This window comes from Chryseolinea sp. T2 (assembly GCF_037203685.1).
Lineage (GTDB): Bacteria > Bacteroidota > Bacteroidia > Cytophagales > Cyclobacteriaceae > Chryseolinea.
In genome coordinates, this window is sequence record NZ_JBBCAU010000004.1 from 519043 (window position 1) to 566051 (window position 47009).

Sequence of the window (47009 nt, forward strand, 5' to 3'; positions counted from 1 at the left end):
CTGAAGGATTTCTGCCGTATACACTCAACATCAACGTTCCTAATCAGACATACTTCTACGAACTGTATCAGATGGTGATGTTAAAGACCATTAAACAGTTCGACGTCGTGGTAGGGCAGGAAGTCCAGGTTAAGAATGCTTTCTATGACACAGACCAGGACGTAAAGGCCGACATCAGAAAAACGCATGAAGCAAAATTGGTTCAGGGCGGAGCATTGGATGTCTACGACATGATGTTGGATCTGATGGCCGCCGATGATAAGGATGGCATCAAGTATCTTACCGATCTGATCGAAATGAAAAATCCTATCGAGCAGGTGAACTTCAACGAAAAAGAGAATTCGCGCATCGAAGTGGCTACACGCACGTATTACTATGATGAAAGCGATGAAAGCAAGTTCGAACAGAAGAAGGTCGACGGCAAGACCATCTTCTCGTTGCCGACGTTCATGGTAAATGAAGAGATCAAGAAGCAGAAGGGCCAGGTTGCAAAGAAGTCAGCCTCTTACGACAAAGCTATTCTTTCGAAGAATGCAAACATCTACTTTGATGCCGGCAAGAGCGATTTGAAAGCTCAGTACAATACACAGCTCGATGCTCTGCTGGATGCGCTAAACAAGAACAAAGATCTTGGTATTCAGATTTCAGGATATGCATCCGCCGAGGGCACGGAAGAGATGAACCGCGACCTGTCGAATAAACGCGCCATATCAGTTCTCGACTACATCAATCACAAAGGTATCGTACGACGCCGGATCGTTGCACGCGGTTATGGTGCAACCAAGGATGAAAAGGTGTCGAAGGAGGAGGGCCGCCGCGTTGAGGTGCGCATTGTGGACCTCAATGAATTGGACGCGGGTAAATAAAAATCCGTTTCCCAAAATAAAATATCCATTGTCGCTTGTAGAGACGCAATGCATTGCGTCTCTACCGCGTGTCTCTACATTTCGTCTCTACCGCGTGTCCCCACATTGCATCTCTACCGCGTTTCTCTACCATTACGTATCAACACGCTCATCCTTACGGCGTTATCCAAGACAATAGCGCGCCGAATATTACGGTCATTTCATGGATTGTGATCAAACAACTCCTGGCATTCGTCACAAAAAAATGACCGCCGCTTTCGAATACCTGCATAGAGTTTTTTGATCGGATGTCCGTCGCGAGGACATTTCTTTTTTGTGTGAGCTTCCCAGTGTTTCTTGAGTACGAACGCGCGCTTCCATTTGAGAAAAAGGAAACTGTATTCCCGTGCGTCGTCAACAATTGCTTTAAGCTGTCGCGATGGAATGTTCCCAACTTTGTTCAGCGGATGAACACGCATTCTGAAAAGCACTTCGTTCTTGATAATGTTTCCTACGCCAGAGAAAATGTTCTGGTCGAGCAACGCGTCGCAAATGAGACTTTCCTTTTGCAGTTTCAGTTTTCTGATAGCCTTGCCCGGATCCCAATTTCTATTCATCACGTCAGCCGACCAATCGTACACGCCGCTGAGTGATCCCTCGATCTTCCGAATTGAACAGGCATAAAAATGAAGTGAGTCTCCATCGTTAAATGTGATCGAGAGCTTTGCTTTTCGCCCCGCCTTTGGATGACCAACCGAATACGAACCGAACATAAGGAAGTGTATGCGCAGCGTGATCTTGTTGAACTTCAGAAGCAGATGTTTTCCCCATGATCGTACCGATTTTAGTTGCGTGCCACGAAGTTCATCAGTGTCGGTCAAAGTACTGCTGCTCACGGCTTTTCTAACAGTGTTTCCTGCCAGGTAACGGATATCTTCCTTTGCTAAAATGATCGATGGTCCTTCCGGCATGGTTTAATTAATCTTCCTGCGTAAAGCTTGTTCTCTCTGCCATTAACAAGAGACCAGAAAAACTGGGCCAGATAATCTAAATCAATTCAAGTAAAAATGTGGCACTATTTACACAACCCAACCGCTGCAGGGAGAATGGATACTCAATGCGTTGATGGAATTCTTTTTACGGAAGAAGAAGTGAGCTATCGCCGTAACTGAGGAATCGATAACCGTTTTCGAGAGCTTCTGTGTAAATCCTTCTCCAGTCCTGTCCAATGAAGGCGGCCACAAGTACAATGAGTGTTGATCCTGGCTGATGAAAATTGGTAATGAGTCCACGACAAATTCGAAAATCGTATCCGGGCAGAATGTAGATGGAAGTTTCTCCGGTTATTGTGTCGAGTGAATGCCGGGACATGTAATCAGCCACGGTATTCAATGACTTTTGAGCTGAAGGCAATTCAGGATAGTTGAGGTAAGGATCACGCTGGTTAATTCGGAATGGAGCTTCTGGATCATGGATTAGCTTAACGCCATACCAATACAGGCTTTCCAGTGTGCGCATGGACGTTGTGCCTACGGCAATAGTTGTAGAATTGTTTAACAGCGCACTGATGTTTGCAAGTGTAACAGTGATCTGCTCTGAGTGCATGTGATGGTCTCTTACCGACTCAGTCTTTATTGGTTGAAATGTGCCTGCACTGACGTGCAGCGTTACGTAGTCAGTGTCAATTGCGCGGTGGCGCAACGATTCGAAGACTGCTTCAGTGAAATGTAGCCCGGCCGTTGGCGCAGCGACAGCACCGTCATTGCGGGAGTACACGGTCTGATAGCGCTCACGGTCTTCGGCATCGGCGGCGCGTTTGATATAGGGAGGCAATGGTACGTCACCCAATTTAACAATGGCTGAGGCAAAGTACTTTTCACCAGTCCATGACAATGTAACAACTCCCTTCTCCCGGTCGGTGAGTTCTGCTGTCATCTCTACACCGCCTGCTGATTTATGCAGCCGTATTCCCGGTTTCCATTTTTTTAAATTGCCTATGGTGCATCGCCAAACAGCTTTACCTTCGGCTTGCATGGCAACAGCCACTATCGGCGATGGAGATATGGGCTCGAGCAGGAAAATCTCTATATCTGCACCAGTGTCCTTTTTGAACAACAACCTGGCAGGAATAACTTTGGTGTTGTTGAAGACGAGCAATGACTTAGCTGGAAGATTTTCTGCAAGATTATTGAAACGCTCGTGACGGATTTGACCCTGATGATATACGAGTAGCTTAGACTGGTCCCTTTTCGGAAGGGGATGTGCTGCGATCCGATCGCTGGGAAGGTCGTAAACGAAATCGTTAAGATCGAAGGTCATGAGCCCGGCAAGTTAGTCCGAAAACCTTAATTTAACATTAGCATATGGCTATCGTCTGTACCATTAGGAAACGCATCTTTCACTTCAACTTTCACGCCCGTACTTCAAGGGGGGCTATGGATACAAAGACCTCCTGGTTCTTTACCATTTGGAACGACGATAATCCGGAAGTAATGGGTTACGGCGAATGTGGTCCGCTTCCCGGCCTGAGTATCGACGACGTCCCGGAATACGAGCGCATCCTTCACCATGTTGCTGCAGCTGTAAGGGTGACAGAAGACCTGAACGCCCTTGCTGCAAATCCTGACAGCATCGTTCCACGTAGCTTCCCTTCGATATTGTTTGGTCTCGAAACGTCCTTGTATGATTTCCTCAACGGTGGACGACGGGTTATTTTTAATAACGCTTTCCTGAAGGGCGATCCGATCCCCATAAATGGACTGATATGGATGGGAGACCGAGACTTCATGCTCCATCAAATTCACGAGAAAGCCATGCAGGGATTCAGGTGCCTGAAACTGAAGATCGGGGGTATTGATTTTGAAGAGGAGTGTCGCATCCTGGAGGCTATGCGTAAACGCTTCGGTGACGCTTTCGAAATCCGGCTGGATGCCAACGGAAGTTTTGGCGATGGCGTAGCATTGGGACGCCTTAAGGTTCTTAGTCAGTTCAACATACATTCCATTGAACAGCCTCTTCGTGTGGGGTCGCCGTTGCTACCTGAGCTTTGTTCAGATAGTCCGATTCCAATTGCCCTTGACGAAGAACTGATCCATCATATGGAACTTAACGAGCGTCGCCAGCTGCTCGAGATTTCACGTCCTTCATATATCATTCTCAAGCCTTCTTTACACGGAGGATTTCAGGGATGCCGCGAATGGATATCCCAGGCAGAGGCACTCGGGATCAATTGGTGGATGACATCAGCGCTGGAATCCAGCATTGGGTTAAACGCCGTTTGTCAGTTTACAGGAGAGTTCAAAACTTACCTCCCGCAGGGACTGGGCACTGGTGCCATCTATGCCGATAACATTGGCTCACCGCTCACGGTTATCAATGGCAGCATTCTGCACGATGCCACAAAAACGTGGGACCTGAGTACGTTGTAGCAGGTGATCCGGTTATTGAATCTCCTTCAGGGCATTTGTCAGAGCAGGCTGAAAGGAATCGTCCTTGAGAACACTCTTCAATCCATCAACAAGGAAATTCGGGATCTTTTCAGAGCGTTCGATCTTTCCTTTGATTTCCTGTATCATTTCGAGAGCGTTCGGCTTGCCATCAAAGTCAGCGGCCGCCTTTACCTGGTTCTCCAGCTCGTCCCAGGCATTCAGCGACTTGGTCTGAACTTCCTGCGTGGCAATAGCTGCGACACGATTCGTAGTGTTTTTGTCAATACACTGATTGTAGGCGTCAATGATGTCGTTAAGATCTTTTCGATTGAATTCGCCCTGGTCGATACGATCCACCACCGTCGGACAATCTTTCAAAAATGACTTCATCGATTTCTTGAAGCTGATATTGGGAACATCCATTCCTTTGCCATCGCGGCGCATCAGGTACGTTCCTTCGAATGTTACCTGCCCTGGAAGCTGATAGTTATATAGCGAGAGGTACCCCGGTTTCACAAGCTTCATGAAGGCAAATCCTTCGGGGCCTTTCACTGGTTCATACATTTCGTCACGGAACCGGTATCGCCGTACCTGAAATATTGAATAAACTTCTTTCTTCTTTTCAGCCGTAGTTACCTGCACTTTCTTCTCGGTGCCGTACAACAGGGGTTTCAACTGGCCTGCGATACTGTCGCCTTTGGTAGTAATAACATACTCCTGGGCCTTAGTCTTTTGCAGTCCAGTGAAAGAAAACGCTACAATCGCAACGAGTAAACCTACGTGCTTCATTATCAAAATTGTTAGGACCGAAAGATAGTGGAATTGCAAATAATTCAATGAATCTGGTTATTGCGGGATAAAATCCCACAAATGGTGACCTACAATCCAAAGCAGTGGATGTCCCTGATCTTCCACTCTTACAGCAAGCGGGTGCTTTATACCCTATGGCCCGCGCTGGCTTTCATGGCAGTCTATACGGCAGTGCTTTGCTATATTCTCATTTACCACTTTGATATTGATCACGCCCATTTCCAGCCAACGGTTGCCATGCACCAGCTGCTCGGGGTGGTGCTGGGGCTCTTCCTGGTGTTCAGAACAAACACCGCCTACGATAGATGGTGGGAGGGACGCAGACTTTGGGGAGGCATGGTGAACAGCACCCGGACCTTTGCCATGAAGATAGGCGCGGCCATCAGCCTCGAGGACCACGAGGAACGCGAGTGGTTTGCCAAGATGATCGCAAACTTCGTATTCGCCATGAAGGAAAACCTCCGGACGGGAGTGCAGCTGGCTGAAATGGATCCTCCTGACGATAAATTCATTGATGACCTGAAGAAATTCAAACACAAGCCCAATCGGATTGCGTCTCTGATGCACAGACGCGTGAACGACTTGTATCGCGCCGGAAAAATTACTGGTGACCAGTTGATCAATCTCGACAAGGAACTCAAGGATTTTCTGGACCACATGGGCGCCTGCGAAAGGATCAGGAACACACCAATACCTTATTCTTATATGATGTACATGAAGAAGTTTATATTCATCTACATTATTACGCTGCCGTTCGGATTCCTGAGTTCCTCCGGCTATCTCACCATCCCTATTGTGGTACTGATTTCTTTTATTCTGTTGAGTGTGGAACTGATCGCTGAAGAGATCGAAGACCCGTTTGGCCGCGACATAAATGACCTACCGTTAGATGATTTGGCGGGGAAAATAAGAGAAAATACCCGGGAGATCTTGCTTTAGCGCCTGAAGCTTATTCGTGCTCTTCACTTAAGAAATCGATGTCTATGTTCAGCGGGTACCGCATGAGGTACTCAAGTGCCTTCTTTACGGTCATATCTTCAAACAACACCTGATACAACGTAGTGGTTATCGGAGCTCGCACCTTGTAATGATCCGCACACTTCTTTGCGACTTTAACCGTGTTGATGCCTTCCGCGATCTCGTCAGTGCTTTGCAGGATGTCGCTCAGGCGCTCGCCTTTTGCCAACCGATGGCCTACTGTAAAGTTTCGGCTCAGTGAACTGTTACAGGTGGTCACTAAATCACCGACGCCGGCTACGCCCAGGAAAGCCTTGGTGTTTCCACCCAGAGCACGACCCAGATACACCATTTCAACCATGCCGCGGCTTACCAGAAGTCCTCGCGCATTTTCGCCGTAGCCCATTCCATTCAGCGCACCAGCAGCAATGGCGATCACATTCTTCAATACTCCCGCCAGTTCAACACCAACGATATCATTGTTGCCGTAAACCTGGAAGTGTTCATTTCTCAGAAGGCGACGGCCCACTTTGAATACTTCATCGAAGTGACTGGCAATTACAGTTGCGGCAGGGTGACCTTCGGCCAACTCACGACTAAGGTTCGGCCCCGCCAGACATCCCACACGAACCGCCACTGACTCCTCCTGGATCACCTCACTCATGGTCTTCACCATGCTGCGGTTGAGCGTTTGTATTGAATCCAGCGTCTGCCCATCGGGAAGGCTTACATCAAAACCCTTTGTCCCATGAATCAGCAGGTGATAGGGATGCAGCCAGGGCGACAGTTGACGCATAAGCGATCTGAAGTGTGCTGACGGAACGATAGGAAATAATACCTCGCATTGCTCGGCTATATATCCAAGATCGTTGGTCGCCATTATGCGGGCTTCCACTTTGTGCCCGCGGTTTTCCCTTGATTCATTGATGCGTTGAACTACGCGTTCATCGCGTGCGTATAGCAACACGTTGCGTTGCCTAGCCAGCAGATTGGCAACTACAGTTCCAAAATTTCCGGCACCAATGACGCCGACAGGTTTATCATCAGATAAACTTTTCAAGCTCATAGCCATTCAACCGGTTGTGATAATAATAGAGGGTGTTGAAGTCGCGTGTGATAATGTTGCCCTCCTTGTTCATCAGCAACGGTCTGTTCAAATGGAAGATGCCGACGTTCTCAAGACCATGACGTATCACGAGATCAATATTGCCCTTGAGATGGGTTGCATGATAAACTTTGCCTTCTGCCTTAAGCTGATAGATCTGTTTGCGCACGCGCTTGCACGCCGCCCTGAACTCTTCATACAGGAGCACCTGATCTTCTTCCGGAAGACGAAGAAGTCCGAACAGGTCGAGCTTGGAATGCTTCTTTTGCCACATCTCGAACGCAACGAAGGCTACGAGGTGACTCGCGAACACGCGGTTGATGCGATGATACTCGGTAACGATCTTGTTACTGAGCATCCGTGTGTATTCATCTTCGCGCTGCTTGTCGACGGTGACTTCACCCAATGAAACGAAGTAGTCCCGGGTCTCGATCACACGTCCCTGCGCATCGATGCTTCTGCCGAGGTCATCTACATAATTGCCCATCACATCAAGTCCACGGCCGATCGACACCGAGATGTTCGATCCTTTCGTGAAGAACTTGAAGAGGAAGCGGATCAGCTGAAAGCTGCCGTACTTGTCCTGTTCGGGTAAGTAGCGGTCGCGACCCTTCGCCGTGAGATACTCATCGATAAGATCAGGAGCCTCGAGAACGAAGTGATAGTTGAGCGTAACTGGTACGATGAAGATCTTGCGCACCGGCTGACCTTCGGGTGTGTCCATGTAGAGGTTGCGTTGTGCCTCGATGGTGGAATTGAGCAGTCCGAGTTTCAGGTGACCCTCGATCGCACCCGAGCGTGAGCGCGTACCGCCGGGAAAGAAAATACTGTGCGCCCCCTTTTGAACGGCAAGCATCGAATAGAACTTCAGCGTCTCAAGATACGGCACGTTCTTCTTGCGCCGGTCGACCTTATAAGCTCCGAGGCTGTTCATGAAGTAAGCGAAGATCTTGATATTGAAAAGATTCAGGCCCGCACCGTAGATGAATGCCGGCAATCCCAGCGAGTGAATGATCCATCCGATAAGGATAGAGTCGAGGTTGCTGAAGTGTGTGGGTACCATCACCACAGTTCCTTCTTTGGCAAGCGTCCTCAGTTGCTTCACTTTGCCAACAATCTGGATCTTGTCACGGAGGGTATACCGGTTCCTGAAGAATGCACCGAACTTCTTTACGCGTGCTCCGTTTAGTAAACGCGCAAACCAGAACTTAACGATCTCGCGGGTGAGCCTGTAAGAGTTGGCTTTGAAATTACCGGCAATCTCGTTGGCATATCGCGATACGATGCGATGCAGCAATTCCTCAGCCTTTGGCTGAACGTCATCAATGGGTCTCGATGTAAGCGCGACCAGTTCTTCCTTGACGTTGCTCCAGAATTGAGGTTCGTCAGCTGCGTCAACACGCCAGCGATTGCGCTTCATCCGCTGCTGCTCGCGATAAACGGTCGCTTCTAACTCATCGACAAGCTGCTTGGTGGTTGGTCGATTCTTCTTTATTTCTTGGAAGGCCTTCTGAGCCACCTCCTCGATAAATTCTTTTCGATTCTTACTTAGTTGATATACCGGCCAATCAGGTATAGCTTCCAGGATGGGTTTGTACCGCTTGTTCTTATTTTTCTTCTCTGCTACTTCCATGGAAAGTGCAAAATAAAGCAAAAATCGGCATGGATGAGCAAAAAGTACTGATTTTAAGCGGCTTATATGGCCCTCTAAAGCCTGTCCATGGCTTGATGCAAATTATCGCTCATCTGTTCGAAAAGCTTCAGAGCATTTTGCACAAATGATTCATCAACAAGCGTCTTAAGATCCTGCTCGCCGGCAAGGTCGTACTCATTGATTTTGTAAGTCTGTTCAAGTAGTCCTTGCTCCAGTTTAAGAAGGTATCTGTTGTTCCAGGCAAGGATAGTGATCTTGCATGATGCATGTGGTATTTCGCCGACGACGCGCACAAGGTTAAGATTTACCCGTGCAATATAGCTAGGTTTGTTTAGCCTTCAGCCAGAAGTTTCGCCTTTACGTCCCGAAGCTCCAGCTCCAGCTTGTGAAAAACTGATCCGCGTGAAAGTCTGTCGATCTCCATTTGTCTGATCAGTAGGCGAAGTTCCATCTCTCGTTTAATCAACGCAGCGCGCGCTTTGTCATCGAGTTTCATCAAGAAGCGAAGCAGTTTGGTTTTAACAAGTCGCCAATATATCATATAAAGTCAGCCAACGTGAACGACTGTTTTAAAATTCTTTGTGATGATACTTCAAGCCATTTATCAAGTATCGTTGCGTAAACACTCCGAAAATCAACACGATGTATTAAGTCACCTTCATCAAGACGCGAAAGGTCTGGTGTCTCATTCAGGAAACCTTTTTTCTTCAAACTCCCTGAAATCATGAAGATGTTGTTAGCCGTACCGTGGTCTGTGCCACCACTTGCGTTCTGCTGTACACGTCTTCCAAACTCTGAGAAAGTCATAATGAGTACATCTTTCATTTGTTCTTTACCAAGGTCTTCAACGAATGCGTGTAGCCCTTCCGAGTAGGTGGTAAGCAGACGTTGATGCTGGTTAAGTTGATTGACATGTGTGTCAAATCCTGAAAGCGAAACATAGAACACACGTGTGTCGACCTGTGCATGAATGAGTTCAGCGATCGACCTCAGGCGGTTAGCAAATGGTCCGGTCGGGTAGGCCTCGCGTGATGTAGTGGTGCGCGTCTTTTCGTGGAGGTACTCAGCAGATGATGACGTGTCGGCCATGGTCTTGTATAAATAGTTTAACGTCGGATCCATCTCTTTAGTATGGTTTGATTGTCGTGCAACATCCTGGTATAACTCGCGATGAACACCGCGATACAGTTTGTTCACATCCTGAACCGCCATGCCCTTGATGACCTCGCCCTTCATGGCAAGGCTTAAGGTATCGTCGACTTCTATGGCCATGGGTGAGGAGCATGACGTACAGGCAGCATCCAGGTAGCGGCCGATCCAGCCGGTTTCGAGGTACTCATTCGATTCGCTGGCGGTATGCCATATGTCCATGGAGCGGAAGTGGGAGCGGTCAGGGTTGGGGTATCCGACGTTGTTCATGACGGCCACAAGCCCGTCGTCGAACAGGGTATTGAGCGGCTGCAGAGACGGATGAAAGCCCAGCTCACTGCCGGCCTTCAGGACCTTGTCGGCGCCTATCGCGATCGTTGGCCGGGTCTGGTAGTAGAGGTCGTTCCGGTACGGGATCACCGTGTTCAAACCATCGTTCCCCCCTGACAGTTGGATGATGATTACCCTTCTTTGATTGGACTGGTTATACAGACATTGTTTCTCGTATGCTTTCAGGAAATGGGGCACCAGCACCGTACCGGCGGTGCCGAGAATTGATTGTTTGAGGAAGGCTCGTCGCGTGCTCATTTAGTGTTTTTTTTTGATCTGTATATCTATGTCTTCAAGAAACAGTATTGCCTATCTCGATGGATCTGTATAAAGCAGTTACAACTATGCGGCGGTTTCTACTGCCATGAGATCCTTCGTGGTCTGTATAATGCCGATGATAAGCTTCCACATCCAGCACCATTCCGATGGTAATGCTGGTCTGTATAACGGTATTCATTGCCTTTGCGCTCTTGCACCCAATGATACAGTTTCCGCCAGCCTAATTAATCTGTATAACTATAACTCCAGGCTTTCGTATATTGCGTTATTATAATCTGTATAACCCAGCCTCCATGTACCGCGGAACCGGGCACTATCCTTGTCCAAATCAGCCGCCTACCGGCCGAATTTGATATCAATCTATCAATTCATTTAACTAACAATAAAACACTCATTATCAAATATTTATTTTCCTTGAACGAAGCATTGGTTAAATACTTGCTGATCTACTAACTCCCCAACTCAAGACCAAACTCACGACTCAGGACTAAAGACTCAGGACTCTTTCACTCCCTAGCTCATCTGATATTCCGGCAAAGCCATCAATGCTATGCACGCCTTCCGTACCACCTCCGCTTCTGACCCCGACTTACCCGCATACTTCCTCACCATATTCCGGTTCGCTTCCGTCGACGGTTGCGGCAACAGGTAGGCCTCAATGTTGTCGACCGTAGCCGGCGTTCCATCCCCTCCAAACTTTTTAGCCAGCAACGCCCAGTCTACCCGCATCGACAACCGCCGTGCGCCGGCAGTGTTTGTCGCGTTGTTTACATCGCCATCATCCTTTGCCTCAATGTTGATCTCGGTCTGGTCGAACATTGCCGACGGAAGTGCCAGCCGGAATGTGAGGCTCGAGCTGTCGATCCAGCCGGTACCCGCTGGCCATCCGCCAACATTTGGCGGGAAGAACAAGACCTGTCCCAATGCCCGTTGAATGAAGATCGGCGCGTCTGGGTTTTCGAACACACCACCGGTCTGAGTCAGGAAACCTGTCAGCAACTCGACAGGCGATTTGATTCTATTCCCGCGATGTCGTTCATCATAGAAGATGTCCATCGTTAGAAGTTCCTTCATCAACCCGCTGATGGAGTAATCGGATTCATAGAAATGCTTTGCCAGCGTTTCGATTGCATCGCGGTCGGGTTTGACATCGACAAAGTGGCAATAGACCTTTTCTGCAATGAAGGTTGCGGTTGCGCGTTTGTCAAGGATCATGCTGATGACATCGTCACCGTTAAACCTTCCGGTTTTACCCAGGAATGTTTTGACGCCGCCATCATGAACCTTGTCGCGGAACACAAACTCGCCGCTCAGAGGATTGAATGCCCATCCGGTGAATGCACGCGCGGCCGCCTTGATATCGGACTCTGAATAATTTCCCCGCCCCAGGGTGAACAATTCCATTACCTCGCGGGCGAAGTTTTCGTTCGGGCTGTCCTTTTTGTTTTGCTGGTTGTTCAGGAACTGGAGCATTGCAGGATCCTTTGATATGGAGGTCAGCAAAGTCCTGAAGTTTCCCAGGGCGTGCTCGCGGAGGACGTTGTTGTTTTGCTGGGCAAGAAACGGTGCACGGACACGGCACGCAAAGTGGTCGTGCCAGAACAACGTCATCTTTTCCCGAAGCCGTGATTCAGGTGCCGTCAACAGTTTCATCCAGCCCTGATTCAGCTTAAGTACCTGTGCCCGTATCTGTTGAATAAGTTCTTTGCGTTTGCTCTCGTTCGTAAGTTCTCCGGGACGGATACGCTCAACTACATCGATCGGCCGGGATGCCTCCACCCCGAGTAAAGTAGAAACTTCTACCTCGTCGGGATCGGTAGGCGCAGGACCGAAGCCGGTACGGAGCAACAGATGTTTCGTATTCGCTTGCATGCTCATTGCGTCTTAGATTGAAATCCTGGCCGGTGGTTTAACTGACGGAAACAAAAAGATTTGAGGCCGCTCCCGAGACTAAACTATTATGCTTTTACGTTAACATCAGTGTTGTTTTAAGTAATCGAAAAGGGTTATATATTGTACCCGTCGAATAAGGCACAACAGCAACATGAAATTTTCGCCGGGAAGGAATCTGATCGTGAAGTCGTGGTTATTGGCGTTGCTGATCACGTCGCTGGCTGCTTTCAAGGCCCAGGCAACTCACCTCAGGGCCGGAGAAATTGTTGCCGTTCGCGAAAGCTGTAGCGCACTTACATTCATCATCACAGTTACCGTTTACACCAACACCAAAGACACCAATGTTTTGTTTGGTGGTGAAACAGAGTATCTCTACTTCGGAGACGGTACATTCGTGGACGTCCCCGAAACGCCCAATACAATCCGCTATGATCTTAATCCGGATGGAAGTGTTGCCACGGCATCATTTACGATTAGTCACACCTATCCGGGTGTTGGCCGCTATCTGATTTTCTATCGCGAACCCAATCGTAACGAAGGTGTGCTTAACATGGATGCGTCCGTGAACACCATGTTCTATCTGGAAACTGAGTTGTCCGTTGACCCTTTCCTGGGATGTAACAATACTCCGAACCTGCTGGTAGCACCAATCGATCAGGCCTGCTCCGGCGTAGCTTTCACTCACAATCCCGGTGCATACGATCCGGATGGAGACAGTCTTTCTTATGAAATGGTTATCCCCTACAGCGATCGCAACACTGAAGTTATCAACTATAAGGACCCTAACGATCCTAAATTCTATACTAATTATAACACAGCCAACGAGGAGGGTACAGGTACCCCAACATTTTCCATCGACCCTATCAGTGGAACGATAACCTGGGACTCTCCTGGTGCCATTGGCGAATACAATATTGCATTCCACGTTATCGAGTGGAGGAGAAAGAATGGCGTCTGGTATAAAGTGGGTTATGTTCGGCGCGATATGCAGATCATTGTTGATGACTGCGATAACGAACGTCCAGATCTGATCATGCCGGCGGATACCTGCGTCGTTGCCGGAACAACTTTGAATGCTACTATTTTTGGTATTGATCCTGACAACGATCAGGTGAAGATCGAAGCGTTTTCTGAGATCTTTAATTTCCCTGCAGGTCAGTCGCCTGCAACCTATTCGCCGGTACCCAAGGTTGATGACTTCCGTCCGTCTTCACCACCGGCCCAGACAAAGTTTGTTTGGAACACCGAGTGTCTTCACGTAAAAGACCAGCCATATCAGGTCGTCTTTAAAATCACGGACAAGCCGCAAAACGGACCGAGGCTTGTAACTTTTAAAACATGGTTCATTAAAGTGGTGGGTCCCGCTCCGGAATGGTCTGACGCAGATCTGAATCTCGTAAACCGGACGGCTGAGTTGAAATGGGATCCATACTTCTGTCAAAACGCTCAGACCATGCAGATCTGGCGGAAGGTAGATGGAACCACGTTTGAACCCGACAATTGCCAGACAGGTATGCCCGAGTTTCTGGGCTATGAATTAATTGAGACGTTGCCGATCAAACAGATTACTTCGCCCAATCAGCCACCGGTTCCTGTAACCAGTTATATTGATAATAATGGTGGCCAGGGCCTGGCGCCCGGAGCGAAGTATTGCTATCGACTGGTCGCAGTGTTTCCTTTGCCACGGGGAGGTGAAAGCTACGTCTCACGCGATACCTGCGTTGGACCTATTCTTGCCGACGTTCCCGTCATCACTAACGTATCGGTTGAAGAAACAGACCTTAGCGAGGGTAGGATCCGGGTGAGCTGGCGCGAGCCTTTCGAAGCCGATCCTGTGCAGTTCCCTCCTCCATATAGCTATAAGATTTTCCGGGCGGTTGGTTTTACCAGAAGCGGAGAAGCGACTAACGTTTCACCTCCCGGTGTCTTTACCGGCCTGACATTTGTCGACGATGGATTAAATACAGGCGAGAACGTATACAACTATAGTGTTGACGCTTATGCCTCGAATGGGGGATTTCTGGGTACTTCTGCCGTCGCCTCCTCTGTCCGGCTTGATGCCAACAGTGCAGTGAAGCGCATAGAGCTATCGTGGCAGGCTGTTGTACCCTGGTCGAATAACGTTCAAACCAAGCCAAAGAAACACCTCGTCTATCGCGGCCCGGAAGGCTCCACAGAAGCAGATCTCGTATTGATAGATAGTGTCGATGTAGGTGCCTCTGGATTCGTTTACCTCGATGAGGGCCAATGGAATGGTGTACCTCTTGAAGACAATCAGATCTATTGTTATCGTGTAATGACCCTCGGTGGCTATGGTAATCCGAAGATCCAGGAGCCCCTTAAGAACTTTTCGCAGATCATCTGTGCTCAACCTGGAGACACAATCCCGCCTTGCAAGCTGGAGCCTCCGTTGCGCAGCACACTCGACTATGCCGACTGCAACGAGTATTACGAGAGATATTGTCAGAAGGATTCTTACAGTAATATCATATACTGGAGCAGATCTGTCGATGTATCATGCCGGAATGATGTACGCAGTTATAATGTGTATGCGTCGAGCACTAAGGGTGGAGAGTTTTCACTCATTGCAGAGAATGTGAGAGACACCTTCTACATTGATGCCAATCTCCTTTCGTTTGCCCGATGTTACAAAGTGGCCGCCGTTGACATTTCAGGAAATATCGGTGAACTCAGTGAAGAGCTCTGTATTGACAACTGTCCGTATTACGAATTGCCAAACGTGTTTACGCCAAACAACGATGATCGTAACGATTTATTCAGCGCCTATAGCATCCGTGGTTACAATTGTGGGGAAGAAGGTGACTGTATTCCTCTCGAGTTGAAACAGAAATGCGCACGATTTGTCCAGAGTGTAAACTTTACTGTGTTTAACCGATGGGGGCAGGAGGTGTATAACTACTCGGCACGTATTGGCAGCGAATCAAATACGATCTACATAGACTGGAATGGCCAAGACAACAACAATACGGAGCTGTCTTCGGGTGTGTATTACTATGTGGCTGAAGTGGTGTTTGATTCGGTAGATCCGGACAACAATACGCGTACACTGAAAGGATGGATACATCTGATCCGTTAAAAGATAACATCATCATTCTGTTCGACGGTGTCTGCAATCTCTGCAATGGATTTGTTCAGTTTGTCATTCGGCGTGACCCGGATGCAGTATTCAGGTTTGCTTCTTTGCAATCCGACGTAGGACGTAAATACCTTATTCTTCACAAGCTTGACCCCGATGCATTGCACAGCGTAATTGTAATCGCTCGGGGAACCTTGTATCAGCGTAGTGATGCCGTTCTGCAGATTGCGAAAGCACTTCCGGGTTTCTGGTCTTGGCTAGGTGTGTTCAACATAGTGCCGCGATTCATCAGGGATACAATATATAATTGGGTTGCATCGTCACGCTATCGATGGTTTGGACGACGCGCAGAATGCATGCTCCCAGACCCGTCCTTAAAACTGCGTTTTTTGAGTTAAGTCTGGTTGAAGTATTCACGGCTGGGCAATCAGGCGAAGCACAAAGATCCGGATGGAAACCAGGTGCAACGGTATTTATATACGCAAGTACTGGTTATTCGAAGTTCTCTTATGGATAGCTTGATTTGTCGCCTGCCCGGCGAGCCGCTTTTTTAAGTTTCAAAGTTTCCACTTAAAATTGCATTGAATTTCAGCCGACAAATGGGTCGATGTCGAACCAGCCGGTTTGTGAAATAGGATAAAACTTCAAAGGCATGAAAGCATACGTATTCCCGGGACAAGGTGCCCAGTTCACTGGCATGGGCAAAGATCTTTATGAGAACAATGAACGCGCGCGTTATTTTTTCGATACCGCGAACAGCATCCTGGGATTCGATCTGAAGGAAGTCATGTTTACCGGCACAGCCGATGAACAGAAACAAACCAAAGTAACGCAGCCAGCCATTTTCGTTCACTCGGTGGCGGTCGCTTTAACAAGCGATTCATTTAAACCAGACATGGTTGCCGGCCATTCGCTTGGTGAGTTCTCGGCATTGGTTGCATCCGGTGCTCTTGCCTTCGAGGATGCCCTTCGGCTCGTCTCCACCCGTGCGCTGGCAATGCAGCGTGCCTGTGAAATTAATCCCTCTACAATGGCGGCAATCCTTGGTCTGGACGATGCTAAGGTGGAACAGATCTGTGCGTCGATTACAGACGAAATAGTCGTTGCTGCGAACTACAATTGCCCTGGCCAGCTGGTGATCTCCGGTTCTATTAAAGGTATCGATGTTGCCTGTGAAAAAATGAAGGCTGCCGGCGCGCGCAGAGCATTACCACTACAGGTAGGCGGCGCGTTCCATTCCCCTCTGATGGAACCAGCCCGTAAAGAACTGGCTGATGCAATTGCTTCAACAGCATTTAAGGCGCCTTTGTGTCCCATCTATCAAAACGTAAACGCCTTGCCGGCAACTGATGTTAGTGTCATTAAAGAGAATCTGATCTCCCAGCTCACAAGCCCCGTGCGTTGGACGCAATCTGTTCAGAATATGGTTAAAGATGGAGCAACGACGTTTGTAGAGTGTGGACCCGGCAAAGTTTTACAGGGTCTTGTGAAGAAGATCGCTCCGGAAGTGGAAGCTGCTAGTCTATAATTTTTTTTACTTCTGATGAATGCGGCTTTACTAACGTGTTAGTATTTACAAGTGCCGTTATATTTTTTTAACCGCCAGAGTGTCGCTGCAATTCTTGAGAAGCTCATGAATGGTTTGATACATCTTCGGATGGATAAGGTCATCGGCTATCTCTGACATCGGCACCAGGGCAAATCGTCTGTTTTGTAATTCGGGATGAGGGATCTTAAGGTCAGGCATGTCGACAACCTGATCACCAAAGAAGAGTATGTCGATGTCTATCACACGCTCTCCCCATTTTTCTTTTCGTTCACGCCCCATTGATTTTTCAATGAGCTGCAACGTTGCCAGTAACTCAACCGGACTTAAGAATGTAGTGATGCGAATTGCCTGATTATAGAACGTGGCCTGATTTGTTTTTCCCCATGCTGCTGTTTCATAAACGGAGGAGCGCCCGCGTATCACGCCGGCTCTGGTCTCAATTGCCCACAACGCGTCGTTTAGGTGCTTGCGGCGGTCACCTATATTAGAGCCGAGAAGAAGGTATACCGATTGGTTGATCATGACCAGGCAAACATACTTTTTTATTCGAATGAGTATTGCGTACTTTTGAAATCTAAAGATGTTTCTATGAATTTTTTCAAGAGTTTTTTCGCTTCCTGTCTGGGTTCAATCGTGGCCATGGTGGTAGTCATCTTCGGCCTGATCTGGATCATTTCACTATCGGGTGGCGATGAAGTGTTGATTGATGATAATTCTGTCCTCCACCTCGATTTGGACGTGCCAATCGTTGAGACTGAACGCGAAGATCCGTTTGCTGGCGTCCCGTTCTTTGGAGGAGATGCACCCCGACCAGTAGGCCTGGCCCAGTTGAGGCAAGCCATTCAAAAAGCGAAAGATGATCAGAAGGTCAAGGGTATCTACCTCACCGTTTCATCTCCACAGGCAGGCTATGCCGTTATCGAAGAATTGCGTAAGGCCATACTCGATTTTCGCACTGGAGGAAAGTGGGTGATCGCATTTAGCGAAGGAATGACGGAACAGGCGTATTACCTGGCATCATCCGCCGACAAGATATATCTGCATCCCGAAGGCGATCTGGAGTTTAACGGACTCGCCATAGATGTTACATTTTTTAAGCGGTTGTTTGACAAACTGGAAATCAAGCCGGAGATCTTCCGCGTCGGCGAATTCAAGAGTGCAGTCGAGCCGTTCATGCTTGAAAAGATGAGTGAGCAGAACCGTTTGCAGCTAACTGAACTGATCGAGTCGCTCAATGATCAGGTGATCTCAAGTGTCGCTTCTGCGCGTAACCTTCCCGTTGAACGTGTCAAGGAGATCTCTGATAAGATGCTGGTTCATAATCCGGCACAGGCAAAGGAAGTAGGTCTCATCGACTCGCTTGCGTATGCCGACCAGGTTGAAGACATTATCAGGAAGCGCGCTGGCGTAGATAAACTATCGCTTGTGAAATACAGTAAGTACAGCAAGACGGTAACGCAGACAGGTACGTCAAAAAATGAAGTAGCAGTCATCGTGGCCGAGGGAACGATAGTATCCGGAAAAGCAGATGCATCACGTGGTGTCATAGCATCAGAGTCATTCATAAAGGTGCTGCGTAAGGCTCGTGAAGATGAGGATGTGAAAGCAGTAGTCTTGCGTATCAACTCACCAGGTGGAAGTTCACTCGCTTCGGATGCAATGTGGCGCGAGATCACACTTACCTCTCAATCGAAACCCGTCATCGCTTCAATGTCTGATTATGCAGCATCCGGCGGTTACTATATGGCAATGGGATGTGATACAATTGTGGCACAACCACACACAATAACAGGTTCTATTGGTGTATTCAGCGTACTGTATGATGCAAGTGGCTTCCTGGGAAATAAGTTGGGAATAACAAGTGAGGAATTAAAGACTGGTGAGATCGGCGAGTTGGTAACAATCAGCAGGCCACTCAATGAAGTGGAGCGAAGCATCTGGCAGCAGCGCACTGAAGAAGTTTACGATACGTTTACAAAGAAAGCTGCTGAAGGACGGAAGACAACGCAGGATGCCATCAAAGCTGTTGCATCGGGGCGTGTGTGGTCCGGCTTGCAGGCGAAGGAACGAGGACTGGTCGACATCATAGGAACATTTGAGGATGCTGTGAAAGTTGCAGCCGCTGCCGCAGATCTGAAGGACGATTACAAGGTTCGGATTTATCCCCGTTACACCCCTTCCTTATTTGAGCAGATTGCCACAAAGATCGAGGAGGACAACGAGGAGAATGCTATTCGCGCGCAATTGGGCGAGTACTATTATTTGTACCAGCAGATGAAAGAGGTGAAATCTTATCAGGGCACGCAGGCGCGCATGCCATATAGCCTAAGGATTCATTAGGATACCGGAGCTTGCCCGACGCTGTTGTTACAGTATTTCACCGACCTTGCTTTGAGGCAAAGGCATGCCAATGGTCGTATAGTGATACCGTTATAAACTGAAATGTATAGTCAGAACTAATTGATTGATTCTTATAACATGAACGAAATCAGAAACGACTGGACGCGCGAAGAGATCGCTGCTATTTATAACCGACCGGTGCTTGAATTAATTTATGAAGCGGCCACCGTACACAGGAGATATCACGAAACTGGAGAGGTGCAGGTGTGTACTCTGCTTTCGGTGAAGACTGGTGGTTGTCCTGAAGATTGCGCGTATTGTCCACAGGCAGCGCGGTATCATACCAACGTGAAGGTCGAAAAGCTGATGGAGGTTGATGAAGTATTGCAGCATGCTTCGGATGCAAAGGAGGCAGGAAGCACGCGATTCTGCATGGGAGCTGCATGGCGTGAAGTACGCGACAACCGCGACTTCGACAAAGTGATATCGATGGTGAAAGGTGTGAGTAGCATGGGCATGGAAGTTTGCTGTACACTGGGCATGCTTACTTCCGAACAGGCTGGGAAATTGAAAGACGCCGGACTTTATGCATACAATCACAACCTTGATACAAGCGCCGAATTCTATAATGAGGTAATCACCACGCGCAACTATGGCGACAGGTTGGATACGCTCGAGCACGTGCGTGGGGCCAAAATCAGCGTTTGTTCCGGCGGCATTATCGGAATGGGCGAGAAGACTGACGACAGGATCGGTATGCTCCATGTGTTGGCCACGCTTCCGGAGCATCCTGAGTCCGTGCCCGTAAACGCTCTGGTTCCAGTAGAGGGAACGCCCCTTGAGGACCAGCCTAAGGTTTCTGTCTGGGACATGATCCGAATGATTGCCACAGCCCGGATGATAATGCCTAAGGCTATGGTGCGCCTTTCAGCAGGCCGCGTGCGGATGAATCTTGAGGAGCAGGCGCTGTGTTTCCTCGCGGGAGCCAACAGCATCTTTGCCGGCGATAAGCTCCTGACCACCCCGAATCCAGGGTATGTCCGCGACCAGGAGATGTTTCAAATCCTTCAGTTGACACCCCGTAAAGCTCATAAAGAAGCAGTAGGCAACCCGTGATTTTGCCCGTTTTATGATGTAAGATTTCGATCCGATTTTAAAAAAATCGATAGGAAACGTGTCAATGATAGGCAACTATTACAGACATAATCGGCCGTCGAGTTGAACTTACGATCGACGAGTTGACATCAAAGTTGAAGGCTTTTGTCGTTACCCCCTTCATTGGGTCTGTATTGAAAGGTGCGGTAAAAGTAACCGCAGGAGAAGGGGCTGAATCGTCCCTTTTTTTATACACATTAGATTGACGCGCTCTTTGGCAATAAAGTTTGGCCACGCTTTTAGACATTTGAATTGTCTATTTGTTAGTTGGCCATAGTCTGCGGTGCAAGAAAAATTGGACCGTCAGGGCAGAAGATTTTGAAAGTGGAATCCGGTACATCGTTGTTCCCACACCAAATTGTGGCAGGAACAACGGCGACTCGGCAGTAGGGGTAGGGTTGTATCACCCCCTGTTTTCCGGGGTATCAGTTAATACTCCCGGGAGATTGTGAGCTACTTCTCTTCCAGGGCAAAGCCACCGGCAGGAGCTGACTGATCTTCAATCTTGGCTACCTGCGCTTGCTTTTTGTCTACCCGTGTCGTTGTGGCAAACGTAAAAGATAGTGTTGCAATAGCCGCAGTAGCGATTAAGAGTGTTATTTTAGTTTTCATAGAAGTTGAGGTGAGAGAGTGGGCGTTAGATTATGGCTTTGGATCGATACCTTGGCCTCCACCGTTTTGCGTTGTTGGCGTTACTTCTTCTTCTGTGCAGGAAGTGATAGTCAAGGATGTGGCGAGAGCTAGGAAAATGATTGCAATAAACTTCTTCATGGTTGGTGTTTTAGGATGGTGTTTTAATAGGTCGAACAGTTTATTTAGGATCAATTCCTTGACCGCCTCCATTCATTACTGTGCTGGGAGTCACTTCTTCCTCGGTACAAGCAGTGAATGCCATTGATGCAGCCAAAGCGATGATGAGTGAGTAGATTACTTTTTTCATAGTGTTTAGGTTTAGTATAGTTGTTGAAGATATAAGTTCAGTTGTTGTTGATTTGATAATTCAAAGTAAGCTTGATTCGATTTAATTTTTCTTGTAACAGAATTTTGGAACGCACTTGTGTAACATATTTTCTTAAAGGTTTAAAACTGTGCATGCTTCTAGTGTTGCTGTTGATGCACGCAGGAACAATTGCGCAGGACTTGAAGGAGATAGATTCTTTACTCGTAATAGTTGAGAGTACCAGAGATGCGAAAACAAAGATGAACGCGGAAGTACAATTGGCTTGGCAATACTTGGAGCATGACGATACAAAAGCGTTAGGGTATTCTTCCAGCGGCCTAGAGCTTGCTTGGCAGTTTGGCGATTCCGCTAAGATTGTGAAGGCAGGTAGGATTAAAGGTCAAGCATCAAGACGCTTAGATAAACCGAATGAGGCGATAGAAATTTTCTTAAAGATTCTTCCCATTGCAGAGCGTAACAAGTTCATAGATGAGCAAAAAAAGATACTGAACGCCCTTGCACTAGCCTACACCTACCAGGCTATTTATGACAAAGCTCTGGATTACAATTTTCAATCTCTCGTGTTACGCGAAACAAATGGAACACGAGACGAAATAAGTATCACATTAAATAACATCGGTCTAGTATATTTTAAGTTGCATAACTATGAAAGTGCTTTAAAATATTATGACCAATGCGTTGCAATTAAGATGGATATCAAAAATCTATCGAATTTGGATGTGATCTATCTAAACATGGGCTTGTGCTATCTGCAATTGCGTAAGTATCCGGAAGCAAGGGAGTACACATTAAAGGGGTTATCGGTTTGTCGTGAAAACTGTAGTGCCGAAACGACAATGATCGGCGAGTACGGTTTGGGTGAGGCATCCTATTGGCTTCGGGATTTTGTTGACGCGGAAAAGCATTTGATGACTTCGCTAAAGCTGGCAAGAGAAAAGAACGATCTCCGGTGGCAAGGTGAAAACTTGGTTTATCTTGGCGTGATCTATTTTGATAGTAAGGATTATGAGAAGTCGATATCTACACTTATTGCTGCGGACTCAATCGCCACTTTAGGTGGCTATAATCAGATAAAGATTGAATCTTACAAACACTTATCAAGAGTGTATAGTGCAACTAAGGACTTTGAACGAGCGTCCATTTTTCAGAAGAAGCTGATTCAATTTTCTGATAGCCTCATCGGAAGGGAACTAGTAACAAGCATCGGCCGAATCCAAGCAAATTACGAGGAAAGAGAAAATATAGCAACAATTGCATCGAAGGAGGTCATTATTGAGCAGGAACGCGATCTCAATGTAGCGGTCACCTTTATTGCAATGCTAACTGGTCTACTCGTATTGGTTCTCCATTTTGGTAATAGAAATATGAAGCGTGTGAACGCTAAGTTGTACGAGGCTAAGGAGGTTATCCAGCGTCAAAATAAAGAACTTGAATACAAAAATCGAGAACTAGATATTCAGGTAGACAAAAAGACAGTTGACTTGGCTCGCGTTAATACTTCATTGAAACAAGTGAATGATGAGTTGGACAACTTTATTTATAAAACCTCTCATGACATACGTGGTCCTTTGGCAAGTTTGAGGGGCATGTGTAATGTAGCGCTCATGGATGTTCAAGATCCAACTGCTCTGGAATATTTACGTAAGCTTGATGCAACGGCTGAAAGACTCAATTCCATTTTGACGCGCCTTGTGATAATTAATCAGATCAACAATTCTAAACTTACTGTTCGTCCTATAGATTTTAAGTCAATAGTGAATGACGTGATGATGCTGGAGAAAAAGAAGGGTTTACCTCCAGATCTTGCTGTGAATATTAAGATCGATAATGATGTGGATGTCGAATCGGATCAGGAACTTGTTCGAATTGTGCTGGAGAATCTGATCGATAACGCAATTAAGTTTTACAACGACTCCGATCGCGTTGATTCGTTTATTAACGTTAGTATCACAGGCACGGACAACGGTGGTGCTAAGGTAAGAGTCGTCGATAACGGCATCGGTATCAGCGAAGCGAGTCCGGGAAAGTTATTTCAAATGTTTTCGCGCGCTTCTGAGCGCTCGGAGACGGGTGGCATCGGACTTTACATTACGAAGACGGCTACCGAGAAGATTGGCGGGAGGGTAGGTCTGTTGACTACACCCGAAGGCTTCACCGAGTTTTATGTGATCTTTCCCCGATCACCTTTCGCCGAGATCGAGCGCTTTGAACGCCGCCTCGGATAGGCTTTTACCCCAATTTTGAGTGATTTTTTCCGCGTATGCGGAATTTTTTTAGCTGCGCTGCAATTATCATCTTTGCCCTCCCGCTATATCGGGGACAACGATCATGAAGGACTTCAAGCGCTATACGATTACGGCTGCCCTGCCTTACGCCAATGGCCCAAAGCACATTGGCCACCTTGCAGGTGCCTACATACCATCAGATGTTTATGTGCGCTACCTGAGATCAATGGAACGCGACGTTGTGTTCGTATGCGGAAGCGATGAGCATGGAACGGCTATCCCCAACCAGGCGCTGAAAGAGAATACTACGCCACAGGCAATCATTGATAAGTACCACGCCCAGATTCGCGACTGTTTTTCGGCGCTTGGTATTGCATTTGATATTTATCACAGGACCAGCGAGAAGATTCATCACGAAACTTCGCAGGAATTTTTCCTGCAGCTGTATAACAAGGGGTTACTGACCGAGGAGGTCTCGGAACAATACTTCGATGAGGAGGCAGGCGTGTTTCTGGCAGACCGCTACATCATTGGGACCTGCCCGAAATGTGGTAATCCTAACGCCTATGGAGATCAGTGCGAGAAATGTGGCAGTACGTTAAGTCCCCGGGAACTGATTAATCCCAGGTCAACTCTGTCTGGTAAAGCCCCTATTTTAAAAGAAACGAAACATTGGTATCTGCCGCTGCAACAATATGAGCCATGGCTGCGGGAGTGGATCCTTAAAGGACACGAAGATGACTGGAAGACGAATGTTTACGGTCAGTGCAAGTCATGGATAGAAGCGGGCCTGCAACCGAGAGCAATGACCCGCGACCTTGATTGGGGTATCAAGGTCCCGTTACCTGATGCCGATGGTAAAGTATTGTATGTTTGGTTTGATGCCCCAATTGGATACATATCTGCAACGCGCGCGCTATTCGACGAGCTGAGTTCCGGCCGGAAGCAGTATTCACAGCCCCAGAGAGACTTTGGTAAAGTGACCAAGGAAGATTGGCTGAAGTACTGGCAGGATAAGGAAACCAGGCTGATTCATTTCGTTGGAAAAGACAATATCGTTTTTCATTGCATCATCTTTCCGGTTATGCTTCATGCGCATACCGAGTACGTTGTGCCAGACAACGTTCCGGCGAACGAGTTCATGAATCTCGAAGGAGACAAGATGTCTACCAGCCGCGGATGGTCAATCGAAATGCATGAATACCTTGAGGACTTCCCGGGCAAGCCGGACGTTTTGCGTTACGCCTTGCTGGCGAATCTCCCGGAAACCAAGGACAGCGAATTCACCTGGAAGGATTTTCAGGCAAAGAACAATAACGAGCTGGTCGCTATCCTTGGAAATTTCGTAAACCGCGCTCTTGTCCTTACGCAAAAGTATTTCGACAATAAGGTTCCTGCCAGGTTGGATCTCAGTGACATCGACAAACAGGTTCTGAAGAATCTTGCGGCAATGCCGGGCACGATAGCTTCGTCGATTGAACAGTTTCGATTTCGCGAAGCAACGGCAGGTTTAATGGACGTGGCGCGTCTTGGTAATAAATACCTGGCCGACACAGAACCATGGAAGTTGTACAAGACCGATCCGGACCGCGTGCGGACAGTTCTAAACATCGCCTTGCAAATCGTGGCAAACCTTGGCGTTCTCGCAGAGCCTTTCCTTCCGTTTACGGCAGCGAAGATCAACACCATGCTGAACGCGCCTGTAAGGAAGTGGCAAAGAGCCGGAGGAGAGCTTCTGGATGTAGGTCATGTGCTGGGAACACCTGCGCTCCTCTTCGAGAAATTTGAGGATGACGTCATAGAACGTCAATTGGCAAAGCTCAGGAAGAAGCAAACCGATATTGAGATTGCAAAACAGCCCGTGAGCCCCTTAAAAAGCGAAATTACCTACGATGATTTTGCAAAGCTTGATGTTCGTATAGGAACCGTTGTAGCCGCTGAAAGAATGCCTAAGTCAAACAAGCTTCTGAAACTTTCCGTCGATAGTGGTGTTGATAAGCGCACGATATTGAGTGGTATTGCTCAGCATTATAGTCCGGAGGACATTTTGGGCAGACAAGTGATGTTTGTGGCCAACCTCGCGCCGCGGAAAATGATGGGCATGGAGTCGCAGGGCATGATTCTGATGGCTGAGGATGCCGGTGGAAAACTCGTCCTGGTACAGCCTGTTTCTTCTGTCAGGCCAGGATCGACAGTGAGTTGATTAGGAAAACAAGCTGGAAGGCGAGTCCCTCCAGCTTGCATTTTATCAGGATTTCCTGTGGGGGTTCCTCACCTATTTGTGAAATGGTGGCCTTATCTTAGGTACACCGATAACCACCCAAGCCATGCAAAAACTAAGCTTCCTCCTGGTCGAAGATGAAACCGTTGTTCGCGAAGGTCTTCGCGCCCTGCTGGAACGTGAGACCTTCGTAAAGGCCGTCTATGAAGCCTCTGACAGGCACTCTTTTGAACAGTTTCTGACAAGAAATGTCGACATCGTAATCCTTGACTATCGCCTCGTTTCTACCAATGGGCTGGAGTTGCTGGCATTGCTGAAAAAACAGGACAAAGCTCCGAAGGTCATCATTCTCACTGGTTTGGAAGGCTCGGAATTAATCATGAATCTGTTGCAGGCAGGTGTGCATGGCATTGTGTATAAACCTGACGGCTACAAAGAGCTGGTCAAAACAATTCAAAAAACGGTTGACTCCGGAAGCTACTTTTCTGAAAGAATACTGGACGTGATTAAGCTGAATGCACACCGATGGGATACAATTCCCCCGGTAGTACTGAGTTTCGGAGAACAGGAGCTTCTAAAAGCCATTGCAAATGGGCTGACCACAAAGGAAATTGCTCCTGCGTTAAAGATGACGGAGTCTACTGCAGAAACATATAGGATCAGACTTATCAGGAAAGTGGGTGTGCACAATACCGCTGCATTAATGGCGTATGCATTTAGAAATGGTATCCTTTGACAGTTACCTATGAGCTAGTGTCGTTGCAGATAGAAGAAATAGGGGCTTCGATTTTGGCTAGCAGGCCTTTGTTACCCTTGAGGTAATTGATGGATGCTTTCATTGTATCGGTTCTCATTTTAAGCGTGTTGCGTTTCTGCCTGAACCTGGTGACGACCTCAGTTAGATTGTTAACACCGGTGCCATCGTCTTCAACATCGATAATCAGGGCGTTGGACTCCCAGGTGAGCGTTACCCACATATGCCAGGCAAATGAATGCTTCAAAGCGTTATGCAGAAGTTCTTGTACAACACGATAGACATTGACATGATGCATTTTGGCAACCGGGCGCTCAAATCCAACCTGATTAAACTGGATAGTGGAGCTGCGGGGGTTCTCCATGTTTTTGCAAAGGGTTTCAATAGACACAGACAGTGCTTCTTCTTCCATGTTAACAGGCATCAGTTGTCTTGAAATTCGTTTAACAGAACGGCAAATATGATCGTACTCCGAGCGCATGGTGATAAGAAGACTCTCAAGTTCAGGATCAAGCGAGGCAAATGTGTCCAGGCGTTCCAGGTACAATTGCATCGTTGAAAGTTTTTGCACGAGGTCATCGTGGATCTCAGCACCCATCTCGTTCATCAGATGGTCGCATGCCTCGGTTGCGCTTCGGGAAATTTCCGCTTCGAGGTTCTTATAATAACCGGTGGATTGAATCAATGCGCTTAGCATATGGATGTAATTTAATGGGGGACTATACTGTTACGAACAACGTAGTTCGAAACTATCAAATTCATAGAATATGGAAAAATTCAGCACGCGAAAAGGATTGAAAATAATCCTGACAATTACGATGATATGTTTTTATGATTCGTTACTGTGCGCGTATTCATCCTCATCAACCACTCAGCTTGAACAGTCAGCCCTATGTTCTGAATACTACGATAGTGCATTCAATTTTTTGGACAGCGACAATGAATTAGCACTGAGAAATGCTAGAGCATCGTATCGTTGTGCAGCGAGCAACAAGGATACCCTCCTTATTGTAAGGAGTGGCGAACTAATGGCTAAAGCATTTAGACGACTGGGGCTTGTAGATTCGGCGGAGCACATTGCAGAAGTTTCAATTGTTACTGCAAGAGAAATGGGATATGTGAATGAATTGCAAAACTTACTCTATGGAATTGGGATAGTGTATTTCTTTAGGGCAGAATTTGACAAGGCTTTGCGATATAATTTTGAATGTTTAGATATTAGAAAACGAATTGGAACTGAGCTTGAAATCGGAAATTCGCTCTCAAACATTGGGCTGATCTATTACAAGCTGTCCGATTATAAAAAAGCACTGGAGTATTACAACCAAGCGCGCGCCATTTTCCGGAATGAAAGGACACCCAATCAACAATATGCCCAATTGCTCGTGAACATTGCACTATGTCATGCGTATTTAAGGTCTTTCGATAAGGCACTTGAAAAGACAGCGGAGTCATTAGTTGTCTGTGGTGCTGGGTGTCCAGCCATCGTAGTCGGCAATGTTGAATTTTGTCGCGGGATCGTAAGTTTTGAGCAGAGGAAGACAGGAAGCGCAATTATACACTTTTTAGCATCGTATAGTCTCACAAAATCGCTGAACGAGGAAAGGTTGGCCCTTGATAATATTATCTTCCTAACTAGATTGTATATGGCAAACGATAGCCTTCCTAAGGCTGAATACTACTTTGCTGAAGCAGAACGGCTAATGAAACATGGTACTCCTTATAGCATGGAACAAATGAAGGTGTATAGCGAGTTCGTTGCGTTGTATGAAAGGAAAGGTGACTTTAAGAAGGTTGCAGATTTCCTACGTAGACATTTGGCCCTAAAAGACAGCATCTATGACGATGAAGTCACTACCCGACTAATGCGCATTGAGGCAAACCACGTAGAGAAGGAGAAAAACGCACGCATCGCGATGCAAAATGAGAAGCTCGCCCTCAATGACAAAATCATTTCGCGACAACATACCATCAATATACTTGCCTTTACATCGGTTTTATTTCTCACCATCTCGGTAGTACTAACCGTTCGAAACCACCGCGCGGAGAAGAAGCGAAATGCTGACCTCGAGATGCGCGTGAAAAGCCGCACAAGGGAACTAGAGGAACTCGTCAATGAGTCACAACGTCTGTATAGCGAGAAGAAAATATGGTTCGACAAAATTCTGCGTGCCGTGCGACACACTACAAATACAATTAGCGGTCTGACCTCGCTCGCAAGCAGGGATGCGGAATCGAACGAAAAATGTATTAAGTTGATCGGTCAGGAAATAAATCAATTGCTTGTTCATGTTAACAGCTATGTGTCGCGGAGTAACGCGGGCATACCAAACTACAAAGATCAGGACTGAGACGACATGTTGAAAATACTTAATAGGTTAACAGCTTCGAATGTAAAGTCGATACTAATATGCGCCTTAATATGCATAGCTGGAATATTAAATAATGCGCATGCCCAAAATACACCTAACACAACGCGTCCGTGGACTTATTGGTGGTGGATGGGCAATGCTGTCGACTCTGTCAACATACAAAGACAACTTCTTCAGTTTTCAGAAGCAGGATTCGGTGGTGTTCATATTATCCCCATCTACGGCGTTAAAGGTTATGAGTCGCGATTTAAGTCTTTTCTCAGCGACGATTGGCTGAACATGTTGAACTACACAACAGGTCAGGCGCAACAACTTGGACTGGGCGTTGATCTTACCATGGGTACGGGTTGGCCTTTCGGTGGCAAACACGTTACACCGCGATATGCCGCAAAGAAGTTTGTACTTAATGGAAGTGTGATTTCATCCGTGGCCACCGGACAACAGGTCAAGCGTGCAGCGCCGGGAGGAGAAGGTTTGGTCGTAGACTACTACGACAGTGCGGCTGTCGTTAATTACTTTAAGCCATTTGAGGTGCTGACATCCGTGGAATATCAGGTGCGTGCACTTTATCACGACTCATTTGAGGCTTACGGTGCGAACTGGTCGGCTGACTTTCTTGCCCAGTTTAAGCAACGGCGTGGATATGCGCTCGAAGAACAGACCACGGCTCTGACAGATAGTCTCTCTGGACAGAAAGGAATGCTCGTAAGGATGGACTATCAGCAGACGCTTTCAGAACTATTGCACGACAAATTTACCATTCTCTGGACAGGCTGGTCAAAGGCTCATCATTACCGGACCCGAAACCAGGCACATGGATCGCCCGGCAATCTGCTCGATCTCTATGCGCTGGCAGACATACCAGAAACAGAGTCGTTCGGAAGCAGTCGCTTTCCGATTCCCAATCTGCGCGTCGATGATCATTATGAAGTCGAACGCTTTGGCACACCAGATGTACTGGCCATGAAGTTTGCATCCTCGGCTGCCAACCTAACAGGTAAAAAACTTGTGAGCTCTGAAACCGGAACCTGGCTGGCAGACCACTTCAAAGTTTCGCTTTCGCAGCTAAAGCCTCAGATCGATCAGCTCTTCACCGCAGGTGTCAATCACATATTTTATCACGGGACGACCTATACACCCGAGGAAGAAGGATTTCCGGGATGGCTGTTTTATGCGTCAACCAATTTTGGAACACAGTCGCATCTATGGTCACACATGACAGAGCTTAACGGATGGGTTACACGCTGCCAGTCACGGCTGCAGGAAGGCAGTTCCGACAACGACATTCTGCTATACTTTCCCATTCACGACATCTGGGCAAAGACGCCGGCAGGCAATAACCCGGTGCAATTGCTCGACGTGCATCATACTGAAAAGTGGCTTCAGAATTCATCGTTCGGTAAAGTGGCTAACCAGCTGATGAACGCAGGTCATACGTTCGACTACATTTCAGACTCCTTGCTCATGGGCATCAACGCGAAGCGAGGCATGGCCTGGTCTGGAAAGCAATCGTACAAAGTGATCATTGTGCCCCCGGTTGAATATATGCCACTGAGAACGCTGCAGCGCCTCGACGAGTTGGCCAGATCTGGCGTCAGCATATTATACGTTGAGCACACTCCTGCGCATCCATCCGGACTGAAGACTTCATTTAAAGCCTTTGCCGCCGAAAACAAGGCCGGTGGCAACGCAGGTAGGGTGGTGAAAACATCCATGCTGCTGCAGCAGATTGAAAGATTTGGTGCGAAGCGGGAGGGATTCCCTGAACTGGGATTGTCATTTATCAGAAGACGCACTTCCAACGGCGTCACTTATTTCGTCGCCAACCTTTCGGATAAATTCTCAAAAGGATGGGTGCATGTTTCCGAAAGCGCAAAAGACTTTCATCTCTACGATCCAATGATAAACGCTGCGCGGCCTGCACCTTCGCGGCGACAGTCAAACGGCGCGCTTGTTCATATTGAACTGGCACCAGGGGAATCAATCTTTCTCATTCCGCATGCCGGCATAAAGCAAACGGAGTTGAAAGAATGGAAATCATCCGACATCAAAGGCGAATGGCAATTTTCATTCGAAAAAGGTCTGCCGCCGATCAGTTTTGCGACAAGGTTGAAAGAGTTGCCGTCTTGGACATCTCTGAGCGATTCAGCGCAATACTTTTATGGTGCAGCGAACTATCAGCTGGACTTCCGCCGCACTCCTGAAATGTCGTCTGCTACAGAGTTTATTCTTGATCTGGGTGACGTAAGAGAGGTCGCTGTAGTTCGTGTGAATGGACAACCCATCGGCAAGGCCTGGAGCCTGCCTTATCGCCTTAGGATACCGTCATCACTGCTGCAGGAAAAGAACTCTCTCGAAATAGTAGTGTACAACCTGTCGGCTAACTATATGCGTTGGTATGATCGCGAACATCCTGAATGGAAGAAGTTCTACGACATCAATATTGTGGACATTCAATACAAGCCATACTCGGCAGCTGATATGCCAGCGATGCCCTCCGGGCTCATGGGACCAGTTCGTATGTTGTTTCGCTAGTCTTAAGATGGCACGATCTCCATATCGCGCTTTCTGTATTGCAATAATGCAGCCGCCGTCATTGCTCCGGTTAACGCCATGCCCACCCCAACCCATTCAGCTGACGTGTAAGAAAATCCCGCATCGATAGGCAGTCCTCCAAGGTAAGCCCCGAGTGCATTGCCAATGTTGAAACATGCCTGCGCAACTGCAGCGGCGAACATCTCTGAACCACGTGCTGACTGGATCATCAACATCTGTATAGGAGGCGCCAACGAAAAAGCCAGAGCCCCGGTGATGAATGTCATGGCCAGTGAAAGGACCTTGTATTCGGCAGTCATGGCAACGAGCGTCAGCGAAAAGCTCATGGCTATCAGCAACGCGAAGGCTGTACGCGCCGGAGAGAACCTGTCAGCAAGGCGGCCACCAATAAGATTTCCAGCACACATACCAAGTCCGGCGAAGGCAAGAATGTAAGGCACACTATCAGCTGAAAAGCCGGACACTTCAGTAAGCAGCGGAGATATATAACTGATCCAGCAGAAAAGGCCGCCGGTTCCGATAGCGATGGTAGCAATAATGAGCCATGCTTCCGGACTCTTGAAAAAGTTGAACTGCTGCGCAAGGTTTTCTTTCCTGGCGGCACTCAGTTTCGGCATCCACAACTGAAGGGATAGTACAGTAGCCAGACCGATAACACCAATAAGCATAAACGTATATCGCCAGCTCACATGACTGCCCAGAAATGTTCCCAGCGGAACACCCGCGAGGTTGGCAATCGTCAGTCCTGCGAACATCATGGACACGGCTTGAGCCTCCTTGCCTTTGTCTGCAAGCCTGCTGGCCACAACGGCACCCACTCCGAAGAATGCCCCGTGAGGAAGTCCGGATAAAAGTCGTAAGGCAAGTAACGAATAGTAGCCTGTCGCCAAACCTGAAAGTGCATTGAACACAGTGAACATGATCATCAGCATGATCAGCAAACGCTTCGGGGGAATGCCGCCTGAGAAAATAACCAGCATCGGCGCGCCGATCACAACGCCAAGGGCATACGCTGAAATAAAATGTCCGGTCTGCGGAATAGAGATGCCAAAATTTTGCGCGATCACGGGAAGCAACCCCATCATTACAAACTCCGTTGTTCCAATTCCAAGTCCTCCCAGCAGCAAAGCAAACAAGCTCTTCTTCATTCTCTCTTTTCGTTGTATGAAATACAAGCAAGTCTACGGAAAGGTTCTGCATTGCGACGGTGTTGAGCATACATAAATTGCAACAATCGTTTTCACCCGTAGGTATTTTTAACAACGAAGTAAGAGTAAGGCGCAGCAACCGTTTGCTGTAAATACGCTTGACGTTGTTTTCCGATTCTGCTAAGTGAAAGATTTGTGATTGCCGGGTAGGAAGAATTCTTCTGCCTGGGTTTGTGCGTAAGAGCAAAAGCACGCCGATATAGAAAACACAATGGTCTCTCGCGTCCATCGTCTGCCTTGCGGTTGATAAATGTCAGGCATACACGTGCTAAATCGTGCTGGCCTTTCTCTATAGATCTCCTATAGTGCTTCTATAGCTGCTCTATACTTTCTCTATACCCGCTCTATACTTTTCTATACCCTCTCTATACTTCTCTATACTTCTCTATAGTTTGATGGTAGCCATTCCTGGCCTCCTCTATACTTCCAGACAGACACCTTGATGTATAGTCAAGGAGTTGCGGTTGTTGCGTATAGCGAACAGGTTGGAGTAAGTGTCCGACCAGCCAGAGACTTACCAGAGGTAAGACTTTTTACGCTCTCCCACCGCTCTTTGTAACGCTCCCGCTTCGCTCTGTTGCCGCACTTTTCCCAGAGTCCCATCGCACTTTTCCACACTCCACCCAGACCTTTCCCACACTTTCCCAGACTTAGCCGGCTATCAATTCACGGCGATAACCTCTATCTTACCCATAAGTACGCTCCACTTCACAACTATGAAGCTCACCCTTGCACCGTCACCCTTAACTCTGAAATTGCTCCGTACACTGTTCTTCACACTGCTCTTCACTCTCACATCCACTCTCACTCTGTTCTCCCAGTCCCGCGGTCGTACACGCGATTACGGCTTCACCATTGGCGTAATGAAGCCAGGGGCATATAACGCCATCACTGATGTGAAAGGCGTTCTGGTGGGTCATACGACCCTGAATCACGACAATGTGCGCACAGGTGTAACAGCAATTCTTCCTTACGATGGAAACATCTTCCAGCAGAAGGTGCCTGCCGGCGTGTTCGTGGGCAATGGCTTCGGAAAGCTTTCAGGCACCACACAGGTAATGGAGCTGGGAACGCTGGAAACACCCATAGTACTGACAAATACGCTGAATGTTTCGACGGCTATGGATGCCCTGATCGGATACACGCTTGCCCAGCCTGGAAACGAAAAGGTCCAGTCGGTGAACGCTGTGGTGGGTGAAACTAACGACGGCTACCTGAACGACATTAGAGGACGACATGTAACGAAGGACGATGTCTTGAAAGCAATAGGGTCCGCGTCCGGTGGCCCCGTTGCCGAAGGCAATGTTGGTGCTGGTACAGGCACCATCTGCTTCGAATGGAAAGGAGGAATCGGAACGTCGTCGCGGGTGCTGTCGGCGAAGTCAGGTGGGTATACCGTTGGGGTGCTCGTGCAAACGAACTTCGGCGGCGTGCTGCAGATCGACGGTCTGCCCGTAGGGGAGGCGTTGCGCATGCACGACCTCACGAACGAATCCAGCGACGGATCCTGCATGATCATTGTGGCTACGGATGCGCCCCTTGATTCACGAAACCTTCAGCGACTTGCCAAACGCGCTTTCATGGGACTCGCCCGAAGCGGCGGTATCGCCTCCAATGGTAGCGGCGACTATGTTATCGCTTTTTCAACAGCTGCCTCGGTCCGCATTCCGCACAACTACGCCTCGCCCACAATTCAAATGCCCGTGCTCATGAACGATGAAATGACACCGCTCTTCGCCGCCGCCATCGAAGCTACGGAAGAAGCGATCATCAACTCCCTGTTCAAAGCCGAGACGATGACCGGCAAGGATGGGCACATCATCAAAGCCCTCCCCATCGACGAGGTCATCAGGCTGAGAGACAAACAAGCTCCGCGAAAGTGATTTTCAAGGATTCTGACCTATAGAGGTCGCCGCTATTCTTGTTGATGAACGGCACCTCATGCATTCAAATCAAATGCTATTTTTGATGTTGGATACGAAGTGTTCTGGCAATCAATTAGAATCCTGGCCTATGAATTTTTCAGCCAATAAAAATACGTATCACTTTCCCGGCATTGTTCCAGTTCTCATTGCAATAATGTTGAGCTCTTCCTGCTCAAACCGGAGCGCATCTGAAAAACAAACAATGGTAGAAGATAGCGTCATCGTGCTGGGTGCCGAAGTATTTAACGATCATTGCGCAGGCTGTCACGGCCGCGAACTTCAGGGCAGCATTGCACCTGCCCTTCGCAATACTTCATTCAGGCACGGTAGCTCATTAGACTCCATCGTAAGATCAATTCAACATGGCATTCCTGGAACTGAAATGATCGGGTGGTCGGAAGTGTTATCCTCCGACGATATCAACTCCGTTGCAACTTATATCATCGCAGTACAAGACAAACCTGAGCTTATATCGCGAGGAGAGAAGGAGTTGAATCTCACTACTAAGTTATACAAGCTCAAAATCGAACCGCTGGTAACTGAAGGAATCGAAAAGCCCTGGGGTATCGCATTTGTCGACAACGATCACGCCTTAGTAACGGAGAACAAAGGGAATCTCCGCTGGCTTGTGAACAATAAGCTGGACCCTGAGAAGATTGTCGGTATTCCTTTCAGTTATGCATCCGACGCCTGGGGTGGCTTCATGGACGTGGCCGTAGATCCGGATTACGAAAGCAACCGCTGGATTTATCTTTCATTTAGCAGTAACAAAACAAAAAGTGCAGACAAACTTGCTCCGGGCATGACCAAAGTGGTGCGGGGAAAGATCACTGATCATCGCTGGCATGACGAGCAAACCCTCTTTCAGGTACATGATTCGCTCGCAATATCCGGTGGCACTAGATGGGGATGCCGGTTTCTCATCGACAAAGAAGGCTATCTCTATTTTTCAATTGGTGATATGAGTCGCGCTAACGATTCGCAGATCCTTACGCGACCTGCAGGGAAGATATTTCGAATAAACCGCGATGGAACAATTCCCAAAGACAATCCCTTTTACGGGCATAAGAAATATTTGCAGGCAATTTATAGTTGGGGAAACAGAAATGCTCAGGGATTTGCCCAACACCCTGAAACAGCCACGATCTATACTAGCGAACATGGACCGCAAGGGGGCGATGAATTAAATATCCTGAAGAAGGGGGAAAATTATGGCTGGCCTGTTATCACCTATGGAATCGATTATGATGGCAGCAAGATATCGGATGAAGCAAGTCACGCGGGAATGCGGCAACCTATCACCTGGTGGACGCCTTCGATAGCCGTAGGTGCCATTGACTTTGTCGATGGTAAGATGTTCTCTAAGTGGAAAAACAATCTGCTGGTTGGCGCACTCAAGTTTGAAGAGCTGCGCAGACTTGTCGTTGATGGCGATTCAGTAAAAGAACAGGAGATTTTGTTGAAGGGTTATGGCCGGGTTCGCGACGTGACAATGGCACCCGATGGATCGATTTTCGTGCTGACCAATACACCAGATGCAGTTCTGCGAATTGTGCCTGAGGAAGGCATCTGATAGAATGACATCTGTAAGTGTCTGAACCTCATAATTTTCTATCTCTTCACGAACCACTTCTTCGCAGGGATTGTTGCCGTTGAATGGATCCTTCGTCAAAAAGCGATTCCCTCTAAACCATGACCACTGTTTCCATCCGTAATTTCTACAAGGAGGTCTTCGGCGGCGAGTGCCCCGACCTCAATCACTTTCTCACTGATCAGCATCACCTCGATGTCGGTCACTTCAATGTGTTCAACATCGCCGACATGTACAACACGTGCAACGGAAAAGCACCGATGCCGTACAACCGTCGCAATTATTATAAGATCAGCCTTATCAATGGAAAGAACCGAGTCGAGTATGCCGACAAGGCAATGGATGTTGATCAATATGCTGTCCTCTTTGCAACACCAAAGATCCCTTACCGCTATCAGGCTCTTGATGCCGATCAGTCGGGGCACTTCTGTGTGTTCACCAGCAACTTCATTACCCGTGCTAATTCGGGAATGGCGCTTGATGAACTGCCCATCTTTTCTCCCCACAGTGACTTTGTGTTTTCACTAACGGAACGGCAATACGCAGAAGTAGAGTCGATCTTTAGAAAGATGCACGAGGAGATCGGCAGTGATTATGCATTCAAATATGATCTGCTGCGTAATTATGTTATCGAGTTGATCCATGCAGGTCAGAAGTTGAAACCCTTTCCCTCAAGCGCGATTTCTGCAAATGCATCTACGCGTATTTTCACACTTTTTGTTGAATTGTTGGAAAGACAGTTTCCCATAGAAGAGTCGCACCAGGTGATGCAACTGAAAACGGCTAGCGACTTTGCAGATCAACTGGCGCTGCATGTGAATCACCTTAATAAGGTTTTGAAGGAAACTACTGGTAAGACGACAACCGAAGTGATCGCAGCACGGGTGCTGCAGGAAGCGCGTATGTTACTAATGCGAACTTCATGGACGATTTCGGAGGTTGCTTATTGTCTCGGATTCGAGGAAGTTGCTCACTTTTCAAACTTTTTCAAGAAACACACTTCCACTTCTCCAGCTGCCTTTCGCGGCAGTTTGAAATTTGCAAACACCTGATTGATCTGCGCAACAGCCAGGGCAACTGAAGCTGCCAACTTTGTCTCATAAACAAATCAGGTTATGGCAGAACAAAGAAAAATTGCCCTCGTTACCGGCGGAAGTCGCGGACTCGGTAAGGACATGGCGCTGCGACTCGCAGAAAAAAACTTCGACGTAATTATTACGTATCACAGCAAGATCGACGACGCCCGCGCAGTCGTTTCAGCAATACAATCAGTAGGAAGCAAAGGCCACGCGTTGAAGCTCGACGTAAGCCAGGCAGCTTCTTTTGATGCATTTGCATCAGAGGTGAAAGCTGCGTTAAAAAAAGAGTTCAACGCCGAAGGCTTTGATGCTCTTGTTAACAATGCCGGCACCGGACTCCACGTTCCGTTCTCCGACACAACGGTGGAACAGTTCGACAGTATGGTCGACATTCACCTCAAAGCGCCATACTTCCTCACGCAGAAGTTGCTCCCGCTCATCAATGATGGAGGAAGCATAGTGAACATTTCTTCAGGACTTGCACGCTTCTCATTCCCCGGCTATTCGGCATACGGTACGATGAAGGGTGCCATCGAAACCCTTACACGGTATCAGGCGAAAGAGCTTGGTGAACGGCGCATCCGTGTTAACGTGGTCGGCCCCGGTGCCATTGCTACAGACTTCGGCGGAGGAATAGTGCGCGACAACAAAGAACTCAACTCAATGATCTCCAATCTTACTGTACTTGGCAGAGTAGGAGAGGCCGACGATATCGGTGGCGTAGTTGCATTTCTCTGCGGAGATGATGCAAAGTGGGTGAATGCTCAACGCATTGAAGTATCAGGCGGAATATTTGTTTGACGACGAGTTGATCGAAATGTGTTGCGTGTAAGACTGCAAGTATTCTCTAACATGAACTGCCAACACTATAGTGCAAATCTTTCCTTCAGCGCTTGCGCTGTCGCCATCGCTAATGCAATGAAGCGCCTTTGTGGTTCAAAAAATATGACGCTGCATCTCACTCGACATGGTGCGCATGATGGATGAGTTGCACACTTATTTTGTTATCCGGCCAATGTTAGCAAGTTCGGGTCGTGAGTTGAGCGACCTTATTTTACGGATAGAATAGGTTCCCTGCCTCTACTGATAATTCGAAGAAGCGAGTACACCCGTTCGATCCCACCGTCGAGTAAAATCCAGTCGCTCAACTCACGACCCGAACTTGCTAACATTGGCCGCATTCATAAAAATCTGTGCAACTCAAGATCCACTCATCACCGCCTTGTCGTAAGTGAGATCAAAGTCTAAAACCAAAATATTTATGAAAAACCTCATTAGCAGAACGCTATTGTTCGCATGTTGTATGGTGGCAGCGGTGAACGCGATGTCACAATCTGAAAAAACTGTCGAAGTCGGTGGCGCACCGATGTATCCGTCGAAGGATATCGTCGACAATGCCATGAACTCCAAAGATCACACCACGCTGGTTGCAGCGGTGAAGGCCGCAGGTCTGGTGCCGACGCTAAAAGGCAAAGGTCCGTTTACGGTGTTTGCTCCAACCAATGAAGCATTCAGTGCGTTGCCTGCAGGCACGGTTGAAAACCTGCTGAAGCCTGAGAACAAATCAATGTTAACCGGAGTGCTCACGTATCACGTTGTTCCAGGAAAGATTGATTCCAAGGAGATTGCTAAACGCATTAAGGCCGGTGGAGGAAAGGCAGAGTTCACTACGGTCGCGGGAGGAAAGATCTGGGCCAGCATGGAAGGTAATGCGCTGAAGATCTGGGATGAGAAAGGTGGAGCGGCAATGGTGACCACCAAAGATGTATATCAAAGCAACGGTGTGATCCATGTTATCGATTACGTGTTAATGCCCAAATAGTAAAACATAGCTGCGAGAATTCTTCCGGGCGCGTAGGGATACCGTAATATGATAGTTCCGTCGGCAATGGTTGGCCGGCGGAGCTTTTTTTTGGCGCGATATGATGAGATTTAGATGATAATAAGCCCCAGCTTTAAGCACTGCGCAACGCACGAACACACGAGGTATAAGGGTTGAATGTATTGAATCCCTACGCCAGGCCATCTTTGTAATCATTCTTTTTCTTTCTCTTCGAAATCTGTTGCGGATCTTTACCCGGATAGCCAATCACCCCTTCGTTGCTATTCTGCTATTGACCTTCATTTCCACTGCAAAAAGGGCAGGTAACCAGGGTAATCCGACTTTCTTTTAATAATAATCAGGCACTATTCTCCACAGCGTCGCTGGATTTACAGGTGGCAGTGCGCAATACTGTTAGATGTAAGGAACGGTGGCCGATGCGCAGATTTTAACCATTCTTTTGGAGGTACTTCGTATTGTTTTATAGTGTACTCCGCACTGATGTCTTGCGTAAGCCCAATCCGATGAGCCTTTTCTTCGGATAGCGAGAAACAACGGTAGGCATAGTGCTCTTTTTGCCGGGTATTTTTTGATCTGATGATACTTCGTTTTACTGCGGTCGCGGCGTTGATCGTGTGCTGGTTCCAGGGGTTTTCGCAGCCTGGAAAAAATGGTACTCTCACCGTTACGGGGACCAACACCGTATTGAACGGCTATAGCGCTATTACAGCTGATGTTGCAGCTGGATCCAGCACTGTAACGGTTACCAATGTGGCCTCCGAACTCGGTGGCATTACTGCAGGTGATCTTATCATGCTCTATCAGGCGCAGGGCGCCTCTATTCAGACTACTGACGATAACAACTACGGTTCAGTCACAAATTATAACAACGCCGGGCACTACGAGTTTGCGTATGTGGCCTCCGTTACTTCTAACACGATCACCGTCGGATGTAAATTCAAGCAATCATACACAGCGACCGGTAAGGCGCAGGTTATTAAAGTTCCCCAGTATACGAACCTCACCATTAACGCAGGTGCATCAGTCGTTCCCCTCAAGTGGACAGGTGCGCGCGGTGGTCTGGTCGTTCTCCATGTTAAAGGCACGCTCACAAACAACGGTACGCTGACTGCAGAAGCATTTGGCTTTCGTGGCGGTAAACGCGATAACCTTACTTCAAACGCAGACAATACTGTCGTAACGCTGTACAGATCGCCGAACCCGGATCGCGGTGCTGAAAAGGGTGAGGGTATTGTAGGTTATCAGGCTGACTACGATGCGGTCGGTATGGGTGGCCGCTACGGTCGTGGCGCGCCCGCTAACGGCGGTGGTGGTGGTAACGGTCACAACGCTGCCGGTGGTGGTGGTGCGAACGGAGATAATGGACGTCCATGGACCGGTGCAGGTGTGATGGATCCAAATCCATTGTATCTGCCTGCGTGGTCGCTCGATCCTGACTTCATTTCCAATGGAAATGCACTTACTAATTCATCTGGTGGCGGTCGTGGTGGTTACACTTATGGATCCAGCAACGCCAACGCATTTGTCAACCCTCCCGGCGACGCTGCATGGGGTGGTGACCAGCGAGATCCGGTTGGAGGAAGGGGTGGAAGGCCCCTGGCATCGCTTGTAGAAAGCCGTGTGTTCTTCGGTGGTGGTGGTGGTGCCGGCGATGGTAACAACAACGCTTCCAACGACGGTGGTGACGGTGGTGGTATCGTGTATGTCATTGCATATACTATCAACGGTACAGGTAGCATTACTGCTGCCGGACAAAACGGATACAACACAACGCCGAACCACAACGACGCCCCCGGTGGTGGTGGTGGTGGTGGCGCGATTGTCATAAAGGCATTTGGCTTTACCGGGCAGACTCTTAATGCTAACGGTGGGGCTGGTGGAAATCAGCTCATCGGCGGCGATGAATCTGAAGGCTGCGCCGGTGGTGGCGGTGGCGGTTTTATCGGCGTACCAACAAGTGGAACAGGTACCTGCGGACTCACGAACACATACACCTATGTATATGGAACAAACGGAACATCCAGCTCCGCTTCCGTAACTGAATTCCCACCCAACGGCGGTACCCTCGGTGCATCGGGTCAGAATGACGTTCCAGTTTCTCCCTATTTTATTCCTTACACACTCACCTGCGTCATCGATGGTGATGGCGACGGAGTTGCCGATGGTACAGCTGATATCGACGAAGATAACGATGGTATCACCGACCTCAATGAAGGAATGGCTGGCGTCGATCCGTCGGCAGATGCTGACAACGATAATATCCCGAACTACGTCGACCCCAGCTTTACGCCTTACCTCGACTCCAACTGCGATGGTATCAACGACTACTTCGACTTTGACCTCGACGGCGTTCCCGATTTTCTTGACCTCGACTCTGACAATGACGGTATTACAGACTGTCTTGAAGCCGGCGGAAACGATGCAAATAAGGACGGCATCGTTGATGGCTTTGTTGATGCAGACGGAAATGGATTATCAGATGCGTTGGGTGCCGGTCTGATTTCCGGTGACCTCGATGGCGATACTAGAAAGTCTTTCCGCGACCGCGACTCTGACGGCGATGGAATTACCGACGTCGTTGAAGCAGGCGGTGCCGATACTAACGGCGATGGTATTATCGACGGTTTTGCCGATACCGACAAAGATGGCTATGCCAACAGCGTAGATCCAACAACAGACAATCGCGCGCTCGGCGCAACGAACATTTCTGGTAGCACACCACTCGCATTGCCCGATTCAGATGGCGACAGCAAGCGGAATTTCCTCGACATCGACAGTGATAATGATGGCATTTCGGATAACGTAGAAGCACAACTGACAACTGCATATATCGCACCCGTTAACTCGGATACCGACGGCGATGGCATTGCCAATGTTTATGACGCGACTCCACTCGTGTTGGTCAACACCGACGGAACAGATCTGCCCGATTATCTTGACACTGATTCTGACAACGACGGTGTTCCGGATAGCATCGAAGGAAACGATGCCAACTCGGACGGTATCCCGGTTCCAGCTTTACCGGTAACAGGTGACTCTGACGGCGACGGTCTCCTCGACGGGTACGACCTGCTCACGACAGCTAACGTAACCGTTGCAGGTCTGGGAGGAACAGGTGCCTCTACACCTATTCAGGACACGGACTCTGATAACATTCCCGACTGGCGTGATTCAGACGATGATGGTGACTGCACCCTTACGTCAACTACAGGAAGCGCCGGAGAGAATACTGATGGTAACGCATCCTGGGCTGATGATTTTTCTCAGGGTGGCACTAAACCCAATTACCTGTTTGCTACAAACGCGCTCTCGGTAACAAGTGGCACGCGCTGCGGCACAGGTGTCGTATCTATCAGCGCTGCTGCGGCTTCGTCAGGAACGTTCCGTTGGTATAGTGCATTGACAGGTGGAACTTTGCTTCAAACAACTACGGCCGCTCCAAGCAGTACATACAATACGCCGTCTATAGCAACCACGACGACCTATTACGTGGAATTCACCAGCGGCGTGTGTACAACCACACCGCGCAAAGCTGTCGCAGCAACAGTCGTATCAGCAGGAACAACGCCAACTGTTACTCCCGCCTCGCGATGCGATGCCGGAACGCTCACGCTACAGGCATCTTATGGGTCGTCCGGAACATTCCGCTGGTACAGTGCGGCATCTGGCGGCACATTGTTGCAGACCACCACTGGCGCAACGACCAGCTCTTTTACAACGCCGTCTATATCAACTACGACAAACTACTATGTTGAATTCTACAATGGTACCTGCACTACGGCACGCGCCACTGTTGCGGCTACAATTTCATCTGCATCGTCTGTAACTGTCGTTAATGGATCTACGTGCGGCGGGCCAACGGCAACGCTATCTGCTTCTGCTGCTTCATCAGGTACATTCAATTGGTATGATGCAGCCAGCGGCGGATTGTTAGTGAAAAGCGAAAGCAGCGTCAGCTCCAGTACATACACTACTCCGACGATCAGTGCAAACACGACCTACTATGTCGAGTTCACCAACGGAACCTGTACATCTGCCCGTACCGCCGTGAATGCTATAATCACTTCAGCTATTGCAGCGCCGACAGTTACAAGCAGTACGATTTGTACAACAGGTGCTACGTCTGTGTCTGCATCTTACGCGTCTGCGGGAACATTCCGATGGTATACAGCCGCAAGCGGAGGGACACTGCTTCAAACTAATACTGGGGTAACTTCTTCGACTTATAGTATTGCAAGCCTTGCAACTACGACGAACTATTATGTGGAATACTCAAACGGCAGCTGTACGTCGCCTCGTGCGCAGGTTTCTGCTTACGTTGTCAACGCATCAATAGTCACAGCCATCGATGCAAGCCGATGCGGTGATGGCGTCATCGCTGTCGGTGCATCAGCTCCAATCAGCGGAACATTTAACTGGTATGCCGGTGCCTCGGGCGGAACGTCTTTGTTTACCAGTACAGGTACCGTATCAAGTTATTCATCTTCGATCACGGCAACTACAACTTACTACGTTACATTCACAACGACGTCGCCAGCATGTACGAGTCCCAGAGTCGCGGTCACTGCCACAAGAGGTACTGCAACTACTGTAACTGGAACGAGCGGCATATCCTGTAGTCCGGGTACCGTCTCCCTTAGTGCTTCGACATCTTCAAGCGGAACCTTCAGGTGGTATGCGAACTCTACGGGCGGAACAGCATTAGCATCGTCAACAGGAACAACTTCATCTTACACGACGCCGTTCCTGAATAACACCACCGACTACTACGTTGAATTCGACAATGGTACCTGCGTTTCATTTCCGAGAACAGTTGTAAGAGCGTCGATTGTAAATGACCTTACTACAACAGATGCAAGCCGCTGCGGATCAGGCTCTGTCGATTTGTTCGTGTCGTCCCTTACGTCAGGAACTTTCACCTGGTGGGATGCTGCCTCAGGAGGAAGCTCACTTCGCACGGCATCCGGCCTTACCGATACTTACAACACCGGAAATATTTCTGCAACGAAGACGGTGTATGTATCCATAACTACCGGTACGCCCTCATGTACGAGTGCGCGCTTCCCTGTAGTGGCTACAGTTTATCCAACGCCTGCAGACCCTACGGCTATAAACGGTAACAGATGCGGTACCGGTACCGTTGCAGTTGCTGCTTCGAGTACTGTTACAGGAACGTTCCGCTGGTACGATGCCAACAGCAATGGCAATTTGCTGCAGACTGACAATACTACGACGCTCTCTACTTATACAACTCCCAGCATTTCATCTACAACCAGTTATTGGGTAGAATTTGAAAACGCGGGTGGATGTACTAGTGGCAGAACGCGGGTGCGCGGATACGTAAACTCTGGAACAGCGCCGGCACCTCCTACGGCCACGGGTGCGTCGCTTTGCGGACCGGGTACGCTTTCATTAAGTGCAAGCAGCAGTTCAAGCGGAAACTTCCGCTGGTATTCTGCAGTCACTGGTGGAACATTGCTGCAAACCACAACGGCGGCAACTTCATCGACGTTTATCACACCTTCGATTTCATCAAGTACCACCTACTACGTTGAGTTTGACAATGGTACCTGCGTGAGCAGTTCGAGGGCAGCTGTGACCGCGACCATCAACACTATTCCTGCAGATCCAACAGTTCCCAGCGTTTCACGTTGTGGCAACGGCACTGTTACATTGGTGGCTACGTCAGCGACCTCGGGTACGTTCCGCTGGTACACAGGTCTTACAGGTGGAAGCGCAATCCAGACAACAGCCACCAGCACTACGAGCAGCTTTACAACGGGTGCGCTTTCGGCGACTACAACATACTATGTTGAATTCGATAATGGATCTTGTACCAGCTCCCCCAGGGTTGCAGCCAGCGCCATAGTCAACACGCTGCCGGCGGCACCTTCAGTGGTTGGAGGTTCTTCATGCGGTAGTGGAACCGTTGTGTTGTCAGCATCATCATCATCCACGGGAACCTTCAGATGGTTTGACGATCCTACGGCTGGTAATTTGTTAGCAACCTATCCTACGACCTCATCGTCGAGTTATACCACACCATCGATTTCGGCGAACACAAACTATTACGTCGAATTCGATAACGGTACCTGTACCAGCACCCGTTCGCTCGTAGTGGCGACAGTGCTCACACGCCCGGCATCACCCACAACAACGGGAGGTCAGGTCTGTAACTCAGGCACCGTCGCACTTTCAGCGTCGTCAGCCTCATCAGGTACTTTCAGATGGTATTCGCTGGCTTCCGGTGGTACACTGTTGAAAACCGACATTGGCACCATGACATCGTCGTACACAACACCGTCCATCTCATCGACGACGAATTACTATGTAGAGTTTGATAACGGAACATGTTCAAGCTTGCGTGTCACGGCGACGGCGACGGTCAATCCGAACCCGGTTATTACGGGCGTTACCACAGGATGCAGTGGCATTGCCGGAAATGGTACAATTTCAATTACGGCCTCTATCACTGCCGGAACGCTGGAGTATTCTCTTGATGGGACGACCTATCAGGCATCACCAAATTTTGCAGGGCTCGCTAATAATACTTATACGGTCTACGCACGATCGACAACTGCGTTGTGTACAGTAAGTCAGACTGGCGTAGTCGTGAAATGCAACGTACCGCCTATTGTCGCAAACAAGACTGCTACAACGAACGAGGATGTTGTACTGACAGGCGACGTTACTATTGTCGGAGATTCGGATCCTGACGGAACGGTTCTTTCGGTAAATACGACACCAGTTGTTGGTCCATCGAACGGCTCCATTGTGTTTAACGCCAACGGTACATATACGTACACTCCTAATGCGGGATTTAGCGGAACAGAAACTATTACGTTCCAGGTATGCGACAATGGTACACCAGTGCCTGCAGCATGCGTTGATCGGACGTTGACGATCACCATCAATAGCGTGAACGATGAGCCAAGCTTTACCAAAGGTTCGGACCAAACTGTGCTGGAAGATGCAACACCGGTAACAGTGCTGGCCTGGGCTAAGTCGATCAGTAAAGGAGATGCCGGCGAAAGTGCGCAGGTATTAACCTTCACTTTGACGAACAATAACAACTCGCTGTTCAGTGTTCAGCCTGCAATCAACGCTACAACAGGAGACCTCACATATACATTGGCACCAAATGCCAATGGAGCAGCAACAGTATCGATTGTTCTGTCTGATAACGGAGGTACAGCCAACGGCGGTGATGACACCTACGCCACGCAGACATTCACGATTACTGTAACTCCGGTGAATGATGAACCTACCTTCACAGCAGGCCTGGATCAAAGCATCAATGAGGATGCAGGTGCACAAACTGTGGTTGGTTGGGCAACGGCTTTGAACAAAGGTGCAGCGAACGAAAGCTCACAGACACTGACGTTTTCATTGACCAACAATAACAACTCATTATTCAGTGTTCAGCCTGTTATAAACCCGGCAACGGGCACGCTGACTTATACTCCTGCAGCGAATGCTTCTGGTGTTGCCATTGTAACGGTCGTACTTTCAGACGATGGAGGTACAACCAATGGCGGCGACGACTCTTCAACGAAGACGTTCACCATCACCATCAACGGTGTTAATGATGAGCCAAGCTTTACCAAAGGAGCAGATCAGATCCTCAATGAGGACGCAGCTCCGGTAACAGTAGCTGCCTGGGCGAAATCAATCAGCAAAGGC

At 48.4% G+C, this 47009-nt stretch carries 34 protein-coding genes (1 of these 34 running past the window's edge); 19 read left to right on the forward strand and 15 right to left on the reverse strand.

The window, feature by feature from the left end; all coding sequences use genetic code 11:
• Positions 1-866: the 3' end of an OmpA family protein gene (locus WBG78_RS16690; RefSeq protein ID WP_337327591.1), read on the forward strand. Its footprint begins 1468 nt before the window's first position; 866 of the gene's 2334 nt are visible here — the last part of the coding sequence; the start codon falls outside the window, past its left edge; it ends in the stop codon at positions 864-866.
• A gap of 200 nt (positions 867-1066) precedes the next feature.
• Here the strand turns inward: WBG78_RS16690 and WBG78_RS16695 are convergent, their stop codons facing one another.
• Positions 1067-1816, reverse strand: a complete 750-nt coding sequence (locus WBG78_RS16695; protein WP_337327592.1) for a DNA-formamidopyrimidine glycosylase family protein — start codon at positions 1814-1816, stop codon at positions 1067-1069.
• Between the two features lie 166 nt (positions 1817-1982).
• Entirely contained in the window at positions 1983-3164 is a 1182-nt protein-coding gene (locus WBG78_RS16700) for an S-adenosylmethionine:tRNA ribosyltransferase-isomerase (RefSeq protein ID WP_337327593.1), read from the reverse strand.
• Between the two features lie 44 nt (positions 3165-3208).
• Between WBG78_RS16700 and WBG78_RS16705 the strand changes: the two genes are divergently transcribed.
• Positions 3209-4273 (forward strand): o-succinylbenzoate synthase, encoded by a 1065-nt coding sequence (locus WBG78_RS16705; RefSeq protein WP_337327594.1) that lies wholly within the window; start codon positions 3209-3211, stop codon positions 4271-4273.
• Between the two features lie 12 nt (positions 4274-4285).
• Here the strand turns inward: WBG78_RS16705 and WBG78_RS16710 are convergent, their stop codons facing one another.
• On the reverse strand, positions 4286-5062 hold the full coding sequence (locus WBG78_RS16710; RefSeq protein ID WP_337327595.1) for a hypothetical protein: 777 nt from the start codon (positions 5060-5062) through the stop codon (positions 4286-4288).
• 81 nt (positions 5063-5143) lie between these two features.
• Here WBG78_RS16710 and WBG78_RS16715 point away from each other — a divergent pair, with 81 nt between their 5' ends.
• Positions 5144-6022, forward strand: coding sequence for a bestrophin family protein (locus WBG78_RS16715; RefSeq protein ID WP_337327596.1), 879 nt, complete (start codon positions 5144-5146; stop codon positions 6020-6022).
• Positions 6023-6032: 10 nt separating this feature from the next.
• Here WBG78_RS16715 and WBG78_RS16720 read toward each other — a convergent pair whose 3' ends face one another.
• From WBG78_RS16720 to WBG78_RS16750, 7 genes are all read right to left on the reverse strand, one after another.
• The gene (locus WBG78_RS16720; protein WP_337327597.1) at positions 6033-7106 is read right to left on the reverse strand and encodes an NAD(P)H-dependent glycerol-3-phosphate dehydrogenase; all 1074 of its coding nucleotides are present in this window, start codon (positions 7104-7106) and stop codon (positions 6033-6035) included.
• Entirely contained in the window at positions 7084-8778 is a 1695-nt protein-coding gene (locus WBG78_RS16725) for a 1-acyl-sn-glycerol-3-phosphate acyltransferase (RefSeq protein ID WP_337327598.1), read from the reverse strand. Before WBG78_RS16725 ends, WBG78_RS16720 begins: the two co-directional genes overlap by 23 nt.
• Positions 8779-8852: 74 nt before the next feature.
• Positions 8853-9092 carry a hypothetical protein gene (locus tag WBG78_RS16730; RefSeq protein WP_337327599.1) on the reverse strand — a complete coding sequence of 80 codons (240 nt, stop codon included), beginning with the start codon at positions 9090-9092 and terminating at the stop codon, positions 8853-8855.
• Positions 9093-9130: 38 nt separating this feature from the next.
• Positions 9131-9295 (reverse strand): hypothetical protein, encoded by a 165-nt coding sequence (locus tag WBG78_RS16735; protein WP_337327600.1) that lies wholly within the window; start codon positions 9293-9295, stop codon positions 9131-9133.
• 41 nt (positions 9296-9336) lie between these two features.
• Positions 9337-10536: a DUF1501 domain-containing protein gene (locus WBG78_RS16740; RefSeq protein WP_337327601.1), complete on the reverse strand. Its 1200-nt coding sequence runs from the start codon at positions 10534-10536 to the stop codon at positions 9337-9339.
• A gap of 34 nt (positions 10537-10570) precedes the next feature.
• On the reverse strand, positions 10571-10735 hold the full coding sequence (locus WBG78_RS16745) for a hypothetical protein (protein WP_337327602.1): 165 nt from the start codon (positions 10733-10735) through the stop codon (positions 10571-10573).
• 335 nt (positions 10736-11070) lie between these two features.
• Positions 11071-12435 carry a DUF1800 domain-containing protein gene (locus tag WBG78_RS16750; RefSeq protein ID WP_337327603.1) on the reverse strand — a complete coding sequence of 455 codons (1365 nt, stop codon included), beginning with the start codon at positions 12433-12435 and terminating at the stop codon, positions 11071-11073.
• 166 nt (positions 12436-12601) lie between these two features.
• Here WBG78_RS16750 and WBG78_RS16755 point away from each other — a divergent pair, with 166 nt between their 5' ends.
• The 3 genes from WBG78_RS16755 (at position 12602) to fabD (ending at position 17075) form a co-directional block, all read left to right on the forward strand.
• Positions 12602-15547, forward strand: coding sequence for a gliding motility-associated C-terminal domain-containing protein (locus WBG78_RS16755; RefSeq protein ID WP_337327604.1), 2946 nt, complete (start codon positions 12602-12604; stop codon positions 15545-15547).
• Positions 15526-15945, forward strand: coding sequence for a thiol-disulfide oxidoreductase DCC family protein (locus WBG78_RS16760; protein WP_337327605.1), 420 nt, complete (start codon positions 15526-15528; stop codon positions 15943-15945). Before WBG78_RS16755 ends, WBG78_RS16760 begins: the two co-directional genes overlap by 22 nt.
• A gap of 254 nt (positions 15946-16199) precedes the next feature.
• Positions 16200-17075 carry an ACP S-malonyltransferase gene (gene fabD, locus WBG78_RS16765; protein WP_337327606.1) on the forward strand — a complete coding sequence of 292 codons (876 nt, stop codon included), beginning with the start codon at positions 16200-16202 and terminating at the stop codon, positions 17073-17075.
• Between the two features lie 57 nt (positions 17076-17132).
• On the opposite strand, the gene folK is transcribed toward fabD, so the two are convergent.
• Positions 17133-17618, reverse strand: coding sequence for a 2-amino-4-hydroxy-6-hydroxymethyldihydropteridine diphosphokinase (gene folK, locus WBG78_RS16770; protein WP_337327607.1), 486 nt, complete (start codon positions 17616-17618; stop codon positions 17133-17135).
• Between the two features lie 66 nt (positions 17619-17684).
• Here folK and sppA point away from each other — a divergent pair, with 66 nt between their 5' ends.
• Both sppA and bioB read left to right on the forward strand, forming a co-directional pair.
• Complete coding sequence (gene sppA / locus WBG78_RS16775; RefSeq protein ID WP_337327608.1) at positions 17685-19436, forward strand: signal peptide peptidase SppA; 1752 nt, start codon at positions 17685-17687, stop codon at positions 19434-19436.
• Between the two features lie 138 nt (positions 19437-19574).
• Positions 19575-20552, forward strand: a complete 978-nt coding sequence (gene bioB / locus WBG78_RS16780) for a biotin synthase BioB (protein ID WP_337327609.1) — start codon at positions 19575-19577, stop codon at positions 20550-20552.
• Between the two features lie 492 nt (positions 20553-21044).
• Here the strand turns inward: bioB and WBG78_RS16785 are convergent, their stop codons facing one another.
• Both WBG78_RS16785 and WBG78_RS16790 read right to left on the reverse strand, forming a co-directional pair.
• On the reverse strand, positions 21045-21203 hold the full coding sequence (locus tag WBG78_RS16785; RefSeq protein WP_337327610.1) for a hypothetical protein: 159 nt from the start codon (positions 21201-21203) through the stop codon (positions 21045-21047).
• 199 nt (positions 21204-21402) lie between these two features.
• Positions 21403-21531, reverse strand: a complete 129-nt coding sequence (locus tag WBG78_RS16790) for a hypothetical protein (RefSeq protein ID WP_337327611.1) — start codon at positions 21529-21531, stop codon at positions 21403-21405.
• 152 nt (positions 21532-21683) lie between these two features.
• On the opposite strand from WBG78_RS16790, the gene WBG78_RS16795 reads away from it, so the two are divergent.
• From WBG78_RS16795 to WBG78_RS16805, 3 genes are all read left to right on the forward strand, one after another.
• Positions 21684-23777: an ATP-binding protein gene (locus WBG78_RS16795; protein WP_337327612.1), complete on the forward strand. Its 2094-nt coding sequence runs from the start codon at positions 21684-21686 to the stop codon at positions 23775-23777.
• A gap of 103 nt (positions 23778-23880) precedes the next feature.
• Positions 23881-25980: a methionine--tRNA ligase gene (metG, locus tag WBG78_RS16800; protein ID WP_337327613.1), complete on the forward strand. Its 2100-nt coding sequence runs from the start codon at positions 23881-23883 to the stop codon at positions 25978-25980.
• Between the two features lie 124 nt (positions 25981-26104).
• Complete coding sequence (locus WBG78_RS16805; RefSeq protein WP_337327614.1) at positions 26105-26734, forward strand: response regulator transcription factor; 630 nt, start codon at positions 26105-26107, stop codon at positions 26732-26734.
• A 7-nt stretch (positions 26735-26741) separates the two neighbouring features.
• On the opposite strand, the gene WBG78_RS16810 is transcribed toward WBG78_RS16805, so the two are convergent.
• The gene (locus WBG78_RS16810; RefSeq protein ID WP_337327615.1) at positions 26742-27449 is read right to left on the reverse strand and encodes a sensor histidine kinase; all 708 of its coding nucleotides are present in this window, start codon (positions 27447-27449) and stop codon (positions 26742-26744) included.
• 70 nt (positions 27450-27519) lie between these two features.
• Between WBG78_RS16810 and WBG78_RS16815 the strand changes: the two genes are divergently transcribed.
• Together WBG78_RS16815 and WBG78_RS16820 are read left to right on the forward strand one after the other, a co-directional pair.
• Positions 27520-29103 carry a tetratricopeptide repeat protein gene (locus WBG78_RS16815; protein ID WP_337327616.1) on the forward strand — a complete coding sequence of 528 codons (1584 nt, stop codon included), beginning with the start codon at positions 27520-27522 and terminating at the stop codon, positions 29101-29103.
• Positions 29104-29109: 6 nt separating this feature from the next.
• The gene (locus WBG78_RS16820; protein WP_337327617.1) at positions 29110-31659 is read left to right on the forward strand and encodes a glycosyl hydrolase; all 2550 of its coding nucleotides are present in this window, start codon (positions 29110-29112) and stop codon (positions 31657-31659) included.
• Positions 31660-31661: 2 nt separating this feature from the next.
• On the opposite strand, the gene WBG78_RS16825 is transcribed toward WBG78_RS16820, so the two are convergent.
• On the reverse strand, positions 31662-32828 hold the full coding sequence (locus WBG78_RS16825) for an MFS transporter (RefSeq protein WP_337327618.1): 1167 nt from the start codon (positions 32826-32828) through the stop codon (positions 31662-31664).
• Positions 32829-33604: 776 nt separating this feature from the next.
• On the opposite strand from WBG78_RS16825, the gene WBG78_RS16830 reads away from it, so the two are divergent.
• The 6 genes from WBG78_RS16830 to WBG78_RS16855 all read left to right on the forward strand — a co-directional run.
• Positions 33605-34771 carry a DmpA family aminopeptidase gene (locus WBG78_RS16830; RefSeq protein WP_337327619.1) on the forward strand — a complete coding sequence of 389 codons (1167 nt, stop codon included), beginning with the start codon at positions 33605-33607 and terminating at the stop codon, positions 34769-34771.
• A 244-nt stretch (positions 34772-35015) separates the two neighbouring features.
• Entirely contained in the window at positions 35016-36386 is a 1371-nt protein-coding gene (locus tag WBG78_RS16835; RefSeq protein ID WP_337327620.1) for a PQQ-dependent sugar dehydrogenase, read from the forward strand.
• 119 nt (positions 36387-36505) lie between these two features.
• Positions 36506-37456 (forward strand): helix-turn-helix domain-containing protein, encoded by a 951-nt coding sequence (locus tag WBG78_RS16840; RefSeq protein ID WP_337327621.1) that lies wholly within the window; start codon positions 36506-36508, stop codon positions 37454-37456.
• Positions 37457-37519: 63 nt separating this feature from the next.
• The gene (locus WBG78_RS16845) at positions 37520-38284 is read left to right on the forward strand and encodes an SDR family NAD(P)-dependent oxidoreductase (protein ID WP_337327622.1); all 765 of its coding nucleotides are present in this window, start codon (positions 37520-37522) and stop codon (positions 38282-38284) included.
• Between the two features lie 460 nt (positions 38285-38744).
• Positions 38745-39305: a fasciclin domain-containing protein gene (locus tag WBG78_RS16850; RefSeq protein ID WP_337327623.1), complete on the forward strand. Its 561-nt coding sequence runs from the start codon at positions 38745-38747 to the stop codon at positions 39303-39305.
• Between the two features lie 597 nt (positions 39306-39902).
• Positions 39903-47009, forward strand: a 7107-nt coding sequence (locus WBG78_RS16855; protein ID WP_337327624.1) for an Ig-like domain-containing protein, incomplete at its 3' end; no start/stop codon positions are given.

Bases quoted from the DNA above. Each gene is read 5' to 3' on its own strand.
- WBG78_RS16695 (WP_337327592.1), bottom strand. From the start codon at position 1,816: ATGCCGGAAGGACCATCGATCATTTTAGCAAAGGAAGATATCCGTTAC.
- WBG78_RS16700 (WP_337327593.1), bottom strand. From the start codon at position 3,164: ATGACCTTCGATCTTAACGATTTCGTTTACGACCTTCCCAGCGATCGG.
- WBG78_RS16705 (WP_337327594.1), top strand. From the start codon at position 3,209: ATGGCTATCGTCTGTACCATTAGGAAACGCATCTTTCACTTCAACTTT.
- WBG78_RS16710 (WP_337327595.1), bottom strand. From the start codon at position 5,062: ATGAAGCACGTAGGTTTACTCGTTGCGATTGTAGCGTTTTCTTTCACT.
- WBG78_RS16715 (WP_337327596.1), top strand. From the start codon at position 5,144: ATGGTGACCTACAATCCAAAGCAGTGGATGTCCCTGATCTTCCACTCT.
- WBG78_RS16720 (WP_337327597.1), bottom strand. From the start codon at position 7,106: ATGAGCTTGAAAAGTTTATCTGATGATAAACCTGTCGGCGTCATTGGT.
- WBG78_RS16725 (WP_337327598.1), bottom strand. From the start codon at position 8,778: ATGGAAGTAGCAGAGAAGAAAAATAAGAACAAGCGGTACAAACCCATC.
- WBG78_RS16735 (WP_337327600.1), bottom strand. From the start codon at position 9,295: ATGAAACTCGATGACAAAGCGCGCGCTGCGTTGATTAAACGAGAGATG.
- WBG78_RS16740 (WP_337327601.1), bottom strand. From the start codon at position 10,536: ATGAGCACGCGACGAGCCTTCCTCAAACAATCAATTCTCGGCACCGCC.
- WBG78_RS16745 (WP_337327602.1), bottom strand. From the start codon at position 10,735: ATGAATACCGTTATACAGACCAGCATTACCATCGGAATGGTGCTGGAT.
- WBG78_RS16750 (WP_337327603.1), bottom strand. From the start codon at position 12,435: ATGAGCATGCAAGCGAATACGAAACATCTGTTGCTCCGTACCGGCTTC.
- WBG78_RS16755 (WP_337327604.1), top strand. From the start codon at position 12,602: ATGAAATTTTCGCCGGGAAGGAATCTGATCGTGAAGTCGTGGTTATTG.
- WBG78_RS16760 (WP_337327605.1), top strand. From the start codon at position 15,526: ATGGATACATCTGATCCGTTAAAAGATAACATCATCATTCTGTTCGAC.
- fabD (WP_337327606.1), top strand. From the start codon at position 16,200: ATGAAAGCATACGTATTCCCGGGACAAGGTGCCCAGTTCACTGGCATG.
- folK (WP_337327607.1), bottom strand. From the start codon at position 17,618: ATGATCAACCAATCGGTATACCTTCTTCTCGGCTCTAATATAGGTGAC.
- sppA (WP_337327608.1), top strand. From the start codon at position 17,685: ATGAATTTTTTCAAGAGTTTTTTCGCTTCCTGTCTGGGTTCAATCGTG.
- bioB (WP_337327609.1), top strand. From the start codon at position 19,575: ATGAACGAAATCAGAAACGACTGGACGCGCGAAGAGATCGCTGCTATT.
- WBG78_RS16785 (WP_337327610.1), bottom strand. From the start codon at position 21,203: ATGAAAACTAAAATAACACTCTTAATCGCTACTGCGGCTATTGCAACA.
- WBG78_RS16790 (WP_337327611.1), bottom strand. From the start codon at position 21,531: ATGAAAAAAGTAATCTACTCACTCATCATCGCTTTGGCTGCATCAATG.
- WBG78_RS16795 (WP_337327612.1), top strand. From the start codon at position 21,684: ATGCTTCTAGTGTTGCTGTTGATGCACGCAGGAACAATTGCGCAGGAC.
- metG (WP_337327613.1), top strand. From the start codon at position 23,881: ATGAAGGACTTCAAGCGCTATACGATTACGGCTGCCCTGCCTTACGCC.
- WBG78_RS16805 (WP_337327614.1), top strand. From the start codon at position 26,105: ATGCAAAAACTAAGCTTCCTCCTGGTCGAAGATGAAACCGTTGTTCGC.
- WBG78_RS16810 (WP_337327615.1), bottom strand. From the start codon at position 27,449: ATGCTAAGCGCATTGATTCAATCCACCGGTTATTATAAGAACCTCGAA.
- WBG78_RS16815 (WP_337327616.1), top strand. From the start codon at position 27,520: ATGGAAAAATTCAGCACGCGAAAAGGATTGAAAATAATCCTGACAATT.
- WBG78_RS16820 (WP_337327617.1), top strand. From the start codon at position 29,110: ATGTTGAAAATACTTAATAGGTTAACAGCTTCGAATGTAAAGTCGATA.
- WBG78_RS16825 (WP_337327618.1), bottom strand. From the start codon at position 32,828: ATGAAGAAGAGCTTGTTTGCTTTGCTGCTGGGAGGACTTGGAATTGGA.
- WBG78_RS16830 (WP_337327619.1), top strand. From the start codon at position 33,605: ATGAAGCTCACCCTTGCACCGTCACCCTTAACTCTGAAATTGCTCCGT.
- WBG78_RS16835 (WP_337327620.1), top strand. From the start codon at position 35,016: ATGGTAGAAGATAGCGTCATCGTGCTGGGTGCCGAAGTATTTAACGAT.
- WBG78_RS16840 (WP_337327621.1), top strand. From the start codon at position 36,506: ATGACCACTGTTTCCATCCGTAATTTCTACAAGGAGGTCTTCGGCGGC.
- WBG78_RS16845 (WP_337327622.1), top strand. From the start codon at position 37,520: ATGGCAGAACAAAGAAAAATTGCCCTCGTTACCGGCGGAAGTCGCGGA.
- WBG78_RS16850 (WP_337327623.1), top strand. From the start codon at position 38,745: ATGAAAAACCTCATTAGCAGAACGCTATTGTTCGCATGTTGTATGGTG.